The 54,476-nt window shown below is 68.2% G+C and carries 56 protein-coding genes and 2 tRNA genes (2 of these 58 running past the window's edge); 32 read left to right on the top strand and 26 right to left on the bottom strand.

What is annotated here, in order from left to right; genetic code table 11:
- The 3 genes in view from ACE3QP_RS04375 to folK are tightly spaced (each overlapping or abutting the next) and all read left to right on the top strand, a layout consistent with a single transcriptional unit that may run on beyond the window.
- Positions 1–583, top strand: partial view of an HAD family hydrolase gene (locus tag ACE3QP_RS04375; protein WP_374433856.1) — the 3' portion only. Its footprint begins 86 nt before the window's first position; 583 of the gene's 669 nt are visible here — the last part of the coding sequence; its start codon lies beyond the left edge, outside the window; the stop codon is at positions 581–583.
- The gene (gene pcnB, locus ACE3QP_RS04380; protein WP_374433857.1) at positions 580–2,088 is read left to right on the top strand and encodes a polynucleotide adenylyltransferase PcnB; all 1,509 of its coding nucleotides are present in this window, start codon (positions 580–582) and stop codon (positions 2,086–2,088) included. The genes ACE3QP_RS04375 and pcnB overlap by 4 nt, the downstream gene beginning before the upstream one ends.
- Entirely contained in the window at positions 2,085–2,591 is a 507-nt protein-coding gene (folK, locus tag ACE3QP_RS04385) for a 2-amino-4-hydroxy-6-hydroxymethyldihydropteridine diphosphokinase (RefSeq protein WP_374433859.1), read from the top strand. Before pcnB ends, folK begins: the two co-directional genes overlap by 4 nt.
- Here the strand turns inward: folK and ACE3QP_RS04390 are convergent.
- Both ACE3QP_RS04390 and ACE3QP_RS04395 read right to left on the bottom strand, forming a co-directional pair.
- Positions 2,566–2,997 carry a hypothetical protein gene (locus ACE3QP_RS04390; protein WP_374433861.1) on the bottom strand — a complete coding sequence of 144 codons (432 nt, stop codon included), beginning with the start codon at positions 2,995–2,997 and terminating at the stop codon, positions 2,566–2,568. The genes folK and ACE3QP_RS04390 overlap by 26 nt on opposite strands.
- Positions 2,994–3,542, bottom strand: a complete 549-nt coding sequence (locus tag ACE3QP_RS04395; RefSeq protein WP_374433863.1) for an N-acetyltransferase family protein — start codon at positions 3,540–3,542, stop codon at positions 2,994–2,996. Before ACE3QP_RS04395 ends, ACE3QP_RS04390 begins: the two co-directional genes overlap by 4 nt.
- Before the next feature lie 207 nt (positions 3,543–3,749).
- Between ACE3QP_RS04395 and rpsP the strand changes: the two genes are divergently transcribed.
- The 6 genes from rpsP to ACE3QP_RS04425 all read left to right on the top strand — a co-directional run bounded on the left by rpsP (position 3,750) and on the right by ACE3QP_RS04425 (position 7,643).
- Complete coding sequence (gene rpsP / locus ACE3QP_RS04400) at positions 3,750–4,016, top strand: 30S ribosomal protein S16 (RefSeq protein WP_198109024.1); 267 nt, start codon at positions 3,750–3,752, stop codon at positions 4,014–4,016.
- Between the two features lie 8 nt (positions 4,017–4,024).
- Positions 4,025–4,591, top strand: a complete 567-nt coding sequence (gene rimM / locus ACE3QP_RS04405; protein ID WP_374433865.1) for a ribosome maturation factor RimM — start codon at positions 4,025–4,027, stop codon at positions 4,589–4,591.
- 15 nt (positions 4,592–4,606) lie between these two features.
- Positions 4,607–5,365 (top strand): tRNA (guanosine(37)-N1)-methyltransferase TrmD, encoded by a 759-nt coding sequence (trmD, locus tag ACE3QP_RS04410; protein WP_374433867.1) that lies wholly within the window; start codon positions 4,607–4,609, stop codon positions 5,363–5,365.
- Positions 5,366–5,487: 122 nt separating this feature from the next.
- Positions 5,488–5,841 carry a 50S ribosomal protein L19 gene (gene rplS / locus ACE3QP_RS04415; protein ID WP_198109027.1) on the top strand — a complete coding sequence of 118 codons (354 nt, stop codon included), beginning with the start codon at positions 5,488–5,490 and terminating at the stop codon, positions 5,839–5,841.
- Positions 5,842–5,945: 104 nt separating this feature from the next.
- On the top strand, positions 5,946–6,629 hold the full coding sequence (locus tag ACE3QP_RS04420) for a CoA pyrophosphatase (RefSeq protein ID WP_374433869.1): 684 nt from the start codon (positions 5,946–5,948) through the stop codon (positions 6,627–6,629).
- A gap of 24 nt (positions 6,630–6,653) precedes the next feature.
- Positions 6,654–7,643: a CobD/CbiB family protein gene (locus ACE3QP_RS04425; protein WP_198109029.1), complete on the top strand. Its 990-nt coding sequence runs from the start codon at positions 6,654–6,656 to the stop codon at positions 7,641–7,643.
- Positions 7,644–7,708: 65 nt separating this feature from the next.
- Here the strand turns inward: ACE3QP_RS04425 and ACE3QP_RS04430 are convergent, their stop codons facing one another.
- From ACE3QP_RS04430 to ACE3QP_RS04445, 4 genes are all read right to left on the bottom strand, one after another.
- Positions 7,709–10,462 carry a zinc-dependent metalloprotease gene (locus tag ACE3QP_RS04430; protein WP_374433871.1) on the bottom strand — a complete coding sequence of 918 codons (2,754 nt, stop codon included), beginning with the start codon at positions 10,460–10,462 and terminating at the stop codon, positions 7,709–7,711.
- 11 nt (positions 10,463–10,473) lie between these two features.
- The gene (locus tag ACE3QP_RS04435; RefSeq protein WP_374433872.1) at positions 10,474–13,275 is read right to left on the bottom strand and encodes a zinc-dependent metalloprotease; all 2,802 of its coding nucleotides are present in this window, start codon (positions 13,273–13,275) and stop codon (positions 10,474–10,476) included.
- Between the two features lie 144 nt (positions 13,276–13,419).
- Complete coding sequence (locus tag ACE3QP_RS04440; protein ID WP_374433874.1) at positions 13,420–14,025, bottom strand: pseudouridine synthase; 606 nt, start codon at positions 14,023–14,025, stop codon at positions 13,420–13,422.
- On the bottom strand, positions 14,015–14,482 hold the full coding sequence (locus tag ACE3QP_RS04445; protein ID WP_374433876.1) for a tyrosine-protein phosphatase: 468 nt from the start codon (positions 14,480–14,482) through the stop codon (positions 14,015–14,017). Before ACE3QP_RS04445 ends, ACE3QP_RS04440 begins: the two co-directional genes overlap by 11 nt.
- 41 nt (positions 14,483–14,523) lie before the next feature.
- Here ACE3QP_RS04445 and ACE3QP_RS04450 point away from each other — a divergent pair, with 41 nt between their 5' ends.
- The 9 genes from ACE3QP_RS04450 to gtfA all read left to right on the top strand — a co-directional run bounded on the left by ACE3QP_RS04450 (position 14,524) and on the right by gtfA (position 25,204).
- The gene (locus ACE3QP_RS04450) at positions 14,524–15,021 is read left to right on the top strand and encodes a YbaK/EbsC family protein (RefSeq protein ID WP_374433878.1); all 498 of its coding nucleotides are present in this window, start codon (positions 14,524–14,526) and stop codon (positions 15,019–15,021) included.
- Positions 15,022–15,025: 4 nt separating this feature from the next.
- The gene (locus tag ACE3QP_RS04455) at positions 15,026–15,220 is read left to right on the top strand and encodes a DUF1289 domain-containing protein (protein WP_374433880.1); all 195 of its coding nucleotides are present in this window, start codon (positions 15,026–15,028) and stop codon (positions 15,218–15,220) included.
- Entirely contained in the window at positions 15,220–15,858 is a 639-nt protein-coding gene (locus tag ACE3QP_RS04460; RefSeq protein ID WP_374433882.1) for a 2-hydroxychromene-2-carboxylate isomerase, read from the top strand. Before ACE3QP_RS04455 ends, ACE3QP_RS04460 begins: the two co-directional genes overlap by 1 nt.
- A 36-nt stretch (positions 15,859–15,894) precedes the next feature.
- Positions 15,895–17,895 carry a prolyl oligopeptidase family serine peptidase gene (locus ACE3QP_RS04465; RefSeq protein WP_374433884.1) on the top strand — a complete coding sequence of 667 codons (2,001 nt, stop codon included), beginning with the start codon at positions 15,895–15,897 and terminating at the stop codon, positions 17,893–17,895.
- Between the two features lie 30 nt (positions 17,896–17,925).
- Positions 17,926–18,963 carry a LacI family DNA-binding transcriptional regulator gene (locus tag ACE3QP_RS04470; RefSeq protein WP_374433886.1) on the top strand — a complete coding sequence of 346 codons (1,038 nt, stop codon included), beginning with the start codon at positions 17,926–17,928 and terminating at the stop codon, positions 18,961–18,963.
- A gap of 223 nt (positions 18,964–19,186) precedes the next feature.
- Positions 19,187–21,523, top strand: a complete 2,337-nt coding sequence (locus tag ACE3QP_RS04475) for a TonB-dependent receptor domain-containing protein (protein WP_374433889.1) — start codon at positions 19,187–19,189, stop codon at positions 21,521–21,523.
- A 2-nt stretch (positions 21,524–21,525) separates the two neighbouring features.
- Complete coding sequence (locus ACE3QP_RS04480; protein ID WP_374433892.1) at positions 21,526–22,443, top strand: PfkB family carbohydrate kinase; 918 nt, start codon at positions 21,526–21,528, stop codon at positions 22,441–22,443.
- Positions 22,440–23,744 carry an MFS transporter gene (locus ACE3QP_RS04485; protein ID WP_374433893.1) on the top strand — a complete coding sequence of 435 codons (1,305 nt, stop codon included), beginning with the start codon at positions 22,440–22,442 and terminating at the stop codon, positions 23,742–23,744. Before ACE3QP_RS04480 ends, ACE3QP_RS04485 begins: the two co-directional genes overlap by 4 nt.
- The gene (gene gtfA / locus ACE3QP_RS04490) at positions 23,741–25,204 is read left to right on the top strand and encodes a sucrose phosphorylase (protein ID WP_374433895.1); all 1,464 of its coding nucleotides are present in this window, start codon (positions 23,741–23,743) and stop codon (positions 25,202–25,204) included. Before ACE3QP_RS04485 ends, gtfA begins: the two co-directional genes overlap by 4 nt.
- 57 nt (positions 25,205–25,261) lie before the next feature.
- Here gtfA and ACE3QP_RS04495 read toward each other — a convergent pair whose 3' ends face one another.
- The 3 genes from ACE3QP_RS04495 to ACE3QP_RS04505 all read right to left on the bottom strand — a co-directional run bounded on the left by ACE3QP_RS04495 (position 25,262) and on the right by ACE3QP_RS04505 (position 28,031).
- On the bottom strand, positions 25,262–26,980 hold the full coding sequence (locus tag ACE3QP_RS04495; protein WP_374433897.1) for a cation acetate symporter: 1,719 nt from the start codon (positions 26,978–26,980) through the stop codon (positions 25,262–25,264).
- Positions 26,977–27,285, bottom strand: a complete 309-nt coding sequence (locus ACE3QP_RS04500; protein WP_198109039.1) for a DUF485 domain-containing protein — start codon at positions 27,283–27,285, stop codon at positions 26,977–26,979. The genes ACE3QP_RS04495 and ACE3QP_RS04500 overlap by 4 nt, the downstream gene beginning before the upstream one ends.
- 146 nt (positions 27,286–27,431) lie before the next feature.
- Positions 27,432–28,031 (bottom strand): YqhA family protein, encoded by a 600-nt coding sequence (locus ACE3QP_RS04505; protein WP_374433899.1) that lies wholly within the window; start codon positions 28,029–28,031, stop codon positions 27,432–27,434.
- 133 nt (positions 28,032–28,164) lie between these two features.
- Here ACE3QP_RS04505 and acs point away from each other — a divergent pair, with 133 nt between their 5' ends.
- Positions 28,165–30,108, top strand: coding sequence for an acetate--CoA ligase (acs, locus tag ACE3QP_RS04510; RefSeq protein ID WP_374433901.1), 1,944 nt, complete (start codon positions 28,165–28,167; stop codon positions 30,106–30,108).
- Between the two features lie 65 nt (positions 30,109–30,173).
- Here acs and ACE3QP_RS04515 read toward each other — a convergent pair whose 3' ends face one another.
- The gene (locus ACE3QP_RS04515) at positions 30,174–30,485 is read right to left on the bottom strand and encodes a c-type cytochrome (RefSeq protein ID WP_374433903.1); all 312 of its coding nucleotides are present in this window, start codon (positions 30,483–30,485) and stop codon (positions 30,174–30,176) included.
- Between the two features lie 106 nt (positions 30,486–30,591).
- On the opposite strand from ACE3QP_RS04515, the gene ACE3QP_RS04520 reads away from it, so the two are divergent.
- Positions 30,592–30,840: a TIGR04438 family Trp-rich protein gene (locus ACE3QP_RS04520; RefSeq protein WP_374433904.1), complete on the top strand. Its 249-nt coding sequence runs from the start codon at positions 30,592–30,594 to the stop codon at positions 30,838–30,840.
- 22 nt (positions 30,841–30,862) lie between these two features.
- Here the strand turns inward: ACE3QP_RS04520 and ilvD are convergent, their stop codons facing one another.
- On the bottom strand, positions 30,863–32,545 hold the full coding sequence (gene ilvD / locus ACE3QP_RS04525; RefSeq protein WP_374433905.1) for a dihydroxy-acid dehydratase: 1,683 nt from the start codon (positions 32,543–32,545) through the stop codon (positions 30,863–30,865).
- An 89-nt stretch (positions 32,546–32,634) separates the two neighbouring features.
- Here ilvD and ACE3QP_RS04530 point away from each other — a divergent pair, with 89 nt between their 5' ends.
- The 8 genes from ACE3QP_RS04530 to ACE3QP_RS04565 all read left to right on the top strand — a co-directional run bounded on the left by ACE3QP_RS04530 (position 32,635) and on the right by ACE3QP_RS04565 (position 38,103).
- Complete coding sequence (locus ACE3QP_RS04530) at positions 32,635–33,525, top strand: LysR family transcriptional regulator (protein WP_374433907.1); 891 nt, start codon at positions 32,635–32,637, stop codon at positions 33,523–33,525.
- Between the two features lie 80 nt (positions 33,526–33,605).
- On the top strand, positions 33,606–34,580 hold the full coding sequence (locus tag ACE3QP_RS04535; RefSeq protein WP_374433909.1) for a tetratricopeptide repeat protein: 975 nt from the start codon (positions 33,606–33,608) through the stop codon (positions 34,578–34,580).
- Between the two features lie 51 nt (positions 34,581–34,631).
- Positions 34,632–35,432 carry a prolipoprotein diacylglyceryl transferase gene (gene lgt, locus ACE3QP_RS04540; protein WP_374433912.1) on the top strand — a complete coding sequence of 267 codons (801 nt, stop codon included), beginning with the start codon at positions 34,632–34,634 and terminating at the stop codon, positions 35,430–35,432.
- On the top strand, positions 35,429–36,157 hold the full coding sequence (gene dnaQ, locus ACE3QP_RS04545; protein ID WP_374433913.1) for a DNA polymerase III subunit epsilon: 729 nt from the start codon (positions 35,429–35,431) through the stop codon (positions 36,155–36,157). The genes lgt and dnaQ overlap by 4 nt, the downstream gene beginning before the upstream one ends.
- Positions 36,158–36,199: 42 nt before the next feature.
- Positions 36,200–36,274 (top strand) — tRNA-Val (locus tag ACE3QP_RS04550).
- A gap of 92 nt (positions 36,275–36,366) precedes the next feature.
- A tRNA-Val gene (locus ACE3QP_RS04555) sits at positions 36,367–36,441 on the top strand.
- A 92-nt stretch (positions 36,442–36,533) separates the two neighbouring features.
- Positions 36,534–36,848: a hypothetical protein gene (locus ACE3QP_RS04560; protein WP_374433915.1), complete on the top strand. Its 315-nt coding sequence runs from the start codon at positions 36,534–36,536 to the stop codon at positions 36,846–36,848.
- 151 nt (positions 36,849–36,999) lie between these two features.
- Entirely contained in the window at positions 37,000–38,103 is a 1,104-nt protein-coding gene (locus ACE3QP_RS04565; RefSeq protein ID WP_374433917.1) for a DUF805 domain-containing protein, read from the top strand.
- On the opposite strand, the gene ACE3QP_RS04570 is transcribed toward ACE3QP_RS04565, so the two are convergent.
- The 7 genes from ACE3QP_RS04570 to ACE3QP_RS04600 form a co-directional block, all read right to left on the bottom strand.
- Complete coding sequence (locus ACE3QP_RS04570; protein WP_374433919.1) at positions 38,100–38,420, bottom strand: hypothetical protein; 321 nt, start codon at positions 38,418–38,420, stop codon at positions 38,100–38,102. The genes ACE3QP_RS04565 and ACE3QP_RS04570 overlap by 4 nt on opposite strands.
- A 212-nt stretch (positions 38,421–38,632) precedes the next feature.
- Positions 38,633–39,388 carry a hypothetical protein gene (locus ACE3QP_RS04575; protein ID WP_374433920.1) on the bottom strand — a complete coding sequence of 252 codons (756 nt, stop codon included), beginning with the start codon at positions 39,386–39,388 and terminating at the stop codon, positions 38,633–38,635.
- A gap of 17 nt (positions 39,389–39,405) precedes the next feature.
- Positions 39,406–39,777: a hypothetical protein gene (locus ACE3QP_RS04580; protein ID WP_374433922.1), complete on the bottom strand. Its 372-nt coding sequence runs from the start codon at positions 39,775–39,777 to the stop codon at positions 39,406–39,408.
- 412 nt (positions 39,778–40,189) lie between these two features.
- Positions 40,190–42,223 (bottom strand): AAA family ATPase, encoded by a 2,034-nt coding sequence (locus ACE3QP_RS04585; protein ID WP_374433923.1) that lies wholly within the window; start codon positions 42,221–42,223, stop codon positions 40,190–40,192.
- 3 nt (positions 42,224–42,226) lie between these two features.
- The gene (locus ACE3QP_RS04590; protein WP_374433925.1) at positions 42,227–42,478 is read right to left on the bottom strand and encodes a helix-turn-helix transcriptional regulator; all 252 of its coding nucleotides are present in this window, start codon (positions 42,476–42,478) and stop codon (positions 42,227–42,229) included.
- 67 nt (positions 42,479–42,545) lie between these two features.
- Entirely contained in the window at positions 42,546–43,085 is a 540-nt protein-coding gene (locus tag ACE3QP_RS04595; RefSeq protein WP_374433927.1) for a hypothetical protein, read from the bottom strand.
- On the bottom strand, positions 43,082–44,266 hold the full coding sequence (locus ACE3QP_RS04600) for a tyrosine-type recombinase/integrase (protein WP_374433929.1): 1,185 nt from the start codon (positions 44,264–44,266) through the stop codon (positions 43,082–43,084). Before ACE3QP_RS04600 ends, ACE3QP_RS04595 begins: the two co-directional genes overlap by 4 nt.
- Before the next feature lie 311 nt (positions 44,267–44,577).
- On the opposite strand from ACE3QP_RS04600, the gene ACE3QP_RS04605 reads away from it, so the two are divergent.
- Entirely contained in the window at positions 44,578–45,525 is a 948-nt protein-coding gene (locus ACE3QP_RS04605) for a CysB family HTH-type transcriptional regulator (protein ID WP_374433930.1), read from the top strand.
- A gap of 3 nt (positions 45,526–45,528) precedes the next feature.
- Here the strand turns inward: ACE3QP_RS04605 and ACE3QP_RS04610 are convergent, their stop codons facing one another.
- The 8 genes from ACE3QP_RS04610 to aat all read right to left on the bottom strand — a co-directional run bounded on the left by ACE3QP_RS04610 (position 45,529) and on the right by aat (position 53,241).
- Entirely contained in the window at positions 45,529–46,650 is a 1,122-nt protein-coding gene (locus tag ACE3QP_RS04610) for a hypothetical protein (protein ID WP_374433933.1), read from the bottom strand.
- Positions 46,651–46,723: 73 nt separating this feature from the next.
- Positions 46,724–47,761 (bottom strand): sulfate/molybdate ABC transporter ATP-binding protein, encoded by a 1,038-nt coding sequence (locus ACE3QP_RS04615; RefSeq protein WP_374433935.1) that lies wholly within the window; start codon positions 47,759–47,761, stop codon positions 46,724–46,726.
- On the bottom strand, positions 47,751–48,656 hold the full coding sequence (gene cysW, locus ACE3QP_RS04620) for a sulfate ABC transporter permease subunit CysW (RefSeq protein ID WP_374433936.1): 906 nt from the start codon (positions 48,654–48,656) through the stop codon (positions 47,751–47,753). The genes ACE3QP_RS04615 and cysW overlap by 11 nt, the downstream gene beginning before the upstream one ends.
- The gene (cysT, locus tag ACE3QP_RS04625) at positions 48,653–49,492 is read right to left on the bottom strand and encodes a sulfate ABC transporter permease subunit CysT (protein WP_374433938.1); all 840 of its coding nucleotides are present in this window, start codon (positions 49,490–49,492) and stop codon (positions 48,653–48,655) included. The genes cysW and cysT overlap by 4 nt, the downstream gene beginning before the upstream one ends.
- Positions 49,493–49,508: 16 nt before the next feature.
- The gene (locus tag ACE3QP_RS04630; protein WP_374433940.1) at positions 49,509–50,513 is read right to left on the bottom strand and encodes a sulfate ABC transporter substrate-binding protein; all 1,005 of its coding nucleotides are present in this window, start codon (positions 50,511–50,513) and stop codon (positions 49,509–49,511) included.
- Positions 50,514–50,659: 146 nt separating this feature from the next.
- On the bottom strand, positions 50,660–51,670 hold the full coding sequence (locus ACE3QP_RS04635) for a sulfate ABC transporter substrate-binding protein (protein WP_374433942.1): 1,011 nt from the start codon (positions 51,668–51,670) through the stop codon (positions 50,660–50,662).
- A gap of 117 nt (positions 51,671–51,787) precedes the next feature.
- Positions 51,788–52,504, bottom strand: a complete 717-nt coding sequence (locus ACE3QP_RS04640; RefSeq protein ID WP_198109055.1) for an arginyltransferase — start codon at positions 52,502–52,504, stop codon at positions 51,788–51,790.
- Entirely contained in the window at positions 52,501–53,241 is a 741-nt protein-coding gene (aat, locus tag ACE3QP_RS04645) for a leucyl/phenylalanyl-tRNA--protein transferase (protein ID WP_374433944.1), read from the bottom strand. The genes ACE3QP_RS04640 and aat overlap by 4 nt, the downstream gene beginning before the upstream one ends.
- Positions 53,242–53,264: 23 nt before the next feature.
- Between aat and ACE3QP_RS04650 the strand changes: the two genes are divergently transcribed.
- The 3 genes in view from ACE3QP_RS04650 to ACE3QP_RS04660 are tightly spaced (each overlapping or abutting the next) and all read left to right on the top strand, a layout consistent with a single transcriptional unit that may run on beyond the window.
- Positions 53,265–53,621 carry an arsenate reductase gene (locus tag ACE3QP_RS04650; protein WP_374433946.1) on the top strand — a complete coding sequence of 119 codons (357 nt, stop codon included), beginning with the start codon at positions 53,265–53,267 and terminating at the stop codon, positions 53,619–53,621.
- Positions 53,621–54,319, top strand: coding sequence for a riboflavin synthase subunit alpha (locus ACE3QP_RS04655; protein WP_374433947.1), 699 nt, complete (start codon positions 53,621–53,623; stop codon positions 54,317–54,319). Before ACE3QP_RS04650 ends, ACE3QP_RS04655 begins: the two co-directional genes overlap by 1 nt.
- Positions 54,316–54,476, top strand: partial view of a hypothetical protein gene (locus tag ACE3QP_RS04660; protein ID WP_374433949.1) — the 5' portion only. It continues 781 nt past the right edge of the window; 161 of the gene's 942 nt are visible here — the first part of the coding sequence; its start codon is at positions 54,316–54,318; the stop codon falls past the right edge of the window. The genes ACE3QP_RS04655 and ACE3QP_RS04660 overlap by 4 nt, the downstream gene beginning before the upstream one ends.

A 54,476-nucleotide genomic window follows, 5' to 3' on the forward strand; every position in this document is an offset into this window, starting at 1 on the left:
CTGGGTGGATGGCGAGCGCTGGCGCGCCCGCAATGACGGCTTCTACCGCGACTACTGCGAGGGCCGGCTGAACCTGCACGAGTACGTCGAGTTCACCACCGGTGGCTGGCGCCACCGCCCGCTGGAGGAGGCCCTGGCGCTGCGCGCGCGTTTCATGGCCGAGGTGCTGGAGCCGGCCATGCACGACAATGCCCGCTCGCTGGTCGAGCGCCATCGTGCGGCCGGCGACCTGATGGCCCTGGTCACGGCCACCAATGTGTTTGTGACCGAGCCGATTGCGCGGGCCTTCGGGCTGGAGCACCTGATCGCCGTCGAACTGGCCCGCGATGCCCAGGGTCGCTACACCGGCGCGGTGGCCGGCGTGCCCTCGTTCCAGGACGGCAAGATCACCCGCGTACAGCAATGGCTGGCGGGGCTGGGCCACCGCTTCGAGGACTTTGCCGTGACCACCTGCTACAGCGACTCGACCAATGACCTGCCGCTGCTGGAGGCGGTGAGCCACCCGGTGGCCACCAACCCCAGCGCCACGCTGGAGGCCCTGGCGCGCGAGCGCGGCTGGCCTGTTTTGAAGCTATTCGAATGATCAAGAAGTTCATCAACAAGCTGTTCGGGAAGAACGACACCAAGATCACGCCGCTGGGCAAGCGAGTGGAGGTGCCGGTGGCCGAGCACGGCATCGACCGCAATCTGCTCGACGAGCGCGCCGTCAAGGTCGTCCAGACCCTGACCGACGCCGGCTTCGAGGCCTATGTGGTGGGCGGCGCGGTGCGCGACCTGCTGCTGGGTCGCCGGCCTAAGGACTTCGACGTGGCCACCAATGCCACACCGGAGCAGGTGAAGCAGCTGTTCCGGCGTGCCTTCATCATCGGCCGGCGCTTCCGCATCGTGCACGTGGTCTACGGCCGTGGCCGTGAGCACGAGGTCATCGAGGTCTCGACCTTCCGTGCCCTGCTGGCCGAGGCCAGTGCCGAGCGCGTCAGCGGTAACGAGAAAAGCAGTAAGCACGAGCTGGCTGGCAAGTCCCATGTGGTGGACGCCGAGGGGCGGGTGCTGCGCGACAACGTCTGGGGACCCCAGGTCGAGGATGCCGCGCGGCGCGATTTCACCGTCAATGCCATGTACTACCAGCCGCAGAGCGAGCTGCTGGTGGATTACCACGGCGGCCTGAAAGACCTGCGCGCCCAGCAGTTGCGCATGATTGGTGACCCGGAGACGCGCTATCGCGAGGACCCGGTGCGCATCCTGCGCGCCATCCGCTTCGCCGCCAAGCTGGGCTTCACGGTGGAGCCGGCCTCGAAGGCACCGCTGCGCGCCATGGCGGCCCTGCTGCCCAATGTGCCGGCCTCGCGGCTGTTTGACGAGATGGTGAAGCTGCTGCAGACCGGCCACGGCCTGGCCAGCCTGGAGCAGCTGCGCCTGCAGGGCTTGGGCCGCGGGGTGTTCCCCATCCTGGATGCGGTGCTGAACCCCGATGGCAGCCTGCCCGAGGGCCCGCGCGGTGAGTTCGTGCGCCAGGCCCTGCAGGACACCGATGCCCGTGTCGCCGACGGCCGCAGCGTGGCGCCGAGCTTCCTGCTGGCCTGTCTGCTGTGGCACGAGGTCAAGCAGCGCTGGCAGGCCCTGCGCACCGCGGGCGAGCCGCCGGTGCCGGCCCTGCAGCAGGCCATCGACCAGGTGTTCGATGCCCGCGTCGGCGACATCTCCGGCCGCGGCAAGCTGGCCGCCGACATGCGCGAGATTTGGCTGATGCAGCCGCGCTTCGAGCGCCGCGGCGGCTCCGGCCCCTACAGCCTGGTGGAGCAGCCGCGCTACCGCGCCGGCTTCGACTTCCTGCGCCTGCGCGCCGACGTGGGCGATGCCGATGCCGCGCTGGCCGACTGGTGGGAAGACTTCGCGCTGGGTGACGAGGAGGAGCGCCGCGCGCTGATCGAGGATGCGCGCCAGCAGGAGCGTCGCAACCCGCGCGCCGCCAAGCCGGAAGCCGAAAGCCCCGAGCCGCTGATCGATGCGCCGGCCAAGAAGCGCCGCCGCCGGCGCCGCAAACCGGGCACGCGCAGTGACGGCGACGCGCCCGCCGCCGCGGAGTGAGCGGCACGGCCTTCATCGGCCTTGGCGCCAACCTGGGCGACGCGCCCGCTACCCTGGGCTGGGCCTGGCTGGCCTTGCAGAGGCTGGGGCCGGCGCGCGTGTCGTCGCTGTACCGCAGCGCACCCCTCGAAGCCCAGGGACCAGACTTTTTCAATGCCGTGGTGGCTTTGCAGACGGCCGAGCCGGCTGAGGCCCTTCTGGAGCGTCTGCTGGCCTTGGAGCTGCAACAGGGGCGCGAGCGCCCCTATCGCAATGCCCCGCGCACGCTGGATCTGGACCTGCTGGCCTTGGGCGGGGAGCAACGCATGGGTACGCGGCTGCAACTGCCGCACCCGCGCCTGCAGGAGCGCGCATTTGTGCTGTTGCCCCTGCTGGAGCTGGCGCCTGAGCTGGTGTTGCCCGGCCTGGGCGCGCTGCAGGCCTATCTGCCGGCCGTGGCCGGCCAGGGCATCGAGCGCCTGGGCGATTTCGAGGCGCTCACCCGCCCGCAGCTTCCGCGCTGAGCTCGAAGTAGCGCTGGGCGCTGAAGGCGATGGTGGCCATCAGTGCCGTGCCGCCCAGCAGCAGGGCCGCCACGGCGGCCAGCACCGGCAGCCAGCGAGTCGGTGCGGCCGGCTGCTCAGGGTTGTGGCGGGCGTTCCAACGCTCATCGCTGCACAGGCCGTAGACGATGGCGCAGAGCGCGCCCTGCGCCAGCATCAGCCCCAGCAGGGGCAGGGTCCAGGCGGCCATCGCATCGTGCTGGCCGATGGATTGGAAGCGGTTCAGGCCCGCCAGACCGATCAGCGTGGGCAGCGGATGCAGCCACAGCCAGCCGTCCCGCAGACCATACAGATAGGCGCGGTGCACGCCCAAGCTGCCCAGCAGCAAGGCCAACCAGGCGGCCACCCCTTTGTGCTTGATGCTCATGGCGCCGGACTCCCGGCGCCCGGGCCCAGTTCGCGCTGCATCAGCACCACGTCCAGCCAGCGGCCGAACTTCCAGCCGGAGGCCTTGAGGATGCCGGCGTCGGCAAAGCCCAGCGCGCGGTGCAGGCCGATCGAGCCGGCGTTGGCGCTGTCGCCGATCACCGCCAGCATCTGCCGCGCACCCGCCTGCGTGCAGCGCGCGATCAGCTCGGCCAGCAGCAGGCGGCCGACGCCCTGCCCCTGCGCGTCGGGCGCCAGGTAGATCGAGTCCTCGATGCAATAGCGGTAGGCCCGCCGCGGCCGGAAGTAGTTGCCGTAGGCATAGCCGAGAATGCGCCCCTGCTGTTCGGCCACCAGAAAGGGCAGGCCGCGCTCCAGCACCTCGGCTCGGCGGCGTGCCATTTCCGATGCCTCGGGGGGCTCAAGTTCGAAGGTGCCGGTGCCGTGCAGCACGGCATGGGCATAGATGGCGGTGATGGCTTCGAGATCCGCTTCCGTGCTGGATCTCACGCACACACCGGACAGGCCGGACAGGGCAGGGGCCACGCTGGCTTCCTCAGGACTGGTTGACTGGACGCAAAAGTTTATAATCGCCGGCTTTTCGCACTGGTCGCCTGGGAACGGGCGGCGTATCTTCAGTGCGAACAACTGGTGGAGTGGCTGCTGAGCAGCTGCCCGCCGTCCGGTTCAAACGCCCCTGACGTGTCCCTCGGAGCGGTGGAACCTACAACTGATTGAACCGAAGGAATTCCCATGGTCGTGATCCGTCTTGCTCGCGGTGGCTCCAAGAAGCGCCCGTTCTACAACATCGTCGTCGCCCCCAAGCAGGAGCGTCGTGACGGCCGCTTCATCGAGCGCGTCGGCTTCTACAACCCGGTGGCCTCGGGCCAGGCCGAGACCCTGCGTCTGGCCCTGGACCGCGTGAGCTACTGGGCCGGTGTCGGCGCCCAGCTGTCGCCGGTGGTCGAGCGTCTGGTCAAGCAGGCCCAGAAGGCCGCTGTGGCCCCGGCCGCTGCCTAAGCTGAGGCGTGGACCAAGCGCAAGCTTGGCCTGAGGACGCGGTCGAGGTCGGCCGCATCCTCGGTGCCTTCGGCGTGAAGGGCTGGATCAAGGTCCAGCCCTTTTCCTTTGATGCGTCCGCTTTGGCGGCCAGCACGACCTGGTGGCTGCACCTGGAGCGCCCCGGCATGCCGACGCGGCAGGCCCTGAAGGTGCTGGCGCTGCGCGACCACGGCGAGGGCTTGGTGGCCCAGGTCGAGGGTGTGGACGGCCGTGACGAGGCCGAGCGCCTGCGCGGTGGCCTGCTCAGCGTGCCGCGCGCGGTGTTCCCGAAGACGCCGGACGGCGAGTACTACTGGATCGATCTGATTGGCCTGCAGGTCATCAATAGCCAGGGCCAGGATCTGGGCCGGGTGATTGATCTGATCGACACCGGCCCGCATTGCGTGTTCCGCATCGCGCCTCCCGGAATCGAGCAGCCCAGCCCCAAGCAGGAGCGCCTGATCCCCTTCGTCGGCGCCTATGTGTTGGACGTCGATCTGGCGGCCAAACAAATCAAGGTGGACTGGTCGCCCGACTGGGAATCCGAGGCCTGAACCGGCCGCTGGCCCATGCGCTTTGACCTGCTGACCCTGTTCCCGGAGCTGGTGGCGCCCTTCCTGACGCAGGGCATCACCCGCCGGGCCTATGCCTCCGGCCAGGTGCAGGTGCAGTGCTGGAACCCGCGCGACTACACCGAGGACAACTACCGGCGCGTGGACGACCGCTGCTACGGCGGCGGACCCGGCATGGTGATGCTGGTGGAGCCGCTGGAGCGCGCGCTGGCGGCCGCGCAAGCCGCGCGCGCCCAGCCGGGCCTGGTGATCCACTTCAGCCCGGCGGGCCGGCGCATTGACCAGGCCTTCGTGCAGGAGCTCGCGCAAGGGCAGGGTGCGGTGCTGGTGTGTGGGCGCTACGAGGGCATCGACCAGCGCTTCATCGACCGCCATGTCGATCTGGAGCTGAGCCTGGGTGATTTCGTGCTCTCGGGCGGCGAGTTGCCCGCGCTGGCCTTGCTGGATGCCGTGACGCGTTTGCAGCCCGGCGTGCTGGGTGATGCCGCCTCGCACGAGCAGGACAGTTTTTCCGACGGCCTGCTGGACTGCCCGCATTACAGCCGCCCCGAGCAGCTGGGCGCCGACGCCGTGCCGCCGGTGCTGCTCAGCGGCCACCACGAGCAGATCCGTGCCTGGCGGCGCGAGCGCTCGTTGTGGCTGACGCTGACGCGTCGGCCTGATCTGATCGCCGCCGCGCGGGCCGACGGCCGCCTGAGCCGCAAGGACGAAGCCCTGCTGAGTGCCTGGTCGGCCGGTGCCCCCGGGCCGGTCTGAAAAATCTGTCTATAATCGGAGGCTTTTCGTCGATCCTCTGCGGGACAGGGTGAGTCGGTGGCTACATGCCAGCGCATGCCCACGAACAACAAGCGTCCCTGCACGATCCTTAGGAGAACCCTGTGGACCTGATCCAAACCCTTGAGCAAGAAGAAATCGCCCGTCTGAACAAGACGATCCCCTCGTTCATGCCCGGCGACACCGTGATCGTCAGCGTGAATGTGGTGGAAGGCACCCGCAAGCGCGTGCAGGCTTACGAAGGTGTGGTGATTGCCAAGCGCAATCGCGGCCTGAACAGCAGCTTCATCGTCCGCAAGATGTCCAGCGGCGAAGGTGTCGAGCGTACGTTCCAGCTGTACAGCCCGCTGATCGCCTCGATCGAAGTCAAGCGCCGTGGCGATGTGCGCCGCGCCAAGCTGTACTACCTGCGCAGCCGTTCGGGCAAGAGCGCTCGTATCAAGGAGAAGCTGGCCTGATCCAGCGGCACCGATCCTCTGTGGATCTGCCCTTGAACCAAAGCCGCCTCCGGGCGGCTTTGTCGCATCTGCGGCCCTGGTGGCTGCGCCCTATGCTGCGGGCCATGAGTGGGGCAGGTTTTGATCCGCGTGAGGTGCCGGTCAGTCAGGTGGATGAGCACCTGCCGGTGCTGCCACCGGACTGGTTGCAGCCGGCGGCGCTGCGTCAGCACTTTGCCGAGGTGCCGCTGGCCCTGCCCGAGCGACCCGGGGACGGTGGCCGCTTTGCCGGCCGAGAGCCAAGGGCCGCTGCCGTGCTGGTGCCCCTGGTGATGCGCGAGGGCGGCGTGCAGGTGCTGCTAACGCGTCGCACCGAGCATCTGCGCGATCACGCGGGGCAGATCAGTTTTCCCGGTGGCCGGGTGGAGGAAGGCGACGCCGACGCCTGGGCCACGGCCCTGCGCGAGGCCGAGGAGGAGATCGGCCTGGCTGCAGAGTGGGTCGAACCGATCGGTCAGCTGCCGCGCTACCAGACCGTGACGGCCTACGAGGTGCAGCCCTGCGTGGCCCTGCTGCGCCCGGGCTTCGTGCTGCGCCTGGACGAGGGCGAGGTGGCGGAAGCCTTCGAGGTGCCGCTGGGCTTCCTGATGGACCCGGCGCGGCACCAGCGCCACCGGGTGCGCCTGCCCGGAGTCGACCGCGAATTCCTCTCCATGCCCTGGCAGCACGAGGGGCGCGAGTACTTCATTTGGGGCGCCACGGCGGCCATGCTGCGCAACCTCTACCACCAGCTTCGGCAGGGGCGCTGAAGGGCGCGGCTAACATGCCGCGCCATGAGCTTTTTTGCAGTGCTGCTGGCCTTGTTGTGTGAGCAGCTGAAGCCCCTGCCGCATGGGAATGCGGTGCATCAAGGGGTGATCGGCTGGGCGCGTTGGAGCGGGCGCAATTTCGATGCGGGGCGCGAGCACCACGCCTGGGTGGTGTGGCTGGTGACCGTGCTGGCGCCCAGCCTGCTGGTGCTGGGCGTCTACCTGCTGCTGCGCCACTACTCACTCTTCCTGGCCCTGGGTTTCGATGTGGTGGTGCTGTACCTGACGCTGGGTTTCCGTCAGTTCAGCCACTACTTCACCGACATCCGCCTGGCGCTGGAGCGCGGTGACGAGCAGGAGGCGCGCAACCTTCTGGCGCAGTGGCAGCACCTGGATGCGAGCGAGCTGCCGCGCGCCGAGCTGCTGCGCCATGTGATCGAGCATTCGCTGCTGGCTGCGCACCGCCATGTGTTCGGCGTGTTCTTCTGGTTCGTGCTGTGCTCGGCCCTGGGGCTGGGGCCGGCCGGCGCGGTGCTGTACCGCCTGGCCGAGTTCGCCAGCCGCTATTGGGCCTTCCGCAACCAGGCGCTCGACACCCACACCCACGAGGGCCTGCGCGAGCGCTCGCGCCAGTGCTTTGAGTGGATCGACCACCTGCCGGCGCGCCTGACCGCGACGGGTTTTGCCATCGTGGGCAATTTCGAAGAGGCGGTGAACGGCTGGCGCCGCGATGCCGGGCTGTGGCTGCACCCGAATGAGGGAATCATCCTCGCCGCTGCAGCCGGTGCGGTGGGCGTGCAGCTGGGCGGCGCGGCTGCGCCGGGTGTGACGCCCGACCGCAGCAAGACCTTCGCCGCCGGCGCTGCACAGGACGCCACCGCGGCCGATGGCTCCACCCCTGGTGAGCCGCCGCAGAGCAGCCATCTGCAGTCCGTCGTGCGCCTGGTCTGGCGTTCGGTGGTGCTGTGGATGCTGCTGCTGGCGCTGCTGACGCTGAGCAATTTGATCGGCTGACAAACAGGAAGGCCCTGCATCGCAGGGCCTTCTTGCGGGTGCGCCGCACTAACGCAGCAGACCCATCACACGCCAGCGCGCTGCAGCTTGGCCTGCAGCGCCAGGTCCAGGGTCTCGGCCACGTCCTGCAGATGGGCGCGAGCCTCGGCGGAGAGCGCCGGCTTGCCCGCACTGGCCTGCACACGGGCCAGCAGGGCCTTGGCCTCGGCGCGCATCAGGCTGCGCGTGTCGGCGCGTGCCGTGGGGCTCGGGCGTAGCAAGGCGGTGGCCAGGCGATTGGCGTGCTCGCGCTGCAGTTCGCGGCGGGGGCGTGGGATGTCCGCGCCGGCGGCCAGCTCGCTCCAGAGGTCTTGACCCAAGCGGCGGTAGAGCTCCGAGAGGCGGAAGGCCTCGCCCTTGGCCAGCTTGGCTTCGCTGTCCAGGATGCGCCCGGCCACGCCGTCGCTCAGCAGCTGGGCCAGCATGGCCTTCTGCAGGTCCACCATCTGGCCGGAGAACGAGTACTCGGTGGCCGGCACGCGGGTGCCGGCGAAGACCGCGTCGGAGCGTTCCTCGAAGTCCGGCGCCAGGCGGCGCTCCAGTGCCGGGCTCAGGGCATAGGCCCCGGCGGAGAAGAAGTGCTTGCCCAGCACGTCCAGGGCCTCGCGCTGCACCGCCGCGGGGTTGGGTTGCAGCGGGTCGCGGCCGGAGCCCGGGAAGTCGCGCAGGGTCTTCACGCCGCCGATCTGGCGCACCAGCACGCCGGCCGCGCGCCCCAGATCACCGGCCACGAAATTCAGCGTGCGGCGCAGCACGGCGTAGTCCTCGGTGGGCTTGAGCTGGCGCTTCTCCTGCTTGGCGATCATGTCGCGGGCGATCTCCACCCGCGTGCGGGCGAAGGCGACCGGGTCGTCGCCCAGGTCATCGGAGAGGGTCTCGGGGTCGATGCCCAGCGCGAAGTCCTCGTCGGTGCCGTAGGCCAGCCACTTCTCGGCACTGCGGGCGGCAATGCGCTGCAGGCCTTCCGCCTCTTCGTCCTTGCTCAGCGGCTTGTAGCCGTACTCGATGGCCCAGTAGTCGTAGGGGCCCAGGGCGGGCCGCACACGGCCGTGATGGGCCAGCAGGGGCTGGCCCGGGGCGGGCAGGTGGGTGCCCGGGTACTCCATCACCGAACCGGAAATGCCGTTGACCGAGGTGAAGGCAGGATCGTTGATCTGCGCCCAGGTGTAGGCACGCGAGGAGCGGAAGTTGTGGCGCAGGCCCAGGGTGTGACCTACCTCGTGCATGGCCACGCCGCGCAGCACGTTCAGCACGAACTGCTTGGCCTCGGGGCCGTCGGGCTGGATGTCGCCGCGCGAGGCCAGCACCTCCAGGCCGTAGTGCAGCTGTTCCATCGCCCGGTCGGCGTGCTCGCAAGCTTCGCCGTGCACATGGGCGGCCGCTTGGCTCTCCTGGGCTGATGGCACCAGGCCCTCGCGCAGGGCGTCATGCGCCTGCAGCAGTTGGGCCCAGTCGGCCACACCCTGCAGGGTGGCCGAACGGAACCAGCGCTGGTTGCGCGAGGACAGGCCTTCGAAGGCGATGTCGGCGTCCAGGATCTCACCGGTGCGCGGGTCCACATGGCTGGGGCCGATGGCGCCGAAGCTGGGGTCGATGTTGACCATCCAGCGCACCGAGGCGACGTTGCCGTCCAGGGTGTCGAAGTTCGCGTCATCGGGCTGGATCTTGGCCACCACGGCGTTCTTGAAGCCGATGCGCTCGAAGGCTTTGTTCCACTCCAGGATGCCCTCGATCAGGGTGTCGCGGTATTCCAGCGGCACGTTCTTGTCCACCCAGAAGGTGATGGGCTTGACCGGCTCGGACAGCGCGGCCGAAGGGTCCTTCTTTTCCAGGCGCCAGCGATTGATCATGCGCTGGCGCGGCGTGCGCGCCAGGTCGTTGCTGAAGTCGTCCACCGAGGTCTGGAAGTAGCCCACGCGCGGGTCGGCCTTGCGCACCGCCGCAGGGGTGTCGGGCAACTTCATCAGCGTGTAGTGGATGCCCATGAACAGGCTGCGCGCATCCGGCAGCGTGCCCGGGGTGCTGGGCTGCGGCCCGGCCGGCGCGCCCGGTGGCAGGGGCTGGGGCGCGGCCAGGGCGGGGGCGGCGAAATGCTGGCTCACCTCCAGCATCACGCCCTCGGCTTGGGCGCGCGCGGCCACGATGCTGGAGTTGCCGCGATCCAGGGCGTAGTTCTGGCGGTAGATGCGGCCCAGGTTCATGCCCAGGCCCTGCAGGTCGTTCAGGAAGATGCCGTTGGCCTCGATGAGCACTGATTTGCGCTCGGGGTGCGGCTGCGACACCACCGGCACGCTGCCCAGCAGGCTGGGCGAGTAGCTGGCCTCCACCGCGCGGGCACTGGGCGTGCCGGCGTCGGCCCGCACCAGGGTGTTCTGCGCCACCAGCTGCACCTGGTTGTGCACGCGGCGGAAATGGACCAGCTGCTGCTTGCCCACGCCGCTGCCCCAGCGAGAGGCCATCAGGCCGGCAAAGAGGCTGTTTTCTCCAATGCCTCGGCTGATCTTGGGGGATAGCAGCATGGGCTTGTTCAAGTCTTCCGGGCGGAGCTCGATCCAGACCTTGTCGTCCTTCTGCCAGAGCGTGAGCAGGCCGTCGATGCGCTTGGCGTCCTTGGTGAGCGCAGCAAAGGGCTGCGGCGCTCCTGCGCCGGCCGGCGCCGCGGCGGGGGCGCTGGGTGCGCCGGGTGCCGCGTTGGCGGGCGGGGTCTGCGCGGAGGCGGCGGTCGTCAGCGCCAGGCTTAGGGCCGCGAGCGAGAAGGCGGAAAGGGTGTGCTTCTTCATGGGAATCTCCATCACAGACCGGTGCGCTGCAGCTTGGCCTGCAGGGCGAGTTCCAGGGTTTCGGCCACGTCGTCGAGGTGGGCGCGGGCTTCGGCGCTGAGGGCGGCGCGCGGGCTGGCCTTCACGCGGGTGAGCAGGGCGCGAGCCTCGGCGCGGATCAGGCTGCGCGCATCGGCCCGCGAGCCTGCGGCGGGGCGCAGCAAGGTGCTGGCCAGGCGGTTGGCGTGTTCGCGTTGCAGCTCGCGGCGCGCCAGCGGGATGTCGCTGCCGGCGCTCAGTTCGCCCCACACGTCCTGGCTCAGACGCTGGTAGAGCTCCGAGAGCCGGAAGGCCTCGGCCCTCTTCTCGAACTTGCCCTCGCTGTCGAGGATGCGGGCGGCCAAGCCGTCGCTCATCAGCTGCGCCAGCAGCGCGCGCTGCAGCTCCAGCACCATGCTGGTGAGGCTGAAGTCGGTGCTCACCGGCTGGCCGCTGCCCAGCGCGTCGCCGCGCTCCAGGAAGTCGGGTGCCAGGCGGCGCTGCAGGGCGGGCGAGACCTTGAAGGCATCGGCGGCCAGCAGGCTCTTGCCGATCAGGTCGAGCGCCTCGCGTTGGCGCTTGGCCTCCACCGGCTGCATCGGGTCGCGCCCGCTGCCGGGGAAGTCGCGCAGGGTGCGCAGACCGCCGATCTGGCGGGCCAGCACGCCGGCGGCGCGGGCCACGTCGCGCACGCCGTAGCTCACGGCGCGGCGCAGCACGGCGTAGTCTTCACTGGGTTTGAGCGTGCGGGTTTCCTGGCGGGCGATCAGGTCACGCGCGATCTCGATGCGCTTGCGGGCGAACACCACCGGGTCCTTGCCCAGATCGAATTGCAAGGCGTCGGGGTCGATGCCCAGGAAGCTGTCTTCGTCCGTGCCGTAGGCCAGCTGGGGCTCGGCGCTGCGCGCGGCGATCTTCTGCAGCTCGGCGGCCTCCTGCTCCTTCGGGAAGGGCTTGTAGGCGTACTCGATGGCCCAGTAGTCGTAGGGGCCCAGCGTGGTCTGGAAGTAGGTGCCGCGCGGCTGCCCGGGGGCGGGCAGGTTGATGGGCGCGTACTCCATCACCGAGCCGGCCAGGCCGGTGGCGGTGGTGAAGTCGAGCTTGGAGAGCTGGGCGTCGGTATAGACCTGCGAGGAGCGGAAGTTGTGGCGCAGGCCCAGGGTGTGGCCCACCTCGTGCATGGTCACGTCCTTGATGTACTCCATCACGAAGGTGCGGGCCTCGGGGCCGTCTGGGTCTAGCTCGCCGCGGCTGGCCAGCACGTCCAGCGCCAAGCCCAGCTGCTCGGTGGCGTGGGCGCCGTACTGGCAGGCCTCGGTGTGGGTGTGTGCGGCGGGTTTGCCGAGCAGGCCTTCGCGCTGCGCATCGCGCGCCTGCAGCAGCTCGCCCCATTCGGCCGGACTGGTGTTCGGCAGCACCTGGGCACGCAGGGCGCGCAGATTGCGCGACGAAAGGCCCTCGAAGCCGATATCGGCGTCCAGGATCTCACCGCTGCGCGGGTCCACATGGCTGGGGCCGATGGCGCCGAAGCTGGGCTCGATGTTGTTCATCCAGCGCAGCGAGGCGACGTTGCCGTCCAGGGTGTCGAAGCCGTCCTGCTCGCCCTGCACTTTCACCACCACGGCGTTCTTGAAGCCGGCACGCTCGAAGGCCTTGTTCCACTCCAGCACGCCGGCCGTCATGGCCTCGCGGTACTCGTGCGGCACGTTGCGGTCGATCCAGTAGGTGATGGGCTTGATCGGTTCCGACACCGCGGCTGCCGGGTCCTTCTTTTCCAGGCGCCAGCGCTGCAGCAGGCGCTGGGCCGGCGTGCGGGCCAGGTCGTCGCTGAAGTCGAAGCGCAGGGTGCGGAAGTGGCCGAGGCGGGAGTCGGTGCTGCGCGCCTGCATGGGGGCGTCGGGCAGCTTCATCAGCGTGTAGTGCACGCCCATGAAGAGGCTGCGGGCGTCGGGCACGGCGCGCGGCGTGCTGGGCTGGGGCACGGGAGAGGGCGGCGCGCCCGGTACCGGCGGCTGCGCTGCGGCCAGGGTGGCGGCGGCGAAGTGCTGGGTGGTGTCGATGAACACCCCTTCCGCGCTGGCGCGTACCGAGACGAAGCTGGTGTTGCCGCGGTCCAGCGCGTAGTTTTGCCGGAAGGCCCGGTTCAGCGCCACGCCCAGGCCCAGGGTGTCGGCCAGGAACAGGTTGTTGGCCTCGATCAGGATGGACTTGCGCTCCGGGTGCGGCTGCGACGCCACCGCCACGCTGCCCAGCAAGCTGGGCGAGTAGCTGCGCTCGATGCTGCGCGCATTGGGCGTGCCAGCCTGGGCAATGAACTCGGTGTTCAGCGCCACCAGCTGCACCTGGTTGTGCACGCGGCGGAACTGCGCCAACTGCGCGTTGCCGAGCTGCGGGCCCCAGGGGCTGGTCATCAGCCCGCCGTAGAGCATCTTTTCGCCGATGCCGCGCGAGAACTTGGGCGAGAACAGGAAGGACTTGTTCAGGTCCTCGGGCGCGAGCTCGATCCAGACCTTGTCGTCCTTCTGGTAGACGGTGAAGAAGCCCTCGATGCGCTGGGCGTCCTTGACGACGGCGGCAAAGGGCTGAGGCTGGCCCGGCGGGCGGGCCGCAGCGGCGGGTGCGGCCGGGGCCGCTGCAGCGGTGCTGGCGGCGGCGGGGGGCGCCGCAGTGGGCTTGGCCTGGCCGGCGGGACCTGCCGGCGTGGCGCAGCCGCTCAGGGCCAGGCCGGCGGCCAGGGCCAGCAGGGAAAAGCGGAGGGGAGAGCCGGTGGAATTGCCGGCCCGAGGGCGAGCCATGGGGTTCATCTGCAGTCCCGACGGCGCGCCGGGTCAGAGTGCTGAAGTGGCGGCGATTATGGAAAGCCCGGGATCGGCTGCGCCCCCGGATTCGTCCTCTGTGCCCAAGGTCATTGCGCGGGCGCTGGCGAGGTGCAGGGCGGCTCAGAAGGGTGCGGGGCAGTGCAGATCAAGCCCTTCGGCCGCCAGCCGCTCGGCATGCAGCAGCAGGCGCGGCGCCGGCCGTGCGGGGTCGTACAGCGCATCGCCCACGATGGGGTGGCCCAGCGCCAGCAGGTGCACGCGCAGCTGGTGGGCGCGGCCCGTCACCGGGCGCAGTTCGAGCCGACTGTGGCCGCTGGGGCAGGGGCCGGGGGCGCTGCGCCAGTCGGTCTGGCTGGGCTTGCCCTGCGCCAGGTCGATCTTTTGCATCGGGCGATTCGGCCAGTCGGCCAGCAGCGGCAGGTCGATGCGTTGCCACTCGGGGCTGGCGAGCTCGCCCCACACCTGGGCGATGTAGCGCTTTTCCACCTGGCGCGCGGCAAAGCGCATCGACCACTCGCGCTGCGCCGTCGCCCCGCGCGCGAACAGCAGCAGGCCGGAGGTGGCCATGTCCAGGCGGTGCACCACCAGGGCGTCGGGGAACTGCGCCTGCACGCGGCTCCAGGCGCAGTCCTGCTTGTCCGCGCCGCGGCCGGGCACGCTCAGCAGCCCGGCCGGTTTGTCGATGACGATCAGCTCGTCGTCGCGGTAGACCAGCTCAAAAGACATCCAGCAGGCCCGACTGCAGGGCCGATTGCGGGTTGGAGCCGGCGGCGCGCACCTGTTGCAGGGCGCTGGCGGCATCCAGCCCCAGCAGCTTGAGCACGCAGGCGGCGGTGGTGCCGGTGCGGCCGATGCCGGCGGCGCAGTGCAGCAGTACCGATTCGCCCTGGCGCAGCGCGTCGGCGATCTCGATCACCCCCAGGCGGAAGCGCTGCGCGTCAGCGTGCAGGCCGAAGTCCTGCATCTCCAGGTGCTGCCAATGCCAGGGCGTGCGATGGCCCAGGGCCACGGCATAGGCTGGGGCCAGGCGCTCCACCTCGTCCCAGGGCGTCAGGCAGACTATGCGGGTCAGGCCGGCGGCTTCGGCCAGGGCCTCGAACTGGGCCCAGGGTTCCAGGCGGCCGGGCATGGAGTGCAGCCAGAGGCGGCCGGGGATGCTGGCGGGCAGGGGCAGGGAGCGCATCGGCATGCAGGGGATTGTTCCGCAATGCTCCAATCCGGCGCATGAGCAGCGAACCTTCCCACCCCGCCGTCGAGCGCGTGCAGCAGGCCCTGGCCGCCGGTGGCGCCAGCGTGCGGCCGCAATGGCTTGCCGATGGCGCGCACACCGCCGCCCAGGCGGCCGAACAGCTGGGCGTGCCGCTGGGCGCGATTGCCAAGTCCGTCATCTTGCGCTGTGGCGACGCCGCGGTGCTCTGCATCACCGCGGGCGACCGCCGCGTGCAGGCCGAGCGCCTGCCGCCCGAGCTGGGCGCGCCGGGCCGCGCCGATGCCGACTTCGTGCGTCGCCACACCGGCTTTGCCATTGGCGGCGTGGCGCCGCTAGGCTTCGCCCCGGCAGAAGCCGCCAGCGCCCCTCGCGTGCTGATGGACCCCAGCCTGTGGCGCTTCGACACCGTCTGGGCCGCGGCCGGCCACCCGCGCACCGTCTTCGGCCTGCCCCCCGATCAACTGCAGCAACTGGCCGCAGCCACCGTGCACCCCTTCACCGATGAGTCCTGAGTCCTTGCCTTCCCCTTGCATCAACGTCTGCAAGATGGACGCCGCCGGCCGCTTCTGCCTGGGTTGCGCACGCCGCATCGATGAGATCGCCGGCTGGGGCCAGGCCAGCGAGGCGCGCAAGCGCGAGATCTGGCAGCAGTTGCCCGCGCGCCGCGCGGCGCTGGGGCTTGAACCGGTGCCGCTGCCCGAGGGCCTGTGATGCACGCGCTGCGCTTCTACTTCGACCCGATCTCGCCCTATGCCGCGCTGGCGTTCTGGAACCTGCCCGAGGCGCTGCAGGGCCGCAACCATGTGGTCGATTACGTGCCCGTGCTGTTTGGCGCCATGCTCAAGGCCAATGGCCAGAAGGGCCCGGCCGAGATCGAGAACAAGCGCGCCTGGACCTACCGCCAGGTGCTCTTGCTGGGCCGCGCGCAGAGCCTGAGCCTGCCGGCCCAGCACCCCTTCAACCCGCTGGCCCTGCTGCGCCTGGCCTGGGCCTGCTGCGATGAGGGTTCCACGCCCTCGCGCTGGGTGGTGGAGCAGCTGCTGAACCATGTCTGGCAAGGGCAGGGCGCGGACGCCAATGAGCCCGCCCGGCTGCAGGCCTTAGCCGAGACCCTGGCGCCGCAGCGCCGCGCCGATGAAGAAACCGCCAAGCGCCGCCTGCGCGAGGCCACCGACGCCGCCCTGGCCGCCGGCGTGTTCGGGGTGCCGACGATCGAGTGGCAGGGCAAGTTGTTCTGGGGCCAGGACGCGCTGCCCATGCTGGTGGCGGCGCTGGACGGCGACCCCTGGTTCCGGTCGGGCGCTTGGGAGGACGCCGGCAAACGACCGGTCGGCATTCAGCGCAGCTGACACACTGCGCGGCTTCACAGCCTCAGCAGCCCTGTCATGCCGCGCACCCTCAAGCCCTTTGATGTCGATGCCCTCTGGGCCCTGGCCCGCATCGGTGAGCCCAGCCTCAGCCCCGACGGCGCCCAGGCCGTGGCCAGCGTCACCCGCCACGACATGGAACAGAACCAGGCGCGCAGCAGCCTCTACCTGTTCTCCACCCTGGGCGGCGAGCCCCGCCGCCTGACGGAGGCCGGCGACAAGGACGGCCAGCCACGCTGGAGCCCCGATGGGCGCTGGATCGCCTTCACCGCCAAGCGCGAGCAGGGTGGGGTGAAGGACGAGGAGCCGCAGCTCTACCTGATCGCCCCCGATGGCGGCGAGGCGCAGCGGCTGGGCAGCGTGCCCACCGGCGTCGATGCCTTCCGCTGGGCGCCGGACAGCCGCAGCATCGTCTTCATCTCCTGGGTCTGGCCCGAGCTCAAGGGCATGGAGGCACAGGCCAAGGCGCTGAAGGACTTCAAGGCCCGCAAAGAGAGCGCCTATGTGACCGACGAGGCCCTGTACCGCCACTGGGACCACCACATCCCCATGGGCCGGCAACCGCAGCTGCATGCCATCGATGTGAAGACCGGCAAGGTGCGCAACCTGATGCAGGGCAGCGGGGTGTCGCTGGATTGGCGCGAGCCCGGCGTGAACAGTTTTGCCTTCGCGCCCGATGGCCGCCGCATCGCCTTTGCCTTCGACCCGGCGGCCGAGAAGCACCCCGACAACTGCTTCGCCCTGGCGGAGCTGGAGCTCAAGACCGGCGCCATCCGCACCCTGCTGCAGGAGGCCGATTGGAGCTTCGACGCGCCTGCCTACAGCCACAGCGGCCAGCATCTGGCCTTCGTGGCTGCCCAGCAAGGCAAGCGCCACACCGCACCGGCCCAGCTGGCGGTACTGGACACGCAGGGCCAGTGGGCGGTGCTGAGCGCCGCGTTCGACCGCGAGGTCGAAGCCCCGCTGCGCTGGCGTGCCGACGACCTGGCGATCCGCTTCGCCGCCGAGGACCAGGGCCGCCGCCATCTGTGCGAGTTCGACCTTCAGACCCGCGCCGAGCCGGCCCTGCTGTTCGAGGGCGGCCATCTGGCCGCCTTCGACGCGCAGGCCGATGCCGTGGTGGTGCTGCACGACGCCGTGCAGTTCCCGCCCCGACTCTCGGTGCTGGGGGCGGACGGCCCGGTGCGCATCGAGCAGCTCAATGACGCCCAGCTGGCCCAGCACGCCTTCGGCACGCACGAGGAGGTGTGGCTACAGGGCGGCCAGGGCGACGCCGTGCAGATGTGGCTGGTCTACCCACCGGGCTTTGATCGCAAGAAGAAGTGGCCGGCGATGCACGTCATCCACGGCGGCCCGCATACGGCCTTTGGCGACAGCTGGCACTGGCGCTGGAATCACCAGGTCTTCGCCAATCAGGGCCAGGTGGTGGCCTGTGTGAACTACCACGGGTCGTCGAGCTTCGGCTTCGCGTTCAAGGACAGCATCACCCACCGCTGGGGCGAGCTGGAGCTGCAGGACGTGGAGGCCGGCACCGACTGGCTGCTGCAGCAGCGTTGGGTGGACAAGAAGCGCATCACCGCCACCGGCGGCAGCTATGGCGGCTACATGGTGGCCTGGATGAACGGCCACACCGGGCAGGGCGTGCCAGCGGGCCGCTACCGCGCCTATGTGTGCCACGCCGGCTGCTACGACTGGCAGGCCATGTTCGCCACCGACGGCTACACCTGGTTCCCGCGCGAGCTGGGCGCCGCCTACTGGGACGACCCCGCCAAGGTGGCGGCCCAGAGCCCACACGCCTTTGCGCAGCACTGCCAGACGCCCACGCTCGTCATCCACGGCCAGCTGGACTACCGCGTGCCCGATGCCCAGGGCCTGGCCTACTACAACACCCTGAAGGCGCGCGGCGTGCCAGCCCGCCTGGTGTGGTTCCCGGATGAGAACCACTGGATCTTGAAGCCGCGCAACTCCAAGCTCTGGTACCAGGAGTTCTTTGCCTGGATCGCAGCGCATACCGCCTGAAGCCTTGCGCCGACCGAGGAGGGTTCTGCCGTGAGCGACACCAAGAAGCCGCGCATCCAGATGGCCGACCTGGCCCGCATGGCGGGGGTCAGCAAGGCCACGGTGAGCCGCGCGCTGGCCGACAGCCCGCTGATCAATGCGGAAACACGGCAGCGCATCCAGCAGCTGGCGCGCGAGCACCAGTACGCGGTGAACCTGGGCGCGCGCAACCTGCGCCTGCAGCGCAACCAGACCATCGCCGTGGTGGTGCCCTACGAGGGGCAGACGCACCAGCAGCTCAGCGATCCCTTCTTCCTGGGCATGATCGGCGCGCTGGCCGATGCGATTTCGCTGCGCGGCTGCGACATGCTGCTCACGCGCATGGACGCCGCCGAGCTCGGCCGCTGTGCCGAGCTGGTGCAGGGCGGCCGGGCCATGGGTGTGGTGCTGATCGGCCAATGGCACCAGCACGAACTGCTCAACCAGATGGCCGAGGCCGGGCTGCCGATGGTTGTCTGGGGTGCCGACATGGGCCCCGGCCAGCGCTACCCCAGCGTGGGCGGCGACAACATCGAAGGCGGCCGCTTGGCCGCCGAGCACCTGCTGGCGCAGGGCCGGGCGCGCATCGCCTTCTTGGGGGACCCGGAGTTGCCGGAGGTGGCGCAGCGCTGGCAGGGCCATGTGCAGGCGCTGGCGCGGGTGGGCCTGCAGCCCGACCCGCAGCTGCTGCTGCGCGTGCCCTTTGACAGCACGCGCGCCGCCCAGGCCCTGGCCGCGCTGCTGGACGCCGGCACGCGCTTCGACGCGGTGCAGGCCTGCTCCGACCTGTTGGCGCTGACCGCCATCCAGGTGCTGCGCGCGCGCGGCCTGCAGGTGCCGGCGGATGTCGCCGTCATCGGCTTCGACGACATGCCGGTGGCCGCCCTGGCCAACCCGCCGCTCAGCACCATTCACCAACCGGTGCCGCAGGCCGGCGCGGCGCTGGTGGAAAGCCTGATGGCTCTGCTGGATGGCCAGGAGCCGCCGCACCGCACGCTGCCGGTGCACTTGGTGGAACGCCGCTCCAGCCGCGTGACGGCCCCCGCCTGAGGGTTGCTTGCTGGCCCGCCGCAGACCCGGTGTTAGCCCTAATGCAATCGATTGCATTCGCGTCACAATGCGGCCCCGAAGCAGACATCAACGACCTGCCGGCCGAGCACTCCCCGCGGAGCGCCGGACCGGCCGGCGCCCCGACACAGCCCGCCCCATTCCGGCAGCCACCCGGCCTGACGACCCGGTTGCGATGCCCCGCTCGCCCCGCGAGGAGACCCGCATGTCCCGTGCCCTCAAGCCCTGCAGCCTGGCCGCCAGCCTGCTTTGCCTCGGCCTGTCCGTCCAGGCGCAAACCCAGACCGCCACCCCGGCCGTCAACGAACCCGAAGCCCAGGCTGCGGCCGATGCCGGCCTGCAGCTCGAAAAGGTCGTCGTCACCGGCACCACCACCGGCCGCAGCAAGATGCTGCAGTCGGTCTCGGTGTCCACGCTCAGCGCCGACAAGATCGCCAAGAGCGGCGCCGCCAGCAGCGCCGAGCTGCTGCGCACCGTGCCGGGCCTGCGCGCCGAGAGCAGCGGCGGCGAGGGCAATGCCAATATGACCGTGCGCGGCGCCCCCATCAGCGCGGGTGGCTCGCGCTACCTGCAGCTGCAGGAAGACGGCCTGCCGCTGCTGCTGATCGGCGACATCAGCTTCGCTACCGCCGATCAGTTCCTGCGCGCAGATGCGATGGTCGATTCGGTGCAGGTGGTGCGCGGCGGCTCGGCCAGCACTACCGCCACCAACGCCCCGTCGGGCATCGTCAACTTCCTCAGCAAGACCGGCGCACAGCCGGGCGGCAGCCTGGCCGTCAGCGCCGGGCTGGACCACCGCCAGGCGCGCGTGGAATTCGACGCCGGCGGCAAGCTGTCGGACAGCATGAGCTACCAGCTGGCCGGCTACTACCGGCTGGGGGAGGGCGTGCGCCCCAGCGATGTCGACCTGGAGGACGGCGGCCAGCTGCGCCTGAACCTGACGCAGCGCTTTGCCGGCGGCTTCCTGCGGCTGCACCTGAAGAACCTGGACGACCGCACGCCCACCTACCTGCCGGTGCCGGTGCAGCTGAACGGCAACCGCATCGAGCGCCTGGCCGGCATCGACCCCCGCACCGCCTTCTTCTTCAACAGCCGGCTGCCGCAGGACGTCACGGCCGACCGCAACGGCAACCGCGTGGTCAGCAACCCGGCCGACGGCCTGCAGGTGAAGAACCGCTCGGTCGGCCTGGAGCTGGACGCCGACGTCGGCAATGGCTTCCGCCTGAACAGCAAGCTGCGCCGCAGCGAGATCAGCGGCCGCTTCATTGGCGCCTTCCCGGCCGGGAGCGCCCCCACCGCCGCCGCCAATGGCGCGAACCGCTACACCGGCAGCGCGCCCGTGTTCAGCATGCATGTATTCAACAGCGCGCTCGACGACATGGGCAATGTCTTCAGCGACACCCGCCTGGCCCGTGTGTTCGACCTCGGCGCGGGCCTCCAGCTCACCGGCACCGCCGGCCTGTTCTGGGGCCGCCAGACGGTGGCGCAGACCTGGTTCTGGAATCGCTACAACGTCGAGCTCAAGGGCGAGGGCGCACGCATCCTGGACAACGCCGGCAACCCCACCACGCTGCCGGTCGGCCTGGGCACCACCACCTGGGGCGGCTGCTGCGTGCGGGCGATGGATGTGGACGTGACGGCCGCCGCGCCCTATGCCGCGGCCACGCTGGACATCGGCCCCTGGTCCATCGACGCCAGCCTGCGCCGCGACCGCCTGCGCGGCAGCGGCTGGACGCAGGAAGACAACACGCCGGCCGCCGATGGCAGCTTCACCGGCTGGAACCCGGCCAGCCGCGCCAATGTGGCCTGGAGCAGCAGCCACAGCAGCTACTCGCTGGGGGCGAACTACGCGGTGTCGCGCGATCTGGCGGTGTTTGGCCGCGCCAGCAAGGGCGTCAGCCTCTCCAGCCCCGACCGTCAGTTCGGCAGCGCCGCGATGACCGGCGGCCAGCCCTATCCCGTCAACGAGCTTCAGCAGCTGGAGGCGGGCCTGAAACTGCGCAGCGGCAACTTCAATGGCTTCTTCACGCTGTTCGACGCGAAGACCCGGGAGAACGGCGGCTTCGAGGTGACGACGCGCAGCTACCTGAACGACAACTACCGCGCCCGTGGCCTGGAGGCAGAGCTGAGTTATGCGCTTGGCCCCGTCACCCTGAACGGCGGCGCGACCTGGACGCGCGCCCGTATCGAGGGCGGTGCCAATGACGGCAAGACCCCGCGCCGCCAGGCCGATCTGAGCTACCAGCTCGGCCTGAACGCGCAGCTGGGCGACTTCGACCTCGGCGCCACCCTGGTGGGCACCACCAAGAGCTATGCGCAGAACGACAACCGGGTGCTGCTGCCCGGCTACTTCGTGGTCAACCCCTATCTGAACTGGCAGCTCAGTGAGCGCCTGTCGCTCTCCTTCAGCATCAACAACTTGTTCGACAAGCTGGCCTACACCGAGGCCGAGGGCCAGGGCAATCTGGTGGACAACCCGCTCTATGTGGCGCGGGCGCTGAACGGCCGCAGCAGCAAGGCCGTGCTGCGCTACAGCTTCTGAGCATGAAGCCCGCCGCCCCCTGCCTGCTGCTGCTGGGCGAAGCCCTGGTCGACCGCCTGCCCACCGGGCCCATCGCCGCCGGGGCGCCGCTGAACGCGGGGCGCCACCTGCGCCGCTTCGGCTGCGCGCCGCTGCTGGTCAGCCGCATCGGGCGGGACGATGAAGCCGGTTGCCAGGTCGAGGCCGCGATGCGCGCGGCCGAGCTCTCGCTGGTGGGCCTGCAGCGCGACCCGCAGCACGCCACCGGCGTGGTGGAGGTGCAGATGCTGCCGGGCGGCGGGCACCGCTTCGAGATCGCCGCCGACGCCGCCTGGGATCACCTGGACGCCGCCGCGGCCCTGGCGCCGCTGGCGGCCGTGCAAGCCCAGCTGCTGTACTTCGGCACGCTGGCCCAACGCAGCCCGGCCAGCCGGCAGGCCATTCGCGCGGTGCTCGAAGCCTGCCCGGCGCCGCGCTTTCTGGACCTGAACCTGCGCGAGGGTGTCGGCGCCGAGCTGGCGCTCGAATCGCTGCGCCTGGCGCATTGGCTCAAGGTCAACGACGAGGAGCTGGCCCAGCTGCTGTCCTGGACCGGTCTGGCCGATGTGGCGACGCTGGTCCAGCACTTCAGCCTGAAGCGGCTCATCGTCACGCGCGGCGCGGCGGGTTACGCGAGCTTCGATGCCAGCGGCCGCCTGGAGGCTGAAGGCGCGGGTGAGCGCATCGGCCAGCTGGTCGACACCGTCGGCGCGGGTGACGCCTTCAGCGCCTGCCTGCTCGCCGCCCATCTGCAGGGCAAGGCCTGGGCGCCCGCCCTGGCCTTGGCCAACCGTTTTGCGGCCGCGCTTTGCGGCCAGGCCGGTGCGTCCCCGTCAGACCCGGCCTCTTTCTATCCCCCGTGGCAGGCCGCCTTGCAGGCGCTGCCGGAGCCTGCGCCATGAATGCCAAGCCGCTGCTGTCGCCCTGGCAGATCGTCAACATGAATGTCGGCTTTCTCGGCATCCAGTTCAGCTTCGGTCTGCAGCAGGCCAATATGAGCCCGATCTACCAGATGCTCGGCGCCGGCGGCAAGGAGCTGCCCCTGCTGTGGCTGGCCGGGCCGGTGACCGGCCTGATCGTGCAGCCGCTGATTGGCGCGCTGAGCGACCGCTGCACCCACCCGCGCGGGCGGCGCACGCCCTTTTTCCTGTGGGGCGCACTGCTGTGCTCGCTGGGCCTGCTGGCCATGCCCTTCAGCCCGGCGCTGTGGTTTGCGGCCTCGCTGCTGTGGATCCTGGACGCGGCCAACAACATCACCATGGAGCCCTACCGGGCCTATGTGAGCGACCGCCTGCGGCCCGAGCAGCACCCGCCGGGCTTCCTGACGCAGGCGGCCTTCACCGGCCTGGCCCAGACCCTGGCCTACCTGATGCCCAGCATCCTGGTGCTGCTGGGCATGAACAAGGACCAGCTCGGCAGCAATGGCATCCCGGTGGTCACCACCACCGCCTTCCTGATCGGCGCGCTGCTCTCCTTCAGCACCGTGTACTACTCCATCCAGCGCGTGCCCGAGTTGCCGCTGAGCGCGGCCGAGCGCGCCGAGATCGCCGCCCGCCCGCGCGGCTGGGGGGCGACGCTCAGCGAGATCGGCAGCGCGCTGCGCGAGATGCCGCCCACCATGCGCCGGCTCTGGTGGATGGCGCTGTGCCAGTGGTACGGAATGATGTGCTACTGGATCTACATCGTGCCCACGCTGGCGCGCACGCTGTTCGGTACGGACGACGCCCACAGCGGCGGCTTTCGCGACGCCGTGCTCGCCAACGGTCAGCTGGGCGGCTTCTACAACGCCGTCGCCTTCGTCGCCGCCTTCGCGATGGTGCCGTTCACGCGCCGCTTCGGGGCCAAGTGGGTGCACGCCTTTGCGCTGGCCTGCGCGGCCGTCTCGATGTGGGCCATCCCGGCCCTGCATAGCAAGGCTTGGCTGCTGCTGCCCATGCTGGGCATCGGCCTGGCCTGGGCTTCCATCATGGGCAATCCCTACGTGCTGCTGGCTGGCTGCATCCCGCCCGCGCGCGCCGGGGTCTACATGGGCATCTTCAACATGTTCATCGTGATCCCGATGCTGATCCAGATGCTGACCCTGCCGCTGCTGTACGACAGCCTGCTGGGCGGCCGCCCCGAAAACGTCATCCGCCTGGCCGGCGTGCTGCTGGCCTGCGCCGCGCTGGCCGTCTGCTTCGTGAAAAGCGAGAAGTCGTCGTGAAGAACCAAGTCCAACTGATCACCTATGTCGACCGCCTGGGCGGCGGCGACCTCAAGGCCCTGCACGCACTGCTGCGCGACGGGCCGCTCGCCGGCCTGTTCGGCGGCGTGCATCTGCTGCCCTTCTTCCACCCGATCGACGGCGCCGACGCCGGCTTCGACCCGATCGACCACCTCAGCGTCGATGCGCGCCTGGGCGACTGGAGCGACATCCAGGCGCTGACGCAGACCGTCGACGTGATGGGCGACGTCATCGTCAACCATATGAGCAGCCAGAGCCCGCAGTTCCTGGACTACCAGGCGCGCGGCGCCGCCTCGCCCTACGCCGGCCTGTTCCTGCGCATGGACACCGTGTTCCCCAAGGGTGCCACCGAGGCCGATCTGCTGGCCATCTACCGCCCGCGCCCCGGCCTGCCGTTCACGCCCTACGCCACCGCCACGGGCCGCGAGCTGCTGTGGACCACCTTCACACCGCAGCAACTGGACATCGACGTCACGCACCCGCAGGGCAAGCTGTATCTCAGCAGCATCCTGCGCCGCTTTGCCGAGGCCGGCATCCGCATGGTGCGGCTGGACGCCGTGGGCTATGCGCTCAAGAAGGCTGGCAGCAGCTGCTTCATGGAGCCGTATACCTTCGACTTCATCGCCGCCTTCGCCACCGAGGCCCGGCAGCTCGGCATCGAGGTGCTGGTCGAGATCCACAGCTACTACCGCCGGCAGATCGAGATCGCGCGCCAGGTCGATTGGGTCTACGACTTCGCGCTGCCTCCGCTGGTGCTGCATGCCCTGACCGCGGCCGACGCCGAGCCACTGAAGCGCTGGATCGCCCAGCGCCCGGCCAACAGCCTGACCGTGCTCGACACGCACGACGGCATCGGCATCATCGACATCGGCGCCGATGCCGCCGACCGCAGCGGCTCGCCCGGTCTGGTCAGTCCGGCGCAGCTGGATGCCCTGGTGGAGCGCATCCACGCCAACAGCCAGGGCCAGAGCCGCCAGGCCACCGGCGCGGCGGCCAGCAATCTGGACCTCTACCAGGTCAATTGCAGCTTCTACGACGCCTTGGCCCGTGACGACGAGGCCTACCTCGCGGCACGTGCCATCCAGTTCTTCCTGCCCGGCGTCCCGCAGGTGTATTACGTCGGCCTGCTGGCCGGCACGAACGACATGGAGCTGCTGGCGCGCAGCCGGGTCGGCCGCGACATCAACCGCCATCACTACACGCCGGCCGAGATCGAGGCCGCGCTGCAGCGCCCGGTGGTGCAGCGCCTGTGCGCATTGATCCGCCTGCGCAACCAGCACCCGGCCTTTGGTGGCCGTTTCGAGCTGCTGGAGTCGAGTGCCGAGGAGTTACAGCTTCGCTGGGTGAGCGAGGCGGGTGGGGCGCTGACCCTGCGGGTGAACCTGGCGCAGCCGGCGTTCGAGATCCACGACGAGCACCAGGGGCTGCTGCCGATCTGATGCCGAAAAGCAAGAAGGCCGGTCCAGGACCGGCCTTCCGCATTCAGGGGCAGAGGATCAGTGACCGGAAGCGCCGGAGGCACCCAGGCCAGTCTCCGAGCGCACCTGCTGGGCGTCGAAGGCGGCGCGTTCCTTGGTGGCTTGGGCCGAACGGTCCAGCAGCGAAACCAGCCAGATCACCAGGAAGGCGGCCGTCATCGAGAACAGCGCCGGCGAGGTGTAGGGGAACAGCGCCGAACCCTTGGGGTTGCCGAGCGTGGCTTCCCACACCGAGGGCGAGACCACGGTCAGCGCCACCGAGCTGATCAGGCCGACGAAGCCGCCCGTCACCGCACCCTTGGTGGTGCAGTCCTTCCACAGCACGCTCATGAAGAGCACCGGGAAGTTGGCGCTGGCGGCGATGGCGAAGGCCAGGCTCACCATGAAGGCGATGTTCTGCTTCTCGAAGGCGATGCCCAGCACCACGGCCACCAGGCCCAGTGCCAGGGTGGTGATGCGCGAGACCTTGAGTTCGGCGGCGGAGTCTGCCTTGCCCTTCTTCAGCACGGTGGCGTAGAGGTCGTGGCTGACGGCCGAGGCGCCCGAGAGCGTCAGGCCGGCCACCACCGCCAGGATGGTGGCAAAGGCCACCGCCGAGATGAAGCCGTAGAACACATTGCCGCCCACCGTCTTGGCCACCAGCACCGCCGCCATATTGGCCGTGCCCGCACCGCCCTTGATGACGCCCTTGGCCGTGTCGGCCATTTCCGGGTTGGTCAGCACCAGGGTGATGGCACCGAAGCCGATGATGAAGATCAGGATGTAGAAGTAGCCGATCCAGGTGGTGGCCCACAGCACCGACTTGCGGGCTTCCTTGGCGTCCGGCACGGTGAAGAAGCGCATCAGGATGTGGGGCAGACCGGCGGTGCCGAACATCAGCGCCATGCCGAAGCTGATGGCCGAGATCGGATCCTTGATGAAGCCGCCCGGGCCCATGATGGACAGGCCGGCGCTGGCCGCCGCTTCGGCGTCCTTGCCGGCTTGCGCGGCGATGCCGGTCTTGACCTGCACGGCCTTGGCGAACAGGGCTTCGGGGCTGAAGCCGTACTGCGCCATCACCATGAAGGCCATGAAGGTCACGCCGCTGAGCAGCAGCACGGCCTTGATGATCTGCACCCAGGTGGTGGCCGTCATGCCGCCGAACAGCACGTAGACCATCATCAGCGCGCCCACCAGCACCACGGCGACCCAGTACTCCAGGCCGAACAGCAGCTTGATCAGCGCGCCTGCGCCGACCATCTGGGCGATCAGGTAGAAGGCCACGACGACGAGCGTGCCGCTGGCCGCGAAGGCGCGGATCGGCGTCTGCTTGAAGCGGTAGCCGGCCACGTCGGCAAAGGTGAACTTGCCGAGATTGCGCAGGCGTTCGGCCATCAGGAAAGTGATGACGGGCCAGCCGACCAGGAAGCCGATCGAGTAGATCAGGCCGTCGTAGCCGCTGGCCATCACGGCCGCCGAGATGCCCAGGAAGGACGCGGCCGACATGTAGTCACCCGCAATCGCCAGGCCGTTCTGGAAGCCGGTGATGCCGCCCCCGGCGGTGTAGAAGTCCGCCGCCGAACGGGTGCGCGCGGCGGCCCATTTGGTGATCCACAGCGTGCCCAGCACGAACAACGCGAACATCGAGATCGCGGTCCAGTTGGTGGCTTGCTTGGTCGTCTGGCCGAGGTCGGCGCCGGCCGCGAGGGCAGCGCCACCGATCAGGCTGCTGAGCAGCACAAGGAGCTTGGCGTTCATGACTTGGCGTCCTTCAGGATGGCTTGGGTCAGCGCGTCGAACTCGCGGTTCGCGCGGCGCACGTAGATGCCGGTGATGACCACGGTGAACACGATCACCGCCATGCCGATCGGCACGCCCAGCGACGTCACCCCGGTGCTCAGGGGCTGGGCCAGAAAGGCCTTGTTGAATGCGATCAGCGACACGTAGCCGTAGTACACGGCCAGCATCAGCACCGTCAGCAGGGCCCCCAGGGCATTGCGCTTGCGCTTGAGCTCCAGGTACTTGGGGTGGTTCTTGACCTTCTCGACAACCGAATCGCCCATGGCAGTCTCCTAATGGCGGTGGGAATGCCGCGGATTCTTTGGAGATGGGCTGACCGAGCTCTGACGCCTAGCTTGCGCGAATCTTTCAAGCGGCCCAAAAACAAGCGCCGCCCATAGGGGCGGCGCGGGCTTGGGGGGACTTTCCCTTAGTGGGCGTCCGACGCGCTGGAGGCGGGGTGCAGCAGCCGGTCGGTGTAGGCAATGGCCAGGGCCGAGAGCAGGAACACCGCGTGGATGATGGTCTGCCACATCACCACATGCGTCGAGTAGCTCTGCGCGTTGATGAAGGTCTTGAGCAGGTGGATGGACGAGATGCCGATGATGGCCGTGGCCAACTTGACCTTCAGCACCGAGGCGTTCACATGGCTCAGCCACTCGGGCTGGTCTGGGTGGCCTTCCAGGTTCATGCGCGACACAAAGGTTTCGTAGCCCCCGACGATCACCATGATGAGCAGGTTGCTGATCATCACCACGTCGATCAGACCCAGCACGACCAACATGATCAAGGTCTCATTCAGTGCCGGCGGCAGCGGCACCCCGTTCATGTCCTTGGCGATGTAGCCGGTGCTGGTGATCAGGATGTTGAGCGCTTCCTTGTTGCCGAAGGCGGCCTCGATCAGGTGGACCAGCTCGACCCAGAAGTGAAAGACGTAGACCGCCTGGGCCAGGATCAGGCCGAGGTAGAGCGGCAACTGCAGCCAGCGGCTGGCGAAGATCAGATTAGGCAGGGGACGCAGGTTGGACATGGCTTGCAGTGGGCGGAAAGGCGCGCGATTCTAGGGATCGACCCTAGTGCAGGCGCGAATCGAGGTAAGCACATCGTCAGCGAGGATGCGCACCATTCGTGTCAACCCTGTTTCGCTTCCATCGGAGAGACCCATGAGCACGCTGTTCCCGCCCCTCACCCAGGCCCGCATCCAAGGCATGGCCGCCTACCAGGCGTTGTGCGACGAGGCCGAGCGCGATTACGCCGGCTACTGGGCCCGCCTGGGCCGCGAATACATCAGCTGGAAGCAGCCCTTCACGAAGAGCCTGGACGACAGCCAGGCCCCGTTCTTCAAGTGGTTCGAGGACGGGTTGCTGAACGTTTCCTACAACTGCCTGGACCGGCATGTGGAAGCCGGCCGTGGCGACCGCACCGCCATCATCTTCGAGACCGATGACGGCCAGGTGCGCAACACCAGCTACAGCCAGTTGCTGGCCCTGACCTGTCGCCTGGCCAATGCGCTCAAGGCCAAGGGCGTGAAGAAAGGCGACCGCGTCGTCATCTACATGCCGATGTCGGTGGAGGGCGTGGCGGCCATGCAAGCCTGCGCGCGCATCGGCGCCACGCATTCGGTGGTGTTCGGCGGCTTCTCCGCGCAATCCCTCCGTGACCGTATCCAGGACGCCGGCGCCGTGGCCCTGATCACCGCCGATGAGCAGCTGCGCGGCGGCAAGGCCCTGCCGCTCAAAGCCATCGTCGACGAAGCCCTGGCCGATGGCGTGTGCCCGACGTTGAAGGACGTGATCGTCTACAAGCGCACCGGCGGCGCCATCAACTGGACGGCGCACCGCGACCACTGGCTGCACGAACTGACGGAGGCCCAGCCCGAGACCTGCGAACCCGAGTGGGTCGAGGCCGAGCACCCGCTGTTCCTGCTCTACACCTCGGGCTCCACCGGCAAGCCCAAGGGCGTGCAGCACAGCAGCGGCGGCTACCTGCTGCATGCGGCGCTGACCACCAGCTGGACCTTCGACCTGCAGGATTCCGATGTGTTCTGGTGCACGGCCGACATCGGCTGGGTCACCGGCCACAGCTACATCGCCTATGGCCCCTTGGCCCTGGGCGGTACCGAGCTGGTGTTCGAGGGCGTGCCCACCTACCCGGATGCCGGTCGCTTCTGGCAGATGATCCAGAAGCACAAGGTCAGCGTCTTCTACACGGCGCCCACCGCCATCCGCTCACTGATCAAGGCCGCCGAGGGCACGCCCAGCACGCACCCGAAGAATTACGACCTCAGCAGCCTGCGTATCCTGGGCAGCGTGGGCGAGCCCATCAACCCGGCGGCCTGGCTCTGGTACTACGAGAACGTGGGGGGCAGCCGCTGCCCCATCATGGACACCTGGTGGCAGACCGAGACCGGCGGCCACATGATCACCCCGTTGCCGGGCGTGACGCCGCAACTGCCGGGTTCCTGCACCTTGCCCTTCCCGGGCATCCAGGCGGCGATCGTGGACGAGACGGGGCACGATGTGCCGAACGGGCAGGGCGGCATCCTGGTCGTCAAGAAGCCTTGGCCCAGCATGATTCGCACCATCTGGGGCGACCCCGAGCGCTACAAGAAGAGCTACTTCCCCGAGGAGCTCAAGGGCTACTACTTGGCGGGCGACGGCGCCAGCCGCGCGGCCGACACGGGGTACTTCACCATCACGGGCCGCATCGACGACGTGCTGAACGTCAGCGGCCACCGCATGGGCACGATGGAGATCGAGTCGGCGCTGGTGTCGCACACCGAGCTGGTGGCCGAGGCCGCCGTGGTGGGCCGCCCTGACGACCTGACCGGCGAAGCCATCTGCGCCTTTGTGGTGCTCAAGCGCAGCCGCCCCACGGGCGACGAGGCCAAGGCCATCGCCAACGAACTGCGCAACTGGGTGGCCAAGGAGATCGGCCCGATCGCCAAGCCCAAGGAAATCCGCTTCGGCGACAACCTGCCCAAGACCCGCAGCGGCAAGATCATGCGCCGCCTGCTGCGCTCGCTGGCCAAGGGTGAGGCGGTCACGCAGGACACCAGCACTTTGGAAAATCCCGCCATCCTGGAGCAACTGGCCAAAGCCAACTGAGGCGCCAGCGCCAGAGCAAACGGGCCCCGCGGGGCCCGTTTTTCATGGACGCGTCGGCGTCCGCCTCACTTGGTCGTCAGGATCCAGGTGGCCAGCTTCTTGGCTTCGTCAGCGGTGACCTGATTCGGCGGCATCGGCACCTCACCCCAGGCGCCCTTGCCGCCCTTGATGATCTTCTCGGCCAGCATGTCGGCAGCCTTCTTGTCCTTGGCGTACTTGGCGGCCACGTCCTTGTAGGCGGGGCCCACCACCTTCTTGTCCACGGCGTGGCAGGCCATGCAGTTCTTCTTCTGCGCCAGTGCCAGATCGGCCATGGCGGCGTTGGCAGTCATCAGGCCGGCGGCGGCCAGCAGAACGGAACGCAAGATCGTCTTCATCGCGAGGTCCTTGTCAGGGGGAGGGAGGAGGGGAGTGGCCAGGATTGTGCGGGCAAGCGGGCCGTTCGAGACTACAGTGATTGCGGACTGAACAGCGAGGTTTGCCATGTGGCTGGTGATCGTGGGCGTGTTGTTGATTCTGCTCAAGTTTGCGGATGTGTCGCCGGTGGCGGGCTGGTCCTGGCTCTGGGTGCTCTCTCCGCTGGTGGGTGCCGCCGTATGGTGGGCTTGGGCCGACAGCTCCGGCTACACGCAGCGCAAGGCCATGCAGCGCATGGATGAGAAGAAGGAAGAGCGCCGCCAGCGCGCCCTGGAGGCCATCGGTCAGGCGGACCCCCGCAAGCGCAAGAAGTGAGCGGCGCAAGCCTGGCTGGCGCTTACTCGAACTTGTCCAACACCGCGCCGCTGCTGGCCGAGCTGGCGTTGAAGGCGAACTTGGCCAGTACCCCGCGCGTGTAGCGCGGCGCCGGGCGCACCCAGGTCGCCTTGCGGCGTGCAATCTCTTCGGCCGGCACGTTCAGCTGCAGCAGCAGTTGGTGGGCGTCGATGGTGATTGAGTCGCCTTCCTGCACCAGGGCGATGGTGCCGCCCTCGTAGGCCTCGGGCGCCACATGGCCGACCACCATGCCCCAGGTTCCACCGCTGAAGCGGCCGTCTGTGATGAGGCCGACCGATTCCCCCAGGCCCTGGCCGATTAGCGCGCCGGTGGGGGCCAGCATCTCCGGCATGCCGGGGCCGCCTTTGGGGCCGAGGTAGCGCAGCACCATCACGTCACCCGCCTGGATCTTGCCGGCCATGATGGCGGCCAGCGCCGATTGCTCGTCGTCGAACACCCGCGCCGGGCCGGTGATGACTGGGTTCTTCAGGCCGGTGATCTTGGCGACACAGCCCTCGGGCGAGAGATTGCCCTTCAGGATGGCCAGATGGCCCTCGGCGTAGATCGGCTGGCTGACCGGGCGGATGACGTCCTGGTCGGCGCGCAGGTCCGGCACCTCGGCCAGGTTCTCGGCCACCGTCTTGCCGGTGATGGTGATGCAGTCGCCATGCAGCAGGCCATGCTTCAGCAACTCCTTCATCACGGCCGGGATGCCGCCGGCGCGGTGCAGGTCGATGGCCAGGTACTTGCCGCTGGGCTTGAGATCGCAGAGAACGGGCGTGCGGCGGCGCACACGTTCAAAGTCGTCGATCGTCCATTCGACGCCCGCCGCGTGGGCAATTGCCAGGTAGTGCAGCACGGCATTGGTGGAGCCGCCCGTGGCCATGATGACGGCCACTGCGTTCTCAATGGCCTCCTTGGTGACGATGTCCTTGGGCTTCAGGTCCGCCTTGACGGCTTCGACCAGGATGGCCGCGGCCTGCTTGACGTTCTCCACCACCTCGTCCTCGACGTTGGCCATCGTGGAGGAGTAGGGCAGGCTGATGCCGAGCGCCTCAAAGGACGAGCTCATGGTGTTGGCGGTGTACATGCCGCCGCAGCTGCCGCTGCCGGGGATGGCGCGCTTCTCGATCTCGCAGAAGTCCTCCTCGCTCATCTTGCCGGCGCTGAACTGGCCGACGGCCTCGAATACCGAGACGATGTTCAGGTCCTGGCCTTTGTACTTGCCGGGCAGGATGGTGCCGCCGTAGACGTAGAGCGAGGGCACGTTGGCGCGCAGCATGCCCATCAGGCCGCCAGGCATGTTTTTGTCGCAACCACCGATCACCAGCACGCCGTCCATCCACTGGCCGCCCACGCAGGTTTCCACGCAGTCGGCAATCACCTCTCTCGAGACGAGCGAGTACTTCATGCCCTCGGTGCCCATGGCCATGCCGTCGCTGATGGTGGGCGTGCCGAAGACTTGCGGGTTGGCGCCGGCTTCTTTGAGTCCGATCACGGCGGCATCGGCGAGCTTCTGCAGGCCGGAGTTGCAGGGCGTGATGGTCGAGTGGCCATTGGCCACGCCGATCATGGGCTTGCCGAAGTCGCCCTCCTGGTAGCCCATGCCGTAGTACATGGAGCGGTTGGGCGCGCGGGCCACGCCTTCGGTGATGTTCTTGGAGCGGCGGTTGGCGGCGGTCATGGTGCGGTCCGGTGCAACAAATGGGAGGGCAGTATTCCAACCCGAATCCATTCGATCAAGACGGCTTACTGCGCGTCAATAATTCCAAAATGGAATCAATAGACCCGCAGACCGCGCGCCTCTTCCTGGTGCTGGCCGAGGAGCTGCACTTCGGCCGCGCAGCCGAGCGCCTGGGCTGGCGCCAGCCTCAGGTGTCCAAGACGCTGCAGGCGCTGGAGGCGCGCTGCGGCGTGGCCTTGCTGGAGCGCAGCAGCCGCCGCGTGCGCCTAACCGCCGCCGGCCAGGCCTTGCGCGAGCCCTTGGCCGAATGGCTGCGCCAGGCCGAGGCACTGCCACAGCTGGCGCGCGCGGCGGCCAGCGGGCTGCAGGGGCGGCTGCGTGTGGGCCTGGTCTCGCCAGCCGGTTTCGGCCCCTTGCCGCAGTGGCTGCGCAGCTTTCGCGATGCCCACCCCGGTGTGGAACTGGTGCTGCGCGAGGCCACGCTGGACCTGCAGCTGCAGGCCCTGCAGGCCGGCCAGATGGACGTCGGCCTGGTGCTGCAGCCCGCGGGCGCGCCGCCGCTGGGCCTGGCCCATCAGCGGGTGGCCAGCGAACCCTTCGTGCTGGCCCTGCCCAGCGCCATGTGCGAACGGCTGGGCGAGCGCCCGGTGCTGGCCGAGCTGCTCGCCCAGCCCCTGGTGCTGTTCCCGCGCGAGATCGCCCCGGCGCTGCACGACGCCGTGCTCGACTTCTACCGTTCCCAGGGCGTGCAGGTGCAGCCCGTGCAGCGGGCGGTGCAGATGGCCACGCTGATCCATCTCGTGTCGGCGGATTTCGGTCTGGCCTGGGTGCCGGCCTCGTTGCAGGCCCTGCAGCGCGACGGCGTGGTGTACCGCCCGGCACCGCGCGGTGCACCGGCCTGCGAGACCTGGCTGATCTGGCAAGAGCCGGCCGCGCCGGTGGTGCAGCGCTTCATCGACCATCTGCCGCTGCGGCGATGATGCGCGCCGTCCTGGGCTACCCCGGTCAACCTCGGCCCCCCAAGCCCCCGTTCTCGCCTGCCTCTGTCACTCCTCGCGCCATGCGGACCCTGCTCCTCACCCTTGTGCTGACCTGCTCCAGCCTGCCCGCTGCCGCGGCCCTGTTCCAGGATGCGGCGCTGCAGCGCCTGTTCGATCAGGGCAAGGATGACGAACTGCTGCGCGAATCGCGCAGCCGCAGCGGCGCCGACGCCTGGGTCGGGCAGGCCTTGGCCCAGGCCCTGCCCAACGACGCCGCGGCGCTGGCCCGCGCCGGTCAGGCCGCCGAGCGATGCGTGCAGCTGCACCCGCAGTCCGCCCCCTGTCAGGTGGCCCAGGGGGTGGTGCTGGGCGTGGAGGCCTTGCGCGGCGGTTGGCTGCGGGGCCTGGGGCTGCTCGGGCGCATCCGCGGCGCCTTCGAGAAGGCGGTGGCGCTGGACCCCGCGCTCTTCGAGGCACGCAGCCATTTGCAGCAGCTCTACCTGCTGGTGCCTGGCCTTGCGGGCGGCGGGCGCGATCGAGCCGAGGCCCTGGAGCGTGAGATCCGGGAACGCCACCCCGAGCAGGCGCGCCTGCTGCGCGCCCGTCTGGCCTCGCGGGACAAGCGCTGGGAAGAAGCCGAGCGCGAGCTGACGGCCATCCAGCTGGGTGACTCGCTGAGCTTCCAGAACGATGTGCTGCAAGCCTGGACCACGCTGTCCCGCCAGTGGATGAAGGCCAACGACCACGCCCGCGCCCGCGCCCGCTTCGAAGCCCTGGCCAGCCAGCTGCCCGGGCTGGCCCAGCCGGTCTACCTGCTGGGCCGTGTGGCGGCTGATGCCGGCGAGCACGAGGAGGCCATCAAGCACTACACCCGTGCGCGCACCCTGCTGGGCGCGGAAGCGCTGCCGCTGGACCATCGCATCGGGCTTGCGCTGGAGGAACTGGGCCGCAAGGAGGCCGCGCGCGAGCATCTGCTGCGCTTCCTGAACGACCGCCACGCCGCGCCCAACGCGCTGGAAGACGCCCGCAAGCACCTGCGCGCGCTGGAGAACTGAAAGGGCCGGCTGACTACACTGCCGCCCCGTTTTCCTCATTCCCTGCCGCCCATGTGGGTCCATCCGCAGTTTGATCCCGTGGCCCTGCGCCTGGGGCCCCTGGCCATCCACTGGTATGGCCTGAGCTACCTGCTCGCCTTTGCGCTGTTTTTCTATCTGGTGCGCCGCCGCATGGCCGCCGCGCCGCAGGCGGGCTGGCAGGCGCGCGACGTCGACGACCTGCTGTTCTTTGGCGTGCTGGGCGTGGTGCTGGGCGGACGCCTGGGCTATGTGCTGTTCTACAAGCCGGCTTATTACCTTGCGCACCCGCTCGAAGCCTTGATGGTCTGGCAGGGCGGCATGTCCTTCCACGGCGGGCTGCTCGGGGTCATCGTGGCCCTGGCCCTGTATGCGCGCTCGCGTCAGCGGCCATTCCTGCAGGTGACCGACCTGGTGGCGCCCTGCGTGCCCACCGGCATTGCCGCCGTGCGCCTGCTGGGCAACTTCGTCAACGGCGAGCTGTGGGGCCGGGTGGCTGCGGCGGACGTGCCCTGGGCGATGGTCTTTCCGCAGGCCCCCGACCGCCTGCCCCGCCACCCCTCGCAGATCTACCAGGCGCTCGGCGAGGGCCTGCTGCTCTTCGTCATCCTGTGGTTCTATGCGCGCAAGCCGCGGCCCCTGGGGGCACTCAGCGGCCTCTTCCTGATCGGCTACGGCTGCCTGCGCTTCGTGGCCGAGTACTTCCGCGAGCCCGATGACTTCCTGGGCCTGCGCTGGCTGCAGCTCAGCCAGGGCCAGTGGTTGTGTGTGCCCATGGTGCTGGGTGGGGTGGCGCTGATGCTGTGGAGCGCACGCAGGGGGAACAAGGCTTGAGGCAGATCTTCTTCGACACCGAAACCACCGGCCTGGAAGCCGAAGGCGGCGACCGCGTCGTCGAGATTGGCTGCGTGGAGATGGTCAACCGCCAGCTCACCGGCCGGCACCTGCATCTCTACCTGAACCCTCAGCGCGACATGCCCGAGGAGGCCTTCAAGGTCCACGGCCTGTCTGCCGCCTTCCTGGCCGACAAGCCCCTGTTTGCCGACAAGGCCGACGAGGTGATGGACTTCCTGGCCGGCGCTCAGCTGGTGATTCACAACGCCGCCTTCGACATCGGCTTCATGAACGCCGAGCTGCGCCGCTGTGGCCGCCCGCCCGTGATGGAGCGCGTGGCCAGCGTGCTCGACACCTGGCAGTTGGCCAAGGAGCTGTTTCCGGGCAAGGCCAATTCTCTCGACGCCCTGTGCCGCCGCCTCGAAGTGGACAACAGCGGCCGCACCTACCACGGCGCCTTGTTGGATGCCGAGCTGCTGGCGGAGGTGTACGTACGCCTCACGCGCGGCCAGCACAGCCTGCTGGGTGACGAGCAGCAATCGAGCAGCCAGGGCGAGGACGAGCAGTTGGAAGCGTTTGACTTCGCCAGCCTGAACCTGCCGGTGCTGAGCGCCACGGAGGCCGAGCGCCAGGCGCACGACAAGCTGCTGGTCGGCCTGGACAAGGAAAGTGGTGGCAAGACGATTTGGCGGAGCTTGCAGGAAGCCGCAAAAGCCGTGGCATAATGGCGAGCTTTCCCGGACACAGCGATTCAGCCGCTGAAAACCGGGCGGTTAGCTCAGCGGTAGAGCACTGCCTTCACACGGCAGGGGTCGCAGGTTCGAACCCTGCACCGCCCACCAGATTTCCCCTTGTGCATCAAGGGTTTAGGCTGAATCAAGATTTCCGTACTGGCCCCGGTACGGAAAAAGTACGGAAAAGCGGTCTTCAGACCGGGCGGTTAGCTCAGGGGTAGAGCACTACCTTCACACGGTAGGGGTCGCAGGTTCGAAACCTGCACCGCCCACCAGACACCCAGCACAGACCCGGCCTTGCGCCGGGTTTTTGCTTTCTGGCTCGGGCTGGCAACATTGGCGCACTCAACCCCAGGGAGCCCACCAGATGCCCGCCGACGCCCCCGCTCACCTGTCCTTCGACATCGTCAAGCGCATTGGCATGTTCAGCGAGTCTCAGGCTACCCACGATGCAGGCGCCGTGGCCCAGCACCTTGCGCATGGCCATGTTCTCGAACTGGGAACCGGCGCGCCATGGGACGAAGCAGACTCGGCGCCGCTGGCCGACTCACCTGCAGGGCTGAGCGGGGCACTGATTGCCGCCCTGTTCGATCCCAAGCTGTTGGTGGACTTGGTTGAGGCGAGCAGGGATCCGATACCGGGGCTTGAGGTTACGGAGTCGGACCTCCCGCCACAGGGCTAACGGGGCGGGATCCTTCAAATTGAGGAGCGCCGACGCTGGCAACATCACGGTGACTTGCAAACCGAACTGAGGCCGGAATTTGGCGCTACTCGAAAACGCAGCATTTATTGGGCCGGACCGGTCGGCGGCTTTGCCCCCGGGTACTGACGCAATGAGCATCTACGACCTCAAGGGGCTCCGCGAGTCCGCCGCCGCCGTTGGGTTCAAGGGCACCGACGAGGAGCTGATCCTCGAATACTCGCGCCGGACCAAGACGGACCCCGTCGATAACGCCCGCTACTTCGGCTACGACCTCGGCGGCAAGTGGGGCAACCGCGCCAGCGCGTCTATCGACAGTTACCAGGCCGGGCTCTATGGGGTCGCTGAGTCGGTCACGGGTTCTGACTGGGCACGGCGCGGGCGGATGGAGAACGAGGCCGCCGCAGACTTGCGCCGCGGCATCGCCCGCGAGCAAGGCGCCATCTCCTCCTACCAGGACATCGACAGCGTCGGTGACTTCCTCGACTACGCGGGCGGCCTGGCGGTAAACATTTCGCCCCCAGTTGCCGTCATCGCTGTACCTGCGGCCATTGTTTGGTTTTCGCGCCGACGGCAACGGATTGCAATGAGTGAGCAGCAGACTTCGCTTAGGGGTGATCGCATGCCTGGGCAAAGTTCTGGCTATTGGGATTGGGATGGGAGCATTGCAAGAGTGCCGTTTTTTGCGCGGCTTGTCGTATTTCTGCTGGTGTACTGGTTGGCACTTATGGCAGGACAGGCAGCGCAAGAAGGAGTTGGCGATCCTAGTCAGGGTCCGTCATTTGGACCGTTGGCGTTGGGTGTGCTTCTTCAGTTGGCGCTACTTCCGGCTGTGGTCCAGCGGCTGAACCATATCGGTTGGTCGCGCTGGTTGGCTGCTTTGGGTTTTGTGCCCTTGCTGGGCGGAGTCTTGAACTTGCTGCTTGTCATGGTGCCTGGGGCGCGCCACAAAGCGGTTCAGGAGCCGGACTTGAAAGGAGCCCTCAAGGTCGCATCCGAAGCTCAGGAACCTGGGGTCGCGCAGGTTGCGGCCAAGGGTGATGCGCCTATCACTGGCGTGCAGGACAGCAGTGATGCCCTGTATGCGCAAGCGTTGGATGAGGTGGACGCAGGTCTCCAAGAGCGTGCTTTGTGGGCTCGCGCCTTGGCCGCCACGGATGGAAGCACGGACAGGGCCAAAGCCGAATACATCAAGCTGAGGGTTCAGCGGCTTGAGGCCAAGTCTGGCGGTGCTTAGTGCGTCGCAAGCCCTCGCAGGTCCGGCAAATGCCAATCCCGGATAGCCAGAATCGCCGCGAGTGCGGTCTCGTCGCCTTCACAGCGCAGGGCCAGCCCGTCTAGTAGTCCAGTGATGGCCGCGACGATGGCCCGGGCGTCGTTGCCTTCGCGCTCCGTTGCCAGTTCCATGCGGTCGATGGCCGTCAGGTCTGGGGTGCAGCGGGTAGCCAGCGCGTGGCCGCTGAGGCACTTCAAGGGGGCGGTGATTGGGTCGGCGCGGTGCCCAGGCTCTAGGTCTTGCAGGTCGGCAGCGGTCAGCAGGTGCAGGTTTGGCATGGGGGCTCCGGTGTTTGGGGCGCGGATTCCACACCTGATGGCCGGCGCTGTGCAAGCTCCGCCGCAATGCCCGAGCGCCACGTGCGCTAATGCGTTAGCGCGTTTGAACGAATCAACGTAGGGCACACCCCGCGCCGTGGGACCACGCACGCGGAGGGGGTGGCGGGGTCCATCTCGGGCACTCAGAGGAAACCTGATTTCCTGGCCCGCGCCTACTCAATACCCAGCGTGAAAGCGACGCCCTGGTCGAGCACGCGGGCCGCCTCGTCAAACAGCTCACGGGCACTTTTCCCGGCGTGGCGGGCGTCGCCTTCCTGTTGAGCTTCGAACTGCTCAGCCAAGAGCCCACCAGCGTCCGCCGCGTATCGAACGAGCGCTTCCGCCGGCGTGAATCCCTGGGCGGCCATGGCGAGACTGAGTGACGGGGCCAAGTTGGTCCACTGGCAGGTGAAACGCACCAACACCTTGAGTTGTTCGCGGATCAAGGACAGATTGGGGGCGTGCGGATCGGCCTTGGTGGCCGCGTCAAGGGCGTTCTGGAGATGTGCCAGGGCACCCGTGCGCACATAGACCGCGCCCCCCGCCGACTCGTAGGTGGTGATGCTTTCGTCCCAAGGCTTTTCGTGTTGGATGTACAGGCTATGGCCCCGGCCATCCACGAAGCGCTCGGCAAGCATTCGGTTTGCAAAGTCCTGGAGGTAAGGGGGCTGATCGGCCCAGCGTGCGGCGCGGAAGTGCTGAGCTTGGTCCAAGAGTTGGTTCGCGGCCGAGGCAAGGTTGGCCTCTGAAGCCGGCGTCCTGAGCTTGTTCGTCATGCGCTGCATCCAGCGCGGATCGGGATGCGCGGAGCAAAGTGCTTGCCAGGCTTGTTTCTCCCAATCGCGCACCGGGATGTGAACGGCGGCGCCGTCGGGAAATTCAATGGTGGCGATGCTGAGTGCGCGGGGGGATGTCGTGACTTCGAACATGGTGGTTCTCGCTTTCTTCAGGTTGCGGAAACAGTGCGTTTGCTGGCCATGGCAGCGCCGCTGCGAACATCGACGTGCGCTCCGGTCAGATCGGCACGTACGAGGGTGATAAATAGGGGGAGCTGAGCGGAGGCATCGGTGGCGCCGGCGTCCAGCTTCTCGGCGTGCTCGATGACCCGATGCAGCAAGGGGAGCGCCTTGACGGCATCGTCGAAGTCGGCGTTGGGTCCGTCCATGGTGGTCTTGATGACTGCGACGCAGCGCTGAGCGGCGCCCAGGGCTTCGGCCACAAGGCCGGTGCGGATGGCCCGGTCCAAATCAGCGGTGAGGGTGCTGATGGCGGCGCCAGGGGCGGGCTGCTCGACTGCTGGAGTGTGTTCGTTGCTCATGGCTTGCTTTCTGACTTGGGCGGGCGGCCCACAGGGCGGCGCGGGTCCGGGGTGCCGGGCGGGTTCCAGCGGTGTTCCTGGGGGCCGCTGGGGGCGCGGATGCGGTGGCATGTCCAGCCTGCCTGGCGGAGCGTGCGACCGAGGGTGGGGGCGTCCAGGTGGGGGATGGCGGCTTGGATCGTTTCCATCGTCAGCCCCGGCGGATCAACGGGCAGCGGCGCGAGCGCTTGGGTGACACGGGCGATGCGGCGCTGATCACGGGCACTCAGGTTGGGCACAGCGGTCGTTTCTGTCATATCCCCTCCAATAAATGAGTGAGGCCAGCCAGCCATGCCACCCCCATAGGGGGTGTGGCTTGGCATGGCAGGTGCTGGCGTGCCAAAAGGCTGGTTTTTGGCTTGGCTGGCAGCCCTCATTCGTTTCCCCCTGGCGCGCGACGACTGACCCAGCCGTCATCCTTGCCGCCGGTCAGCGCGCCGCGCTCGATCAGGTCGGCCAAGGTCCGGTGCGCGGAACGGTGGGCATCCTTGCCACCGATGTGAGCTTTGAGCCGATCCACTGCTGCGGCGTACGGCAGCTGCACGTTGGGCTCAAGGGCCAGGGCTGTGAGACGGGATTGCTGCAGGCCGGTAAGCACGGCAGTGGAGGGCGCCGGCGCCATCTCCGTGACCACGCAAGATGTGATGGGGTCGCCGTCGTCGTCGGTGCCCAGTTCGATGACACGGAGCCCAAAGTCGCCGGATGCACCGTCTGCGCCGTCCTTCGACTTGCGTAGCGTCCAGGTGCGGCGGGGGCCGTCGCGGCTGATCTCAATGGCCCAATCGACGGCACCGAGGAGCACCGAGGAGCCACGCATGCCGCGCGACACGTCTTTGCCGGTGTGGTGGACGAGGACGACTGACCCCTCGATCGCTTCGGCGAGCCAGTTGATGCCAGCGACCGCAAGCCCCATTTCTTGGGCGGAGTTCTCGTCCGCGCCGGCACTTGCTGCGGCCAACGTGTCGATGACCACCATGCAGCCGCTCAGTCCTTCTTCGTTGATAGAGGCTGCCAGAGCCGCCAAATGATCCCCGGCGCGAATGTTGAGCTGGCCGGTGGTGATGAACCGGAGCGAGTCAGGGGTCGGGCCATGCGCTCGCTCCATCGCTTCAGCGCGTTTTTTGATTCCCCCGCGGCCCTCTAGCGAGAAGATGACGACCGGCGCCATTCGCACCCGACGACCGCAAAAGGCGATTCCCGTCGTGATGTTGCGGGCCATCCACCCGGCAAAAAAAGACTTCCCACAGTTGGGTGGGGCGTAGATAACGCCAATCCCGCGCGCGGGAACCATGCCCTTGATCAACCAGGCCGGCTCATCCTGCTGCATGAGTTGGGCTGCGGTCTGAAGGACGTAGCGCGCTGCGGTCACGGCGGCGCCGGCCGCGACAGCGGCAGGCACGCACGCAGCCTCCATGCTGCCCAGCACGATCGGACTCTTGATCTTGCCCCGATGCGGGCACGACGCACAGGCGCTCGGGTTCTCGCCCGCGAAGGTCTCGCAGGTGGAGGGGCCAGCGGTCCAGCGGTGGAATTTGACCTCGGTCTCCCCGGCGTCGTACTCCGGGTGGCCACGGGACAGCAGGTGCGCCGCGTCCACGCCTTCGACGGTGTGCTTGGCCACACCCAGCGCCGCGCGCCAGTAAGGCTCGGGCACGTCCCCTTGGGCGTTGGCCACATGACCCATGGCCGCGCAGGCGGCGACGATCTTGTGGATGCTGCGGGGGATGGTGATGGCCGGGGCGCTGAGGATCTCGTCGTTCAGGCGCCGCTTGGCTGGGCCCGGGGCGCTGCGCTGGGCCGCCGGGAACTTGGCCGCGACTTCCTCCGGGGAGTAGGTCTGGGGCAGCTCCCGCAGGACGCGCACCGGCTTGCCTGACTTGTGCAGGGTGCCCACGGGGCGCAGGATGCGCACGAAGTCGCCGGTGACTTGGGCGTCGATGCGCAACCCGTCTGCCAGGGCTTTAGCCTTGACGGCTTCGGCCAGGGGCTTCCACTCGTCTTGGGTCAGGTCGCGGTCGAGCTTGAAGTAGACGTGCAGCCCGTTGCCGCTGGAGACCACCCGGTGGGGGATGAAGTCGTTGCTGGCGCACCAGCCGGCCAGGGCGTCGGCGGCCAGGCGGGCGGTCTCGTACACGGTGTCGCCGTGCTTCTCGTACTTCTCCTTGCCGGCGTCGATGTCGAAGCACAGGGTGTTGCGCAACAGGGCGTTCTCGGCCTTGCGGTTGTCCTCGTCGCCCAGGGTGCAGGTGGCGAAGTAGATGTCACCGCGCCTGGACTCGGCGAGCATCTCGGTCTTAAGCGCTAACGCGTCGAGGGTGTCGAAAAACAGGTGCTGCTTGCGGTCGCCAAGGAACAGCGCATACCGCCCCGTGGCTGGCAGGACAGCCGCGTAGAACTGACGGGGCATCAATTACTTGCCCTCGCTCTTGTGGCGCTCCGCGCTGCGGGCTTCGATCCAGGCGTCGACCTCGGCCGCATCGAAGGCGATGCAGCGAGTCGGCGTGAGCTTGATGGGTTGCGGGAACTGCCCGCGCGCGATGGCGTTGCGCAGCGGGGTGCGGCTCAGGCTGGTGAGGCGCAGGACTTCGGCCTCACGCAGCAAACGGCGCAGGGTCTGTGCGTTCTGAGGGATGGCCGATTCAGGGGGCTGCTTCTGGGGCATTCCGGGTACCTCATGGGTAGTTGCGGGATGCCCAGATGGTCAGTTTTTGGCTTGCAGCCCAGGGGAATCAACCCCCGTTGGTTTCAGCGGGGTTCTTTCCCTTTCGCAGCTTGCCGCGCGCGGTCTTGACGCTGCCAGCCACTGAGGCCGGTTCCAGAACAGAGGATGGAATCGACTGTTCGATCAGCTTCCACCTGGCCCGAGGTGGGACTTCTGCTCTTTCCAGGCTGCCGAAGAGCGCGATCATCAGCAAGGGGCCGCCAGGCTTTCTCGGTTGCCCACTTCGACGCTGAATTGCGCACTGCTCAGCAGCGGTGATCGCACTGTCGATCAGCTGTGCGACACCCACATAGGGGTGAAGCAATCCAGCGCGGGGGGCGTACCTCTGCAATCTCGCTGCCGCCTTCTTGGCTGCGGCCAGTGAGTCTTGCAATGCTTCTTGAGCTCTGATCTCTTCTTCTTTTTCGGCTTGACGGGTTTTGTCCGCTGCGATCAGTTTCAGGGCTGCGAGAACGGCGGGGGACTGCTGAATCTCCTTGGCAGCTTCCTGCGGGACCAGCCGCCGAAACTCTGCTGCAATCAGCTCCCGTGCCTTTTCTGCGTTCACAGCGCCAGCCCAGCCAACGCCCGGGCCGCGTGATCTTGGCGGAGCTGCCCGTAATGCCGCTCGATCATCGCAATGCTGGTGCCGCTGATTTGGGCCACGGTCAGCAGATCCAGGCCACCGGTCACAAGGTCAGTGATGACGCTGTGCCGCAGCGTGTAGGCGCTGGTCTCGGCTGGCAGACCGGCCTTGGCGGCGGCCAGCTTGAGCGGCTTCTTCCATGCGTCCTTGTCCCAGGCGGCGCCGTTGGCGCGGGCCAGTAGTGGGGCGCTGGGCAGCTTGTCCTTGGCCTGCTCGCGGAAGAACTCGACGGTCGCGGGTGGCAGCTTGAGCGCGCGATCCTGGCCGGCCTTGTCCTTCTGGACGGTCAGCACGCCCAGAACCTTGTCGAACTGGCCCACGGTCAGCGCGGCCAGGGCGCCGGGGCGCAGGGGTAGCAGGGCCAGACCAGTGACGAAGGCGGCCAGATCGGAGGCGGCGGCGTCGATCAGGGCGCGGCGCTGGGTGCGCTCCAGGTAGAGCGTGCGGCGGCCATCGGCGCGTTCAAAGGGGCGAAGCGACTCCAGCCAAGCCAGATCAGACGGGGCGGCGCCGCTCCTGCGGGCCAGATTCAGGGCCGCGCGCAAGGGCGCCATGTCGCGGTTCACGCTGGAGCGCGTGCGGGGGCGTTGCTGGCGGTCGGCTTCTGCGGCGTGGGGGTTCACGGTGACGCGGGTGCTCGACAGGGTCTTGCGCCAGGTCTTGAGTTGGGTGGCGGTCAGCTTGCTGACCTCGGTGGCCGCCAGCTTCTTGTTCGGGTAGACCCAGCGCTCGAACCGCGCCGCTGCGTCCGCAGCGGGTGCCGCGCCTTTCTCAGTCTGAAGATGTGCAACGTAGCGTTCGCAGGCATCGCGCACGGTCACCTTCTCGCTGGTGCCTCCGGCGCCCAAGTGCTTGAACCAGTCTTCGGCGGCCTTCTTGGCGGCATCGTGTCGCTCGTTCAGGGGCAGGACTTCGAAGGCCCCCAATGCACGCAGCCGCTGCCGACCGGTCTCAGGATCGCGGCTGCGGGCAATCCACGTCCCCTCGCTGTCAGCGGCCATTTTGCGGAAGCCGAGGTAGTTGCCGCTGGCCTGCGCCTGCCAGTACGGCTCTCGGTTGGGCTTGAGCTTGGCGCGGTCGGCAACCTTCTTGAGTTCGGGCATGGTGGCGAGTACGGAAAAAGTACGGAAACTCTACCGGTGCGCCAAAGAATCTCAAAGCATTGATTTCATAGAGGATCTGTGTGCCGCAAGGTGCCAGAAAGTGCCAAAATCCGTCCTTCACACGGCAGGGGTCGCAGGTTCGAACCCTGCACCGCCCACCAAAAACAAAGCGCGACCCCCAGATGTCTGGCGGTCGCGTTTTTGTTTGCTGAGCTTCATTCCTGTGCCGCATAAGCAATGCCGGGAAACTTCGTTGGCCGGAGCAAGCTGCTTGCGCACACTGCGCGGCTCAGCGCAACTCCGTGGCTTCCATGAACTTCCAGCAACTGCGCTCCGTCCGCGAGACGGTGCGCCAAGGCTTCAACCTGACCCAGGTGGCTGATGCCCTGCACACCTCGCAGCCCGGCGTGAGTCGCCAGATCAAGGAACTGGAGGACGAACTGGGCGCCGAGCTGTTCGTGCGCGCGGGCCGGCGCTTCCTGGGCCTGACGCCCACCGGCGAGCTGGCCCTGCCCATCATCGAGCGCCTGCTGCAGGAGGCCGAGAACCTGCGCCGCGTGGCGGCGGACTTCGTCCAGTCCGACAGCGGCATGCTGACCGTGGCCGCCACCCACACCCAGGCGCGCTACGCCCTGCCCACGGCGGTGCGTGATTTCCGCGATAGCCACCCACGTGTCTCGCTGCATCTGCAGCAGGGCTCGCCGCGGCAGATTGCCGAGATGGTGGCCAGCGGCGCGGCCGACCTCGGCATCGCCACCGAGGCACTCTCTGACTACCCCGACCTGGTGACCCTGCCTTGCTACCGCTGGAGCCATGTGGTAGTGGTGCCGCGCGGCCATGAGCTGGCGCAGTTGCAGCAACCGCTGACGCTGGAGCAGCTGGCGCAGTTTCCGCTGGTCACCTACGAACCCGGCTACACCGGCCGCCGCCACATCGACGAGGCCTTCGAGCGCGCCGGGCTGGACATTGACGTGGTGCTTTCCGCCATGGATGCCGACGTCATCAAGACCTATGTGGACCTGGGCATCGGCGTGGGCATCGTGGCCTCGGTGGCCTTTGATGAGGCGCGCGATGACCACCTGGTGGCGCTGGACGCGCGCCATCTGTTCGCTCTCAACACCACGCGCGTCGCCATCAAGCGCGGCGCCGTGCTGCGCGGCTTTGTGCTGGAGTTCATCCAGACCTTTGCCCCCACGCTGACGCGCGAGGTGGTGGCCAGCGCCATGGCGGCCAAGCCGGGTGAAGAAGTCGAGGGTTGAGCCTCAGCCCCAGACCAGGAAACCGGCGAAGCGCTCGGCGGCCAGCGAGGCCGCGAAGAGCGTGATGCCCATGATGAAGCTGCCGCGCAGGAAGCCGCTGCGCCAGCACAGATGCCCCAGCCACTCCAGCGCCAGCAGCACGCCAAAGACCGAGAGGATGCTGCCGATGACCTTGAAGTCGGCCAGGTGGTAAGCCGCCAGCGCGGCCAGCAGCACCAGCAGGAACAGCGCCAGGTAAGTGAGCCGGCGCGGCATGATTCGGAAGGGCGAGGCGCCGATCAGGAAGCCCGTGCCCATGGCGATGGTGCAGTAGTACTGCAGGCCGGTTTCGAACACCACGGCTGGCGCGGGCCAGTGGCCGCTGAGCCGGGTGGCGCTGTAGGCCAGCAGCACCAGCAGGTGGCCGAGCACCACCGCGGCCAGCGCCTTGTCGCGCACGTGCAGGGTCAGCAGGCCGGGGCTGTAGCTCATGCCGAAGCTCAGCATGGAGGAGAGGCTGACCGCCGCGAAGAAGCCGAACACTTGCGATTCGTAGGCCAGCGCCAGCGCGCCGAAGTACAGCAGGGCCAGCGTGGACGACAGCGCGGTGGCCAGCAGGCCGGTGCCGAACCAGCGCTGCAGCACCTCGCGCAGGGCGGTGTGGCTCTCGATGATCCAGCCCAGCACCATCAGGTTGCCGAAGGCGCCGAACAGGGCCAGGTAGAAGGCCTGGCTGGGCCAGATCCAGTCCGGCCGGATTGTCAGCACCAGGCCCAGCAGCAGGAAGCTGGCCTGGTAGACCTCCTTGGGCAGCAGCGCCACCAGGTACCAGAGCCCGGCCGCAAAGCGCCTGAGCATGCCGCGCGCCCAGATGAGCAGCAGGATCACCGCCAGCAGCTTGAAGAAGTTCGCCAGGGTGACGAAGCGCTGCACCAGCCCGGGTTCGTTGCTGCTGCGGGCCTGGCTGGCCTGCGGCCCCAGGTACTTCAGCCGCACTTCCTGGGCCTGGGCAGGGCTCAGATAGCCATCGCGCTCCAGCTGGTCGATCAGCTCCTGCCGCGCCTGCTCGGGCGCCGCCTCGGTGGCGTGGGCGGCAGCGCCGATCAGCAACAGGCACAGGGCCAGGACGCGCAGCAGGATCTTCATGGGCCTCCGGGGCAGGCGGTGCCCCGAAGGGCGGTCGGCGATTGTTGCGGCCGCTGTGCCGAACGCTGGCCGGTCAGACGGCGTGCCCCTCAAACCGGGTGATGCGCCGCGCCCGCAGCCAGACCTTGCTGCCACGCGCCAGCGCCAGGCGCTCGCGCAGGGCGCTGAACTCGGCGCGCGGCAGCTCCACGTCCAAATAGCCGCCCTCGCCATCGCGCTGGAACTCGATGCGCGTCTGCGCGCCCACCGTCAGCGTCTGCGACAACGTGGCCGGCCAGGCGCCTTCGGCCGGCTCGGCCAGGATCTCCAGCTCGTGCGGGCGCACGTAGACCACATCACTCGGCCCGGCCACGCCACCGGGCGCGTGCACGCTGCGGCCGTGGAACAGGTTCACATCGCCCAGGAACTGCAGCACGAAGGGCGAGGCCGGGTGGTCGTACACCTCATCCGGCGTGCCCACCTGCTCGATGCGGCCCTCGTTCATCACCACGATGCGGTCGGCCACTTCCATGGCCTCCTCCTGATCATGGGTGACGAAGACCGAGGTCACATGCACCTCGTCGTGCAGGCGGCGCAGCCAGCGGCGCAGCTCCTTGCGCACCTTGGCGTCCAGCGCGCCGAAGGGCTCGTCCAGCAGCAGCACCTTGGGCTCCACCGCCAGCGCGCGGGCCAAGGCAATGCGCTGGCGCTGCCCGCCGCTGAGCTGGTGCGGGTAGCGCTCGGCCAGCCAGTCCAGTTGCACCAGCTTCAAGAGCTGCATCACCTTGGACTTGATCTCCGCCTCGCTGGGACGCTCACTCTTGGGTTTGACACGCAGACCGAAGGCGACGTTCTCGAAGATCGTCATGTGGTTGAACAGCGCGTAATGCTGGAACACGAAGCCCACATTGCGCTCGCGCACATCGGTGCCCGTGGTGTCTTCGCCGTGGAAGTGCACCGTGCCGGCGTCCGGCACCTCCAGCCCCGCCAGGATGCGCAGCAGCGTCGTCTTGCCCGAGCCCGAAGGCCCCAGCAGCGCCACCAGCTCGCCCGAGGGGATGTCGAGATTCAGCTGGTCGCAGACCACGGTCTTGCCGAAGGCCTTCTGCAGATTGCGAACTTCAATGCTCATGGACAGACCTCAATTCCTTCTTCACGCGCTGCTCCACCAGGTACTTCAGCACCAGGGTCACCAGGGCCAGACCGGCCAGCAGCGAGGCCACGGCAAAGGCGGCGGCGAACTGGTACTCGTTGTAAACAATCTCGATGTGCAGGGGCATGGTGTTGGTCTGGCCGCGGATGTGACCACTGACCACCGACACCGCCCCGAACTCGCCCATGGCCCGCGCGTTGCACAAGATCACGCCGTACAGCAGCGCCCACTTCACGTTGGGTAGGGTGACGCGGCGGAAGATCTGCCAGCCATTGGCGCCCAGCACCCGCGCGGCTTCTTCCTGTTCAGTGCCCTGCGCCTGCATCAGCGGGATCAGCTCGCGCGCCACGAAGGGGAAGGTCACGAACACCGTGGCCAGCACGATGCCGGGCAGCGCAAAGATGATCTTCAGATCGTGGTCGCGCAGCCACTCGCCAAACCAGCCTTGCAGGCCGAACACCAGCACATAGATCAGGCCGGCAATCACCGGGCTGACCGAGAAGGGCAGGTCGATCAGGGTCAGCAGCAGGTTCTTGCCGCGGAACTCGAACTTGGCGATCGACCAGGCCGCTGCAATGCCGAACACCAGGTTCAGCGGCACGCTGATGGCGGCGGCCAACAGGGTCAGCTTGATGGCCGAGACGGCGTCCGGGTCCACCAGCGCGGCCAGGTACACATCCCAGCCCTTCTTGAAGGCCTCGAAGAACACCGTGGCCAGGGGCACGAACAGGAACAGGGTCATGAAGCCCAGCGCCAGGCCGATCAGCGTGCGGCGCACCCAGGGGGCTTCGGTGGTGGCTTGGCGCAGCGGCCGCGGCGTGGCGGTGGCCGGGGCTGAGACGGCGGCGCTGGGAGTCAAGGCGGCGGTGTTCATGCAATGCCTCCCTGGCGGCGGCGTGCCCAGGCCTGCAGCAGGTTGATGGTCAGCAGCATCACGAAGCTGGCCACCAGCATCACCACCGCGATGGCGGTGGCGCCGGCGTAGTCGTACTGCTCCAGCTTGGTGATGATGAGCAGGGGTGTGATCTCACTGATCATGGGCATGTTGCCGGCGATGAAGATGACCGAGCCGTACTCGCCCAGCGCGCGGGCAAAGGCCAGGGCGAAGCCGGTCAGCAGGGCGGGTGTCAGGATGGGCAGCACCACCAGGCGCACCGTCTGCCAGCGCGTGGCGCCCAGAGTGGCGGCGGCTTCTTCCAGCTCGCGGCTGAGGTCTTCCAGCACCGGCTGCACGGTGCGCACCACAAAGGGCAGGCCGATGAACACCAGGGCCACCCACACCCCCAGCGGCGTGAAGCTGACCTTGAAGGGCAAGTACTGCCCCAGGCTGCCGTTCTGGGCCCAGATGGCGGTGAGTGCAATGCCGGCCACCGCCGTGGGCAGGGCAAAGGGCAGGTCCACCAGCGCATCCACCAGGCGCTTGAACGGAAAGCGGTAGCGCACCAGCACCCAGGCCACGATCAGGCCGAACACCACGTTCAGCAAGGCGGCCAGGAAGGAGGCGCCGAAGGTCAGCCGGTAGGAGGCCAGCACGCGCGGCGTGCTGACGGCCTCGACGAACTGCGGCCAGCTCAGCGTGAAGGTCTTCAGAAAGGCCGCCGAGAGCGGCACCAGCACGATCAGGCTGAGGTAAAGGATGCTCAGGCCCAGCGCCAGGTCGAAGCCGGGCAGCACGCTGTGGCGCTTGAGCAGGGTGCGGGAGAGCAGCATGGTGGGCCTGGCTGCCTCAGCGCTTGGCCGCGCCAATGATCTGGTCGTACAGGCCGCCGTCGTTGAAGTGCTCCTTCTGCGCCTGCGTCCAGCCGCCGAAGACCTCGTCCACGGTGAAGGTCTCGACCTTGGGGAAGCGCTTGGCCTGCTGGGCGAGCACCTTGGGGTCGCGCGGGCGCAGGTGGTGCTTGGCGGCAATCTCCTGGCCCACCGGGCTGTACAGGTACTGCAAATAGGCCTCGGCCAGCGCGCGCGTGCCCCGGCGGTCCACCACCTTGTCCACCACGCTGACGGGGTTCTCGGCCAGGATGGTGCGGCGCGGGTACACCACTTCGAAGTGGTCGCCGAACTCCTTGGTGATCAAGGGCGCCTCGCTCTCGAAGGTGACGAGTGCATCACCGAGATTGCGCTGCGCGAAGGTGGTGGTGGCGCCGCGGCCGCCGCCGTCCAGCACGGGCACATTGGCAAAGATGCGCGTCACCAGGGCCTTGGCCGCGTCGTGGCTGACGCCGTTCTTCACGGCTGCGCCCCAGGCTGCGAGGTAGGTGTAGCGGCCGTTGCCGCTGGTCTTGGGGTTGGGAATGATGACCTGCAAGCCCGGGCGGCCCAGGTCGGTCCATTCGCGGATGTTCTTGGGGTTGCCCTTGCGCACCAGGATGACCGACACCGAGGTGGTGGGCGCGCTGTTGTGCGGCAGGCGCTTGGCCCAGTCGGCCGGCACCAGGCCGCCGCGCTGGGCCAGCAGGTCGATGTCGTTGTGCTGGTTCATGGTGATGACATCGGCCTCCAGGCCGTCCACCACCGAGCGCGCCTGCTTGCTGGAGCCGCCATGGCTCTGGTTCAAGGTCAGGCTCTGCCCCTTGCGTTGCTTCCAGTCCGCCGCAAAAGCGGCGTTGAGGTCCTTGTAGAACTCGCGGCTGACGTCGTAGCTGACGTTGAGCAGGGTGGTCTGCTGGGCCTGGGCGGGCAGAGCCAGGGCCAGCGCAAAGGACGCGATCAAGCTGCGGCGGGTAGGGAACACGGGAACTCCAGATCAGCAAGGGGCTGGCGGCACTCTAGGGAGGGGGTGCCTGCGCAGGAACGAAGCGATTCGGGGTTGCTGATGCGAAAAACAAATGAAGAAGGGCGAGCCCGTGCAGGCTCGCCCTTCTTCAAGCTGGGCGCGTCTTACTTCTTTGTGTAGATCTGGTCGAACACCCCGCCGTCATTGAAGTGCGCGGCCTGGGCCTTGCTCCAGCCGCCGAACACCTCGTCAATGGTGAAGAGGTTGATCTTCGGGAAGTTCTTGGCGTAGGCCGAGGCCACCTTGGTGTCGACCGGGCGGTAGAAGTTCTTGGCGGCGATCTCCTGGCCCTCGGGCGAGTACAGGTAGTCCAGATAGGCCTGGGCGGCGGCGCGGGTGCCCTTCTTGTCGACGTTCTTGTCCACCACGGTCACCGGCGGCTCGGCCAGGATGCTGACTGGCGGGTAGACGATGTCGAACTTGTCGGCGCCGAACTCCTTGAGTGCCAGGTGGGCCTCGTTCTCCCAGGCCAGCAGCACGTCGCCGATGCCGCGCTCGGCAAAGGTCACCGTGGAGCCGCGCGCGCCGCTGTCCAGCACCGGCACGTTCTGGAACAGCTTGGCCACGAAGTCCTTGGCCTTGGCCTCGTTGCCGCCGGGCTGCTTCAAGGCAAAGCCGTAGGCGGCCAGATAGCCCCAGCGCGCGCCGCCGCTGGTCTTGGGGTTGGCGGTGATGACGGAGACGCCGGGCTTGACCAGGTCGTCCCAGTTCTTCACGCCCTTGGGGTTGCCCTTGCGCACCAGGAAGATGTAGGTGCTGGTGTAGGGCGAGCTGTTGTGCTTCAAGCGCTTCTGCCAGTCGGCCGGGATCAGCTTGGCCTTGGCGGCCAGTTCATCCACGTCATAGGCCAGAGCGAGCGTCACGACATCGGCGTCCAGGCCGTCGATCACGGAGCGGGCCTGCTTGCCCGAGCCGCCGTGGCTTTGCTTGATGGTGACGCTGTCGCCCGTCTTGGCCTTGTAGTGGGCGGCGAAGGCCTTGTTGAACTCGGTGTAGAGCTCGCGGGTCGGGTCGTAGCTCACGTTGAGCAGCGTGATGTCCTTGGCCCAGGCGGCAGAGCTCAGCAGGGTGGCGGCGGCCAGGGCGTAAAGGCGACGGGTCAGGGTGGCGGGCATGGTGTGGTGGGCAGTGATGAACTGACCGCCACTGTGAAAGCGAAGGCGCTTGCGGGGAACGAAGCAATTCGCAGCAGCTGATGCGCCGGCCGCACGGGCGCGCAGGCGGGCGTGGCCTTAGCCGCGCTGCCAGCTGCCGTTGCGCAGCACCTCGTGGGGCTGGAAGCGCGACTTGTAGGCCATCTTGGGGCTGGCCTCGATCCAGTAGCCCAGGTAGAGGTTGGGCAGCTTGAGCTGGCGCGCCTGCTCGATCTGCCAGAGCACGTTGTAGGTGCCGTAGCTGGTGTCGGGCTCGGGCTCGTAGAAGGTGTACACGGCCGAGAGGCCGTCAGTCAGCATGTCCAGGATGGACACCATCTTTAGCGCACCCTGCTCGCGGAACTCGATCAGGCGGGAGTTCACGCGGCTCTGCAGCAGGAACTGCGAGTATTGGTCGACGCTGTCGTGGTCCATGCCGCCGCCGCTGTGGCGCGCGGCCTGGTAGCGCAGGTAGAGCTCGTAATGCTCGCCGCTGTAACCCAGGCGCATCACGCGCGCCTGCAGGTTGCGATGCTGCTTCCAGGCGCGGCGCTGGCTGCGGCTGGGCTGGAAGCTGGCCACCGGAATGCGCAGCGGCACGCAGGCCTGGCATTGCTCGCACTGCGGGCGGTAGGTGAAAAGGCCGGAGCGCCGGAAGCCCTGGGTGACGAGCTGGGAGTAGGCGTCGGCGTGGATCAGATGGCTGGGCGTGGCCACCTGCGAGCGCGCCATCTTGTTTTCAAGATAGCTGCAGGCATAGGGTGCAGTGGCATAGAACTGCACCTGGGTGAAGGGCAGGTCTTTGAGTTGCGTCACGGCCGCTCAAGCAGGTGGGTCCAGGCGTCGGGATCATAGGACCAGGGCGGCAGCGCCGGCTGATCCACGGTCGCGCTCAGGTGCGCCAGAAAGCCGTCCAGCGGAACCTCGGCCGCGCCCAGGCTGGCCAGGTGGCGGGTGTTCTGCTGGCAGTCGATCCATTCGATGCCATCGCGCCGGCACAGGGCCACCAGGTGGCACAGAGCCAGCTTGGAGGCATCGGGCCGGTGGGCGAACATCGATTCGCCGAAGAACATGCGCCCCAGGCGCAGGCCGTAGAGCCCGCCCACCAGCTGCCCGTCCACCCAGGTCTCGACCGACTGCACGATGCCCCGGCGCGCCAGTTCGGCGTAGGCCTGCTGCATCTCCGGCACGATCCAGGTGCCGTTCTGGCCCTCGCGCGGGGTGCTGGCGCAGGCACGGATCACGGCCTCGGGTGCGTGATTGACGCGGATCTCGCAGCCCGGCGTGCGCAGGAAGCGCTTCAGGGTCTTGCGCAGCGAGGGGTGGAGCTTGAAATCCGCCGTCTTCAGCACCATGCGCGGCGCAAGGCACCACCACAGGATGGGTTGGCCCGGCCCGAACCAGGGAAAGATGCCGTGGCGATAGGCCTCGACCAGACGTTCAGGGCGCAAATCGCCCCCCACGGCCAGCAGGCCGGGCGCGTCGCTCTCGGGCCCAAGGGCCTGGTGCGGGTCGGGGAACTGCAGGGACTGGGGGTGCAGACGGAGAATCACGGCCTCATTCTCTCGGCTCCCCCATGCAGCTCTACGGCATTCCCAATTGCGACACGGTCAAGAAGGCCCGCACCTGGCTGGACCAGGCCGGCCGCCCGCACGAATTCGTCGACTTCAAGAAGACCCCGCCCACGGTGCCCCAGCTCAAGGCCTGGGCGGCCCAGCTGGGCTGGGAGAAGCTGCTGAACCGCGCCGGTACCACCTGGCGCAAGCTGGACGAGGCCACCCAGGCCCTGGCGGCGGACGAAACCGGCGCCCTGGCCCTGATGGCCACCCAGCCCAGCCTGATCAAGCGCCCGGTGGTGGACTGGGGCGACGGCCGGCTGAGCGTGGGCTTCAAACCGGAGCAGTTCGAGGCGCTGGCGGCGGAGGGGCGCTGATGTTCACCGGCATCGTCCAAGGCGTGGCCAGGGTGCGCGCCATCGAAGCCAAGCCCGGCCTGCACACGCTGACCCTGCAACTGCCGCCGGGCTTCGATGCCGAGCTGGCGATCGGCGCCTCGGTGTCCTGCGACGGCGTGTGCCTGAGCGTGACCGAGCGCCCGGCGCCCGACCAGGCCTGCTTCGACGTCATGGCGCAGACCCTGAGCCTGACCACGCTGGGCGGCTTGGGAGTTGGTGCGCAGCTGAACGTCGAGCGCGCCGCCAAGGAAGGCGCTGAAGTGGGCGGCCATCCGCTCTCCGGCCATGTGGACATCAGCGGCCACGTCACCGAGCTGCGCCGGCCCGAGAACAACCATGTGCTGCGCATCGCCCTGCCGGCGCCCTGGATGCGCTATGTGTTTGCCAAGGGCTATATCGGCGTCAATGGCTGCAGCCTCACCGTGGCCGAATGCCAGCGTGCGGCCGATGGCTCGGGCTGGTTCGAGGTCTGGCTGATCCCCGAAACCCTGCGCATGACGACCTTCGGCGCCAAGCAGCCGGGCGACGCGTTGCACATCGAGATTGACCGCAGCACCCAGGTGGTGGTGGACACGGTGCGCGAGGCGGTGGCCGAAAAGCTCGGCCCCCTGCTGCCCTTGCTGGAAGAGTTGGCACGCGAGCGCGGCATCGCCTGGGAAGCGAATCTTCTGAAATGAACGAGTTGCGCGTGCTCCCCGGCGTGGCCACGGTGATCCGTGACCCGCTGCGCTTCAAGGCCCGGCTGGCCATCGGCGAAGACGCCTATGCCGAGCTGCGCACCACCAAGTCCCTGCGTCAGTGGTGGGACGTGCTGGGTGCAGCCGGCACCGGCGC

This window comes from Inhella sp., from assembly GCF_041912635.1.
GTDB lineage: Bacteria > Pseudomonadota > Gammaproteobacteria > Burkholderiales > Burkholderiaceae_C > Inhella.

Coding starts and splice junctions, on each gene's coding strand:
- pcnB (WP_374433857.1), top strand. CDS start 580: ATGATCAAGAAGTTCATCAACAAGCTGTTCGGGAAGAACGACACCAAG.
- ACE3QP_RS04390 (WP_374433861.1), bottom strand. CDS start 2,997: ATGAGCATCAAGCACAAAGGGGTGGCCGCCTGGTTGGCCTTGCTGCTG.
- rpsP (WP_198109024.1), top strand. CDS start 3,750: ATGGTCGTGATCCGTCTTGCTCGCGGTGGCTCCAAGAAGCGCCCGTTC.
- trmD (WP_374433867.1), top strand. CDS start 4,607: ATGCGCTTTGACCTGCTGACCCTGTTCCCGGAGCTGGTGGCGCCCTTC.
- ACE3QP_RS04420 (WP_374433869.1), top strand. CDS start 5,946: ATGAGTGGGGCAGGTTTTGATCCGCGTGAGGTGCCGGTCAGTCAGGTG.
- ACE3QP_RS04425 (WP_198109029.1), top strand. CDS start 6,654: ATGAGCTTTTTTGCAGTGCTGCTGGCCTTGTTGTGTGAGCAGCTGAAG.
- ACE3QP_RS04430 (WP_374433871.1), bottom strand. CDS start 10,462: ATGAAGAAGCACACCCTTTCCGCCTTCTCGCTCGCGGCCCTAAGCCTG.
- ACE3QP_RS04435 (WP_374433872.1), bottom strand. CDS start 13,275: ATGGCTCGCCCTCGGGCCGGCAATTCCACCGGCTCTCCCCTCCGCTTT.
- ACE3QP_RS04440 (WP_374433874.1), bottom strand. CDS start 14,025: ATGTCTTTTGAGCTGGTCTACCGCGACGACGAGCTGATCGTCATCGAC.
- ACE3QP_RS04445 (WP_374433876.1), bottom strand. CDS start 14,482: ATGCGCTCCCTGCCCCTGCCCGCCAGCATCCCCGGCCGCCTCTGGCTG.
- ACE3QP_RS04450 (WP_374433878.1), top strand. CDS start 14,524: ATGAGCAGCGAACCTTCCCACCCCGCCGTCGAGCGCGTGCAGCAGGCC.
- ACE3QP_RS04460 (WP_374433882.1), top strand. CDS start 15,220: ATGCACGCGCTGCGCTTCTACTTCGACCCGATCTCGCCCTATGCCGCG.
- ACE3QP_RS04465 (WP_374433884.1), top strand. CDS start 15,895: ATGCCGCGCACCCTCAAGCCCTTTGATGTCGATGCCCTCTGGGCCCTG.
- ACE3QP_RS04475 (WP_374433889.1), top strand. CDS start 19,187: ATGTCCCGTGCCCTCAAGCCCTGCAGCCTGGCCGCCAGCCTGCTTTGC.
- ACE3QP_RS04480 (WP_374433892.1), top strand. CDS start 21,526: ATGAAGCCCGCCGCCCCCTGCCTGCTGCTGCTGGGCGAAGCCCTGGTC.
- ACE3QP_RS04485 (WP_374433893.1), top strand. CDS start 22,440: ATGAATGCCAAGCCGCTGCTGTCGCCCTGGCAGATCGTCAACATGAAT.
- ACE3QP_RS04495 (WP_374433897.1), bottom strand. CDS start 26,980: ATGAACGCCAAGCTCCTTGTGCTGCTCAGCAGCCTGATCGGTGGCGCT.
- ACE3QP_RS04500 (WP_198109039.1), bottom strand. CDS start 27,285: ATGGGCGATTCGGTTGTCGAGAAGGTCAAGAACCACCCCAAGTACCTG.
- ACE3QP_RS04505 (WP_374433899.1), bottom strand. CDS start 28,031: ATGTCCAACCTGCGTCCCCTGCCTAATCTGATCTTCGCCAGCCGCTGG.
- acs (WP_374433901.1), top strand. CDS start 28,165: ATGAGCACGCTGTTCCCGCCCCTCACCCAGGCCCGCATCCAAGGCATG.
- ACE3QP_RS04515 (WP_374433903.1), bottom strand. CDS start 30,485: ATGAAGACGATCTTGCGTTCCGTTCTGCTGGCCGCCGCCGGCCTGATG.
- ACE3QP_RS04520 (WP_374433904.1), top strand. CDS start 30,592: ATGTGGCTGGTGATCGTGGGCGTGTTGTTGATTCTGCTCAAGTTTGCG.
- ilvD (WP_374433905.1), bottom strand. CDS start 32,545: ATGACCGCCGCCAACCGCCGCTCCAAGAACATCACCGAAGGCGTGGCC.
- ACE3QP_RS04530 (WP_374433907.1), top strand. CDS start 32,635: ATGGAATCAATAGACCCGCAGACCGCGCGCCTCTTCCTGGTGCTGGCC.
- ACE3QP_RS04535 (WP_374433909.1), top strand. CDS start 33,606: ATGCGGACCCTGCTCCTCACCCTTGTGCTGACCTGCTCCAGCCTGCCC.
- lgt (WP_374433912.1), top strand. CDS start 34,632: ATGTGGGTCCATCCGCAGTTTGATCCCGTGGCCCTGCGCCTGGGGCCC.
- ACE3QP_RS04560 (WP_374433915.1), top strand. CDS start 36,534: ATGCCCGCCGACGCCCCCGCTCACCTGTCCTTCGACATCGTCAAGCGC.
- ACE3QP_RS04565 (WP_374433917.1), top strand. CDS start 37,000: ATGAGCATCTACGACCTCAAGGGGCTCCGCGAGTCCGCCGCCGCCGTT.
- ACE3QP_RS04570 (WP_374433919.1), bottom strand. CDS start 38,420: ATGCCAAACCTGCACCTGCTGACCGCTGCCGACCTGCAAGACCTAGAG.
- ACE3QP_RS04575 (WP_374433920.1), bottom strand. CDS start 39,388: ATGTTCGAAGTCACGACATCCCCCCGCGCACTCAGCATCGCCACCATT.
- ACE3QP_RS04580 (WP_374433922.1), bottom strand. CDS start 39,777: ATGAGCAACGAACACACTCCAGCAGTCGAGCAGCCCGCCCCTGGCGCC.
- ACE3QP_RS04585 (WP_374433923.1), bottom strand. CDS start 42,223: ATGCCCCGTCAGTTCTACGCGGCTGTCCTGCCAGCCACGGGGCGGTAT.
- ACE3QP_RS04590 (WP_374433925.1), bottom strand. CDS start 42,478: ATGCCCCAGAAGCAGCCCCCTGAATCGGCCATCCCTCAGAACGCACAG.
- ACE3QP_RS04600 (WP_374433929.1), bottom strand. CDS start 44,266: ATGCCCGAACTCAAGAAGGTTGCCGACCGCGCCAAGCTCAAGCCCAAC.
- ACE3QP_RS04605 (WP_374433930.1), top strand. CDS start 44,578: ATGAACTTCCAGCAACTGCGCTCCGTCCGCGAGACGGTGCGCCAAGGC.
- ACE3QP_RS04610 (WP_374433933.1), bottom strand. CDS start 46,650: ATGAAGATCCTGCTGCGCGTCCTGGCCCTGTGCCTGTTGCTGATCGGC.
- ACE3QP_RS04615 (WP_374433935.1), bottom strand. CDS start 47,761: ATGAGCATTGAAGTTCGCAATCTGCAGAAGGCCTTCGGCAAGACCGTG.
- cysW (WP_374433936.1), bottom strand. CDS start 48,656: ATGAACACCGCCGCCTTGACTCCCAGCGCCGCCGTCTCAGCCCCGGCC.
- cysT (WP_374433938.1), bottom strand. CDS start 49,492: ATGCTGCTCTCCCGCACCCTGCTCAAGCGCCACAGCGTGCTGCCCGGC.
- ACE3QP_RS04635 (WP_374433942.1), bottom strand. CDS start 51,670: ATGCCCGCCACCCTGACCCGTCGCCTTTACGCCCTGGCCGCCGCCACC.
- ACE3QP_RS04650 (WP_374433946.1), top strand. CDS start 53,265: ATGCAGCTCTACGGCATTCCCAATTGCGACACGGTCAAGAAGGCCCGC.
- ACE3QP_RS04655 (WP_374433947.1), top strand. CDS start 53,621: ATGTTCACCGGCATCGTCCAAGGCGTGGCCAGGGTGCGCGCCATCGAA.